General features: G+C 66.5%; 63 protein-coding genes and 1 tRNA gene (2 of these 64 only partly in view). 33 read left to right on the top strand and 31 right to left on the bottom strand.

What is annotated here, in order from left to right:
* Both NL112_RS04085 and gnd read right to left on the bottom strand, forming a co-directional pair.
* Nucleotides 1-107, bottom strand: the 5' portion of a protein-coding gene (locus NL112_RS04085; RefSeq protein WP_350356187.1) for a thiamine pyrophosphate-dependent dehydrogenase E1 component subunit alpha. It extends 907 nt beyond the left edge of the window; 107 of the gene's 1,014 nt are visible here — the first part of the coding sequence; its start codon is at nt 105-107; its stop codon lies beyond the left edge, outside the window.
* A 170-nt stretch (nt 108-277) separates the two neighbouring features.
* Nucleotides 278-1,174 (bottom strand): phosphogluconate dehydrogenase (NAD(+)-dependent, decarboxylating), encoded by an 897-nt coding sequence (gene gnd / locus NL112_RS04080; protein WP_255152634.1) that lies wholly within the window; start codon nt 1,172-1,174, stop codon nt 278-280.
* A 197-nt stretch (nt 1,175-1,371) separates the two neighbouring features.
* Between gnd and NL112_RS04075 the strand changes: the two genes are divergently transcribed.
* From NL112_RS04075 to NL112_RS04060, 4 genes are all read left to right on the top strand, one after another.
* On the top strand, nt 1,372-3,996 hold the full coding sequence (locus NL112_RS04075; RefSeq protein WP_255151359.1) for a valine--tRNA ligase: 2,625 nt from the start codon (nt 1,372-1,374) through the stop codon (nt 3,994-3,996).
* Between the two features lie 40 nt (nt 3,997-4,036).
* Nucleotides 4,037-4,471 (top strand): universal stress protein, encoded by a 435-nt coding sequence (locus NL112_RS04070; RefSeq protein WP_255151358.1) that lies wholly within the window; start codon nt 4,037-4,039, stop codon nt 4,469-4,471.
* A gap of 70 nt (nt 4,472-4,541) precedes the next feature.
* Nucleotides 4,542-5,621, top strand: coding sequence for a DHH family phosphoesterase (locus NL112_RS04065; RefSeq protein WP_255151357.1), 1,080 nt, complete (start codon nt 4,542-4,544; stop codon nt 5,619-5,621).
* A gap of 87 nt (nt 5,622-5,708) precedes the next feature.
* Nucleotides 5,709-5,939: a hypothetical protein gene (locus NL112_RS04060; protein WP_255151356.1), complete on the top strand. Its 231-nt coding sequence runs from the start codon at nt 5,709-5,711 to the stop codon at nt 5,937-5,939.
* A gap of 3 nt (nt 5,940-5,942) precedes the next feature.
* Here NL112_RS04060 and NL112_RS04055 read toward each other — a convergent pair whose 3' ends face one another.
* Genes NL112_RS04055 through NL112_RS04035 form a run of 5 tightly spaced genes read right to left on the bottom strand, consistent with a single transcriptional unit; the run spans nt 5,943 to nt 9,141 of the window.
* A complete protein-coding gene (locus NL112_RS04055) occupies nt 5,943-6,995 on the bottom strand; it encodes a phosphotransferase family protein (protein WP_255151355.1) in 1,053 nt (350 codons plus the stop codon).
* Between the two features lie 45 nt (nt 6,996-7,040).
* Nucleotides 7,041-7,475, bottom strand: coding sequence for a DUF5807 family protein (locus NL112_RS04050; RefSeq protein WP_255151354.1), 435 nt, complete (start codon nt 7,473-7,475; stop codon nt 7,041-7,043).
* Nucleotides 7,472-7,906, bottom strand: a complete 435-nt coding sequence (locus NL112_RS04045) for a DUF7112 family protein (protein ID WP_255151353.1) — start codon at nt 7,904-7,906, stop codon at nt 7,472-7,474. Before NL112_RS04045 ends, NL112_RS04050 begins: the two co-directional genes overlap by 4 nt.
* 16 nt (nt 7,907-7,922) lie before the next feature.
* Nucleotides 7,923-8,327 (bottom strand): 30S ribosomal protein S6e, encoded by a 405-nt coding sequence (locus tag NL112_RS04040; protein ID WP_255151352.1) that lies wholly within the window; start codon nt 8,325-8,327, stop codon nt 7,923-7,925.
* Between the two features lie 52 nt (nt 8,328-8,379).
* Nucleotides 8,380-9,141, bottom strand: a complete 762-nt coding sequence (locus NL112_RS04035) for a DUF5781 family protein (RefSeq protein WP_255151351.1) — start codon at nt 9,139-9,141, stop codon at nt 8,380-8,382.
* A gap of 141 nt (nt 9,142-9,282) precedes the next feature.
* Between NL112_RS04035 and NL112_RS04030 the strand changes: the two genes are divergently transcribed.
* From NL112_RS04030 to NL112_RS04015, 4 genes are all read left to right on the top strand, one after another.
* Complete coding sequence (locus tag NL112_RS04030) at nt 9,283-9,966, top strand: J domain-containing protein (protein WP_255151350.1); 684 nt, start codon at nt 9,283-9,285, stop codon at nt 9,964-9,966.
* A gap of 112 nt (nt 9,967-10,078) precedes the next feature.
* The gene (locus NL112_RS04025) at nt 10,079-12,265 is read left to right on the top strand and encodes an elongation factor EF-2 (protein WP_255151349.1); all 2,187 of its coding nucleotides are present in this window, start codon (nt 10,079-10,081) and stop codon (nt 12,263-12,265) included.
* Between the two features lie 218 nt (nt 12,266-12,483).
* Entirely contained in the window at nt 12,484-12,987 is a 504-nt protein-coding gene (locus tag NL112_RS04020) for a DUF8173 domain-containing protein (protein WP_255151348.1), read from the top strand.
* A 70-nt stretch (nt 12,988-13,057) separates the two neighbouring features.
* Nucleotides 13,058-13,960 (top strand): DUF7537 family lipoprotein, encoded by a 903-nt coding sequence (locus NL112_RS04015; RefSeq protein ID WP_255151347.1) that lies wholly within the window; start codon nt 13,058-13,060, stop codon nt 13,958-13,960.
* Between the two features lie 57 nt (nt 13,961-14,017).
* On the opposite strand, the gene NL112_RS04010 is transcribed toward NL112_RS04015, so the two are convergent.
* Nucleotides 14,018-14,254, bottom strand: coding sequence for a hypothetical protein (locus NL112_RS04010; protein WP_255151346.1), 237 nt, complete (start codon nt 14,252-14,254; stop codon nt 14,018-14,020).
* Nucleotides 14,255-14,432: 178 nt separating this feature from the next.
* Between NL112_RS04010 and NL112_RS04005 the strand changes: the two genes are divergently transcribed.
* From NL112_RS04005 to NL112_RS03965, 9 genes are all read left to right on the top strand, one after another.
* Nucleotides 14,433-14,954 carry an amino acid-binding protein gene (locus tag NL112_RS04005; RefSeq protein ID WP_255151345.1) on the top strand — a complete coding sequence of 174 codons (522 nt, stop codon included), beginning with the start codon at nt 14,433-14,435 and terminating at the stop codon, nt 14,952-14,954.
* Entirely contained in the window at nt 14,954-15,901 is a 948-nt protein-coding gene (locus tag NL112_RS04000; RefSeq protein ID WP_255151344.1) for a homoserine dehydrogenase, read from the top strand. Before NL112_RS04005 ends, NL112_RS04000 begins: the two co-directional genes overlap by 1 nt.
* Before the next feature lie 132 nt (nt 15,902-16,033).
* Nucleotides 16,034-17,299 carry a translation elongation factor EF-1 subunit alpha gene (tuf, locus tag NL112_RS03995; RefSeq protein ID WP_255151343.1) on the top strand — a complete coding sequence of 422 codons (1,266 nt, stop codon included), beginning with the start codon at nt 16,034-16,036 and terminating at the stop codon, nt 17,297-17,299.
* A 1-nt stretch (nt 17,300) separates the two neighbouring features.
* Nucleotides 17,301-17,609, top strand: coding sequence for a 30S ribosomal protein S10 (gene rpsJ, locus NL112_RS03990; RefSeq protein ID WP_255151342.1), 309 nt, complete (start codon nt 17,301-17,303; stop codon nt 17,607-17,609).
* Nucleotides 17,610-17,750: 141 nt separating this feature from the next.
* Nucleotides 17,751-17,822, top strand: a tRNA-Ala gene (locus NL112_RS03985).
* Between the two features lie 399 nt (nt 17,823-18,221).
* Entirely contained in the window at nt 18,222-18,434 is a 213-nt protein-coding gene (locus NL112_RS03980) for a hypothetical protein (protein WP_255151341.1), read from the top strand.
* Nucleotides 18,435-18,549: 115 nt separating this feature from the next.
* Complete coding sequence (locus NL112_RS03975; RefSeq protein ID WP_255151340.1) at nt 18,550-18,675, top strand: hypothetical protein; 126 nt, start codon at nt 18,550-18,552, stop codon at nt 18,673-18,675.
* Nucleotides 18,672-18,920, top strand: a complete 249-nt coding sequence (locus NL112_RS03970) for an HNH endonuclease (protein WP_255151339.1) — start codon at nt 18,672-18,674, stop codon at nt 18,918-18,920. Before NL112_RS03975 ends, NL112_RS03970 begins: the two co-directional genes overlap by 4 nt.
* 164 nt (nt 18,921-19,084) lie before the next feature.
* On the top strand, nt 19,085-20,836 hold the full coding sequence (locus NL112_RS03965; RefSeq protein ID WP_255151338.1) for a hypothetical protein: 1,752 nt from the start codon (nt 19,085-19,087) through the stop codon (nt 20,834-20,836).
* A gap of 79 nt (nt 20,837-20,915) precedes the next feature.
* Here the strand turns inward: NL112_RS03965 and NL112_RS03960 are convergent, their stop codons facing one another.
* On the bottom strand, nt 20,916-22,007 hold the full coding sequence (locus NL112_RS03960) for a nucleoside 2-deoxyribosyltransferase (protein ID WP_255151337.1): 1,092 nt from the start codon (nt 22,005-22,007) through the stop codon (nt 20,916-20,918).
* A gap of 248 nt (nt 22,008-22,255) precedes the next feature.
* Between NL112_RS03960 and NL112_RS03955 the strand changes: the two genes are divergently transcribed.
* From NL112_RS03955 to NL112_RS03915, 9 genes are all read left to right on the top strand, one after another.
* The gene (locus NL112_RS03955) at nt 22,256-22,600 is read left to right on the top strand and encodes a hypothetical protein (protein WP_255151336.1); all 345 of its coding nucleotides are present in this window, start codon (nt 22,256-22,258) and stop codon (nt 22,598-22,600) included.
* Nucleotides 22,600-22,776, top strand: a complete 177-nt coding sequence (locus NL112_RS03950) for a hypothetical protein (RefSeq protein WP_255151335.1) — start codon at nt 22,600-22,602, stop codon at nt 22,774-22,776. The genes NL112_RS03955 and NL112_RS03950 overlap by 1 nt, the downstream gene beginning before the upstream one ends.
* Nucleotides 22,776-23,174 carry a DUF8023 family protein gene (locus NL112_RS03945; protein ID WP_255151334.1) on the top strand — a complete coding sequence of 133 codons (399 nt, stop codon included), beginning with the start codon at nt 22,776-22,778 and terminating at the stop codon, nt 23,172-23,174. The genes NL112_RS03950 and NL112_RS03945 overlap by 1 nt, the downstream gene beginning before the upstream one ends.
* A complete protein-coding gene (locus NL112_RS03940; RefSeq protein WP_255151333.1) occupies nt 23,175-24,896 on the top strand; it encodes an Env/VP5 family phage fusion protein in 1,722 nt (573 codons plus the stop codon).
* A complete protein-coding gene (locus NL112_RS03935) occupies nt 24,893-25,039 on the top strand; it encodes a hypothetical protein (RefSeq protein ID WP_255151332.1) in 147 nt (48 codons plus the stop codon). The genes NL112_RS03940 and NL112_RS03935 overlap by 4 nt, the downstream gene beginning before the upstream one ends.
* Before the next feature lie 27 nt (nt 25,040-25,066).
* The gene (locus tag NL112_RS03930; protein ID WP_255151331.1) at nt 25,067-25,642 is read left to right on the top strand and encodes a DUF8063 family protein; all 576 of its coding nucleotides are present in this window, start codon (nt 25,067-25,069) and stop codon (nt 25,640-25,642) included.
* Nucleotides 25,643-25,738: 96 nt separating this feature from the next.
* Nucleotides 25,739-26,605, top strand: a complete 867-nt coding sequence (locus tag NL112_RS03925; RefSeq protein ID WP_255151330.1) for a DUF8125 domain-containing protein — start codon at nt 25,739-25,741, stop codon at nt 26,603-26,605.
* Complete coding sequence (locus tag NL112_RS03920; RefSeq protein WP_255151329.1) at nt 26,598-27,581, top strand: hypothetical protein; 984 nt, start codon at nt 26,598-26,600, stop codon at nt 27,579-27,581. Before NL112_RS03925 ends, NL112_RS03920 begins: the two co-directional genes overlap by 8 nt.
* Nucleotides 27,582-27,645: 64 nt before the next feature.
* Nucleotides 27,646-28,653: a DUF7961 domain-containing protein gene (locus NL112_RS03915; RefSeq protein ID WP_255151328.1), complete on the top strand. Its 1,008-nt coding sequence runs from the start codon at nt 27,646-27,648 to the stop codon at nt 28,651-28,653.
* Between the two features lie 118 nt (nt 28,654-28,771).
* On the opposite strand, the gene NL112_RS03910 is transcribed toward NL112_RS03915, so the two are convergent.
* The 3 genes from NL112_RS03910 to NL112_RS03900 all read right to left on the bottom strand — a co-directional run bounded on the left by NL112_RS03910 (nt 28,772) and on the right by NL112_RS03900 (nt 31,197).
* Complete coding sequence (locus tag NL112_RS03910; RefSeq protein ID WP_255151327.1) at nt 28,772-30,466, bottom strand: hypothetical protein; 1,695 nt, start codon at nt 30,464-30,466, stop codon at nt 28,772-28,774.
* Nucleotides 30,467-30,549: 83 nt separating this feature from the next.
* Nucleotides 30,550-30,840, bottom strand: coding sequence for an Lrp/AsnC family transcriptional regulator (locus NL112_RS03905; RefSeq protein ID WP_255151326.1), 291 nt, complete (start codon nt 30,838-30,840; stop codon nt 30,550-30,552).
* 33 nt (nt 30,841-30,873) lie between these two features.
* The gene (locus NL112_RS03900) at nt 30,874-31,197 is read right to left on the bottom strand and encodes a winged helix-turn-helix domain-containing protein (RefSeq protein ID WP_255151325.1); all 324 of its coding nucleotides are present in this window, start codon (nt 31,195-31,197) and stop codon (nt 30,874-30,876) included.
* A 134-nt stretch (nt 31,198-31,331) separates the two neighbouring features.
* Between NL112_RS03900 and NL112_RS03895 the strand changes: the two genes are divergently transcribed.
* The gene (locus tag NL112_RS03895) at nt 31,332-32,345 is read left to right on the top strand and encodes a tyrosine-type recombinase/integrase (protein WP_255151324.1); all 1,014 of its coding nucleotides are present in this window, start codon (nt 31,332-31,334) and stop codon (nt 32,343-32,345) included.
* A gap of 172 nt (nt 32,346-32,517) precedes the next feature.
* On the opposite strand, the gene NL112_RS03890 is transcribed toward NL112_RS03895, so the two are convergent.
* Complete coding sequence (locus tag NL112_RS03890; RefSeq protein WP_255151323.1) at nt 32,518-33,468, bottom strand: hypothetical protein; 951 nt, start codon at nt 33,466-33,468, stop codon at nt 32,518-32,520.
* A gap of 339 nt (nt 33,469-33,807) precedes the next feature.
* Nucleotides 33,808-34,386: a YqhA family protein gene (locus NL112_RS03885; RefSeq protein ID WP_255151322.1), complete on the bottom strand. Its 579-nt coding sequence runs from the start codon at nt 34,384-34,386 to the stop codon at nt 33,808-33,810.
* Nucleotides 34,387-34,497: 111 nt separating this feature from the next.
* On the opposite strand from NL112_RS03885, the gene NL112_RS03880 reads away from it, so the two are divergent.
* On the top strand, nt 34,498-34,974 hold the full coding sequence (locus tag NL112_RS03880; protein ID WP_255151321.1) for a pyridoxamine 5'-phosphate oxidase family protein: 477 nt from the start codon (nt 34,498-34,500) through the stop codon (nt 34,972-34,974).
* Nucleotides 34,975-35,073: 99 nt separating this feature from the next.
* Here NL112_RS03880 and NL112_RS03875 read toward each other — a convergent pair whose 3' ends face one another.
* From NL112_RS03875 to sufU, 10 genes are all read right to left on the bottom strand, one after another.
* A complete protein-coding gene (locus tag NL112_RS03875; RefSeq protein ID WP_255151320.1) occupies nt 35,074-35,610 on the bottom strand; it encodes an SRPBCC family protein in 537 nt (178 codons plus the stop codon).
* 73 nt (nt 35,611-35,683) lie between these two features.
* Nucleotides 35,684-36,811: an ABC transporter permease gene (locus NL112_RS03870; RefSeq protein WP_255151319.1), complete on the bottom strand. Its 1,128-nt coding sequence runs from the start codon at nt 36,809-36,811 to the stop codon at nt 35,684-35,686.
* Nucleotides 36,808-37,473 (bottom strand): ABC transporter ATP-binding protein, encoded by a 666-nt coding sequence (locus tag NL112_RS03865; RefSeq protein WP_255151318.1) that lies wholly within the window; start codon nt 37,471-37,473, stop codon nt 36,808-36,810. Before NL112_RS03865 ends, NL112_RS03870 begins: the two co-directional genes overlap by 4 nt.
* Entirely contained in the window at nt 37,470-38,561 is a 1,092-nt protein-coding gene (locus NL112_RS22960; RefSeq protein ID WP_255151317.1) for an AMP-binding protein, read from the bottom strand. The genes NL112_RS03865 and NL112_RS22960 overlap by 4 nt, the downstream gene beginning before the upstream one ends.
* Nucleotides 38,562-38,604: 43 nt before the next feature.
* On the bottom strand, nt 38,605-39,951 hold the full coding sequence (locus NL112_RS03855; RefSeq protein ID WP_255151316.1) for an RNB domain-containing ribonuclease: 1,347 nt from the start codon (nt 39,949-39,951) through the stop codon (nt 38,605-38,607).
* Nucleotides 39,952-40,026: 75 nt separating this feature from the next.
* Nucleotides 40,027-40,314, bottom strand: coding sequence for a DUF7562 family protein (locus NL112_RS03850; RefSeq protein WP_255151315.1), 288 nt, complete (start codon nt 40,312-40,314; stop codon nt 40,027-40,029).
* 57 nt (nt 40,315-40,371) lie between these two features.
* Complete coding sequence (locus NL112_RS03845; RefSeq protein WP_255151314.1) at nt 40,372-41,259, bottom strand: ketopantoate reductase family protein; 888 nt, start codon at nt 41,257-41,259, stop codon at nt 40,372-40,374.
* A gap of 48 nt (nt 41,260-41,307) precedes the next feature.
* On the bottom strand, nt 41,308-41,466 hold the full coding sequence (locus tag NL112_RS03840) for a DUF7563 family protein (RefSeq protein WP_255151313.1): 159 nt from the start codon (nt 41,464-41,466) through the stop codon (nt 41,308-41,310).
* A 79-nt stretch (nt 41,467-41,545) separates the two neighbouring features.
* Nucleotides 41,546-41,851 carry a DUF7130 family rubredoxin-like protein gene (locus NL112_RS03835; RefSeq protein ID WP_255151312.1) on the bottom strand — a complete coding sequence of 102 codons (306 nt, stop codon included), beginning with the start codon at nt 41,849-41,851 and terminating at the stop codon, nt 41,546-41,548.
* Nucleotides 41,852-41,993: 142 nt separating this feature from the next.
* A complete protein-coding gene (sufU, locus tag NL112_RS03830) occupies nt 41,994-42,410 on the bottom strand; it encodes a Fe-S cluster assembly sulfur transfer protein SufU (protein ID WP_255151311.1) in 417 nt (138 codons plus the stop codon).
* 124 nt (nt 42,411-42,534) lie between these two features.
* Between sufU and NL112_RS03825 the strand changes: the two genes are divergently transcribed.
* Nucleotides 42,535-42,876 (top strand): hypothetical protein, encoded by a 342-nt coding sequence (locus NL112_RS03825; protein ID WP_255151310.1) that lies wholly within the window; start codon nt 42,535-42,537, stop codon nt 42,874-42,876.
* Nucleotides 42,877-42,882: 6 nt separating this feature from the next.
* Here the strand turns inward: NL112_RS03825 and NL112_RS03820 are convergent, their stop codons facing one another.
* Nucleotides 42,883-44,124, bottom strand: coding sequence for an aminotransferase class V-fold PLP-dependent enzyme (locus NL112_RS03820; protein ID WP_255151309.1), 1,242 nt, complete (start codon nt 44,122-44,124; stop codon nt 42,883-42,885).
* A 123-nt stretch (nt 44,125-44,247) separates the two neighbouring features.
* Between NL112_RS03820 and NL112_RS03815 the strand changes: the two genes are divergently transcribed.
* Nucleotides 44,248-44,403: a hypothetical protein gene (locus NL112_RS03815; RefSeq protein WP_255151308.1), complete on the top strand. Its 156-nt coding sequence runs from the start codon at nt 44,248-44,250 to the stop codon at nt 44,401-44,403.
* Nucleotides 44,404-44,427: 24 nt separating this feature from the next.
* Here the strand turns inward: NL112_RS03815 and thiD are convergent, their stop codons facing one another.
* The 6 genes from thiD to NL112_RS03785 form a co-directional block, all read right to left on the bottom strand.
* Nucleotides 44,428-45,786, bottom strand: coding sequence for a bifunctional hydroxymethylpyrimidine kinase/phosphomethylpyrimidine kinase (gene thiD / locus NL112_RS03810; RefSeq protein WP_255151307.1), 1,359 nt, complete (start codon nt 45,784-45,786; stop codon nt 44,428-44,430).
* A 46-nt stretch (nt 45,787-45,832) separates the two neighbouring features.
* Nucleotides 45,833-46,864, bottom strand: a complete 1,032-nt coding sequence (locus NL112_RS03805) for an AIR synthase family protein (RefSeq protein WP_255151306.1) — start codon at nt 46,862-46,864, stop codon at nt 45,833-45,835.
* Between the two features lie 54 nt (nt 46,865-46,918).
* Nucleotides 46,919-48,346, bottom strand: coding sequence for a hypothetical protein (locus NL112_RS03800; protein ID WP_255151305.1), 1,428 nt, complete (start codon nt 48,344-48,346; stop codon nt 46,919-46,921).
* Entirely contained in the window at nt 48,347-49,123 is a 777-nt protein-coding gene (locus NL112_RS03795; protein WP_255151304.1) for an ABC transporter ATP-binding protein, read from the bottom strand.
* 70 nt (nt 49,124-49,193) lie between these two features.
* Nucleotides 49,194-49,820 carry a DsbA family oxidoreductase gene (locus NL112_RS03790; RefSeq protein ID WP_255151303.1) on the bottom strand — a complete coding sequence of 209 codons (627 nt, stop codon included), beginning with the start codon at nt 49,818-49,820 and terminating at the stop codon, nt 49,194-49,196.
* 57 nt (nt 49,821-49,877) lie between these two features.
* Entirely contained in the window at nt 49,878-50,213 is a 336-nt protein-coding gene (locus tag NL112_RS03785) for a thioredoxin family protein (protein WP_255151302.1), read from the bottom strand.
* A gap of 89 nt (nt 50,214-50,302) precedes the next feature.
* Here NL112_RS03785 and NL112_RS03780 point away from each other — a divergent pair, with 89 nt between their 5' ends.
* The 3 genes from NL112_RS03780 to NL112_RS03770 all read left to right on the top strand — a co-directional run.
* A complete protein-coding gene (locus NL112_RS03780) occupies nt 50,303-52,213 on the top strand; it encodes a PAS domain-containing protein (RefSeq protein WP_255151301.1) in 1,911 nt (636 codons plus the stop codon).
* Nucleotides 52,214-52,283: 70 nt separating this feature from the next.
* Nucleotides 52,284-53,033 (top strand): bacteriorhodopsin, encoded by a 750-nt coding sequence (locus NL112_RS03775; protein ID WP_255151300.1) that lies wholly within the window; start codon nt 52,284-52,286, stop codon nt 53,031-53,033.
* A gap of 56 nt (nt 53,034-53,089) precedes the next feature.
* Nucleotides 53,090-53,779, top strand: partial view of a lycopene cyclase domain-containing protein gene (locus tag NL112_RS03770; RefSeq protein WP_255151299.1) — the 5' portion only. Its footprint extends 54 nt past the window's final position; the window shows 690 of its 744 coding nt (coding positions 1-690); its start codon is at nt 53,090-53,092; the stop codon falls past the right edge of the window.

The following is a 53,779-nucleotide window of genomic DNA, read 5'->3' as shown; positions in this document are numbered from 1 at the left end:
CCCGGGATGGGCCCCGCGGAGATGTCGAAGGAAGGCTGTTTCCCCTCCAGATACTCCTCGACGAGGCGCTCCTCGTAGTGGCGCGCCGTCACCATGTTCTCGTACATGTCCTCCAGTTCTGCTACGGCTATCATCCGTAGGCGGACTGCGGGAAACCCGCAAAAAGTAACTAACCGCCTACCGGGTTCGGCGCGGCGACTCGCCGTCCGCGGACGGAGGTAGGCCGCGCGGAACGGCCGCCGACGGAAGCGCCGTCGCGGTGTACTCTCGGCCTACCTCACTCGGTCCGGCGGACCTCGTGGCGGCCGAACCCGTAGCGCAGGCGGTTCGCCAGTCGCCGCGAGAACTTCGCCTCCGTCCGGGAGTCGAACCGCTCGGCGAGCGCCCCGTAGATGAGCGGGAGCGCCACCTCCTGTTCGAGGCTCTCCTGGACGGTCCACGTCCCCGTCGACCCCCCTGCGACGTGGTCCGCGACGGTGCCGAGGTCGGTCCCCTCCTCGCGGAACGCCTCCTCGCAGAGCTCGAGGAGCCACGACCGGATGACGGCACCGTTGTTCCACGTCCGCGCCACCGCCTCCAAATCGAGGTCGTACCGGCCCTCGTGGAGCAGTTCGAACCCCTCGCCGTACGCCTGCATCAGCGCGTACTCGACGCCGTTGTGGACCATCTTCACGTAGTGGCCCGACCCCGCCGGTCCCATCCGGTCGTGGCCCTCAGGGCCGGTGGCAACGGCGTCGAAGACGGGTTCGAGTTCCTCGTAGGCCCACTCCGGGCCGCCGACCATCAGCGAGAACCCCAACTCCGCGCCGGCGGGGCCACCGGAGGTACCGCAGTCGAGATACGCGGCGTCGCACTCGTCGGCGCGGCGGGTGGAGTCTTCGAAGTGGCTGTTGCCGCCGTCGACGACCACGTCGTCGCCGTCGAGATAGGGACCGAGTTCCTCCAGCGCGGCGTCGACCGCGTCGCCGGCCGGCACCATCAGCCAGATACGCTTCTCCTCGCCCAGCTGCTCCGCGAGGTCCGGGATGGAGTCGGCGGGGGTGATGCCCGCCGCCGCGGCGTCGGCAAGCGCCTCGTCGCTCACGTCGAACGCAACCACGTCGTGGCCCGCCTCGGTCACGCGGTCCGCGACGATGCGACCCATCCGCCCGAGTCCGATGACGCCCAGTTGCATACGCGGGGGTTCGGGGGCCGGCAGGTAGGGGTTGCGGTCCGCGGTTGCGACGGCGGCGCTTCGGGTGTCGGCGACGACGCCGACGGTCTCGGGTCGGTCACGCTCCCGTTCCCACCACACCAACCCTTATGTCCAGCACCCGCCTGAGCCGCAAGCAGACGAACCCCCCAGCGGGCCGTGGTGCCCGCCCATCTCCCATGAGCGACATCCCCGACTCCTACGACCCAGACGCCGCCGAGGCCCGCTGGCGCGACGCCTGGGCATCGAGCGACCTCTACGCCTACCAGGACGACGAGCGCCCGGACTACGTCATCGACACGCCGCCGCCGTACCCGACCGGCAACCTCCACGTCGGCAACGCCCTCGGCTGGTGTTACATGGACTTCCTCGCGCGCTACCACCGGCTCCGGGGGAAGGACGTGCTGTTCCCGCAGGGGTGGGACTGTCACGGTCTCCCCACCGAGGTCAAGGTCGAGGAGAACCACGACATCCACCGCACCGAGGTCTCCCGCGAGCGGTTCCGCGAGCTATGCATCGAGCACACCGACGACCAGATAGCGTCGATGACGGAGACGATGGACCTGCTGGGGTTCTCGCAGGACTGGACCCACGAGTTCCGGACGATGGACCCCGACTACTGGGGCGAGACACAGCGGTCGTTCCTGCGGATGGCCGACGACGAGTTGGTCTACCGCGACGAGCACCCCGTCAACTGGTGTCCCCGCTGTGAGACGGCCATCGCGGACGCCGAAGTCGAGACGGTCGACCGCGAGGGGACGCTCTACACGGTTCGGTTCCCCGGCGCGGACGGGACCGACAGCGTCGACATCGCCACGACCCGTCCCGAACTCCTGCCGGCCTGCGTCGCCGTCGCCGTCGACCCCGAGGGGGCGTACGCCGACCGCGCAGGCGACACCGTCGAGGTCCCGCTGTTCGGCCAGCAGGTCGAGGTCCTCGCCGACGAGGACGTCGACGCCGAGTTCGGCACCGGCGCGGTGATGGTCTGCACGTTCGGCGACAAGCAGGACGTGACGTGGTGGCAACGGTACGACCTCGACCTGCGGGCCGTCCTGACGGAGGACGGTCGCCTCACCGACGCCGCCGGCGAGTTCGCCGGCCTCGCCGTCGAGGAAGCGAACGAGGCCGTCGCCGACGCGCTCCGTGAGGCGGGTCATCTCCGAGGCACGGAGACGACCGACCAGCAGGTCGGCGTCTGCTGGCGCTGTGACACGCCCATCGAGATTCTCAGCACCGAGCAGTGGTTCGTCGAGGTGGACACCGACGCCGTCCTCGACCGCGCCCGCGAGGTGGAGTGGGTGCCCGACCACATGTACGACCGACTCGAGGAGTGGGCCGAGGGGATGGCGTGGGACTGGGTCATCAGCAGACAGCGGGTGTTCGCCACGCCCATCCCGGCGTGGTTCTGCGAGTCGTGCGGGCACACGCACCTCGCCGCAGAGAGCGACCTGCCGGTCGACCCGACCGACGAGGCGCCGGGCGTCGACTGCCCTGACTGCGGCGCGAGCGACTGGCGCGGCGAGACGGACGTGATGGACACGTGGATGGACTCCTCCATCTCGCCGCTGTACGTCCGCGGGTGGCCCGACGAGGCGTTCGAACCGGTCGACCTCCGCGAGCAGGGCCACGACATCATCCGGACGTGGGCGTTCTACACCCTGTTGCGGACCGACGCGCTCGCGGACGCGAAGCCGTGGGAGGTCGCACTCGTCAACGGGATGGTGTTCGGCGAAGACGGCCACAAGATGTCGAAATCCCGGGACAACTTCGTCCAGCCCGAGGACGTGGTCGAGGAGCACGGCGCCGACGCGTTCCGGCAAGCGCTCGCGCTGGCTGGTCGGCCGGGCGCGGACGTGCAGTTTCAGCCCAAGGAGGTGACGAGCGCCGCCCGGTTCGGGAACAAACTGTGGAACGTCACCGCGTTCGCGGCACAGCACGTCGACGAGCGGACGCCGGACATCGACGCCCCGGCGTACCGCGACGCCGACGCGTGGATACTCCGGCGGGCGAGCGACACCGCCGAGGAGGTGGCCGCCCACGTGGAAGACTACCGGTTCGACGCGGCGCTCCGGACGGTCCGCGAGTTCGTCTGGGGTGACCTCGCGGACGACTACCTCGAACTCGTGAAGGGCCGGCTCTACGAGGGACGACCGGGCGAGCGCGACGCCGGCCGGCACGCTCTGCTCGTGGCGCTCACAGCGTCGCTCCGGATGCTCGCGCCGTTCGCGCCGTTCGTCACCGAGGAGGCGTACGACCATCTCCCCGTCGCGGGGAGCGTTCACGAGAGCGAGTGGCCCGACCCGCCGGCGGTCGACGAGCGGGCGGCCGACCGGGGCGGCCTCGTCGCCCGGGTCGCCGCGGCGGTCCGGGGCTGGAAATCCGACGAGGGCGTCGCGCTGAACGCGGACCTCTCGCGGGTGGAACTGTACCTCGACGACCCGCCGGAGGAGGGGCCCACGCCGGACACCTACGACCTCGCAAACGCGGTCAACGCGCCCGTCTACGTCGAGACGGGGCGGCCGTCGCTGGAACTCGTCCCCGTCGACGTCGAGGTGGACCATTCCGTCGTCGGTCCCGAGTTCCGCGAGCGCGCAGGGGACGTGGTCGACGCGCTCGAGGCGATGGCCCCCACAGAGGTCGAGGCCGCGCTCGACAGCCACGGCGAGGTGCGCGTCGAGGTGGACGGCGACGACCTCGCCGTTCCGGCGGCGGCGGTCGACGTGCGCGAGGAACTGCGCGCCGAGGACGGCGCGGCGGTGTCGGTGCTGGAACCCGAGGGAGCGACGGTGCTGGTCTCCCCCTGAGAGGCGCGACTTTTTACCCCCGCCGGTGGAACCGCCGGACATGTTCGAGACGGTGGTCATCGCTACGGACGGCTCTGAGAGCGGCAGGCGGGCCGTCGACACGGCGCTGGACCTCGCCGAGAGGTTCGACGCCGCGGTTCACGCGCTGTACGTCGTCGACCGCTCGCGGTACGAGGGACTCCCCGAGGACGTCGGCGGGGAGGTTGAGCGCGCGCTGGGCGACCAGGCCGAGGAGGCGCTCGACGCGGTCGAATCGAGCGCGGCCGGCGACGTGACGACGGCCGTTCGGGAGGGGCGCCCGGCCAACAAAATCACGGCGTACGCCCGGGAGGTGGACGCCGACGTGGTCGCCACCGGCACGCGGGGCCGCGACGGCGAACACTCCTTCCTGCTCGGGTCGGTCGCGGAGCACGTCGTCCGGACCTGTCCAGTGCCCGTGTTGACCGTCCGGCAACTGGAGTCGGCGGGCGCGTGACGCGGCGACGCCAGCCGCGAGCGCCGCGGCGTACCGGGGCTTACTTCCCCGGCGACGCCCTCCGACGGGTATGGACGACTGGCTCATCGACGACGACCGGCTCTCCATCGAGCGGAAGTCGGTGCTCCCGGGCGAGGGGTTCTTCACGCCCGACTCGTTCGACGCCGAGCGCGACGAGCGCGAGGCGCGGGAGGCCATCGAGGGCGCCGGGACCGTCGTGGTCGCGGACCCGGACGCGGACGGCCTCGCCTGCGTCGCTCTCCTGCGGGAGGCGCGCGGCGAGGCGGCGCTCGTCCCCGCCGGCCCGCACGAACTCGACGAGGCGGTCGGCTACCTCGCGGAGTATCTCGATGAGGGCGCCGACGCCTTCATCTGTGACCTCTGTCCCGACGAGCGGGACGACCTCGCGGGCCTCGACGACCTGGTCGAGCGCGCGGGCCGCGTCTCGTGGTTCGACCACCACCAGTGGGGCGAGGAACACGCCGAACGGGTCCGCGAGGCCGGCGTCGAGTTGGTGGTCGGCGACTCCGACGAGGAGTGTACCGCCGACGTGACGCTCCGCTCGCTCGCGTACGAGTTCGACGACCGGTTCGCGGAACTCGCGGCCGTCACCCGCGACCACGACCTCTGGCTCCAGGAGGACCCCCGCTCGGACGACCTGGCGGACTACGCCCACTGGGAGGAGCCGGAGGCGTACGTCGAGGTGGTCCGCGAGCACGGCGCTGACCTGCCCGACGACGTGCAGGCGTTCCTCGCCGAGCGACGCGTCGAGAAGGAGGCGCTCGTCGAGAAGGCCATCGACCGCGCCGAGATACGCGACGTGGACGGCGTCGCCGTCGGCGTCACGTACGGCCGCTGTTCCCAGAACGAGGTGGCCGAGGCGCTCCGCGAGCAGGGCGCGGACGCGTCGGTCATCGTCAAGCCGGCCGGCTCCGCCTCCCTGCGGGGCACCGACGCGTTCGAGCGGTGTCACGAGGTGGCCGCGCAGGTCAACGGCGGCGGCCACCCGAAAGCCGCCGGCTGTAAACCCGACGTGTACGACGACATGCTCGACTACGCCCACCACTGGACGACCCACGGCGCGGTGGCGAAGCAGGCCATCGTCGACGCATTCCGGCGGCTCCCCGAGGAGAGCGAGGCCTCGGACTGACCGACAGCGTCGACCACCGCCCCCGAGGTCGATGTCGGCCGACCAGCCGCGGAAAGTATTTACCGGGCGCGTCGATACGCCCCGACCGTGTCGACCGGAACCGTGACCGGTCTGCTCGCCGGCCTCTTCTTCGTCGTCGTCGGGGCGTACTGGCGGTACAGGCCCGCGTCGCTCCGCCCGCTCGGGTCCGCGACGGAGTGGCAACAGCGCCCGGAGGAGGCGGCCGCGAGACACCGACGCCACGCCCGGCGCCTCGGCGCCTTCCTCATCGTCCTGGGCGTGGTGTTCCTGCTCGGTGTCCTCGGGCGGCTCCTCTGACGGTCACAGATACCGGTCGAGGAACGCGCGGTGCTCCCGCTCCCGCTCGCGTTTCGCTTCGGCGCTTGCGTCCTCCAGCCATAGCGGGAGACACGCCATCGCGTCGACGCGCTTCGCCAGCAGGTACGTCTCGATGCGCTGCTCGACGGCCGGGGTGAACGCCCAGTCGTCGCGGCCCGCCTCGTAGGCGTCGCGGAACAGCGCCCGGAGCTCTCCCGCCCGCTCGGCGCCGTCGCGCTCGGGGTCGAACAGGTGCGACTCCACCGCGGCGAGGTTGTACGCGGGGTCCGTCGCCGAGAGGTTCGCCCAGTCGAGCACCGCGTGGGTCTCGCCCGTCTCGGGGTCGACCAGCAGGTTGCCGTAGCGGTAGTCCCAGTGGCAGTAGTGCGGCGGGTCTGGCTCCGGGAGCGCCGCGATGCGCGCGTCCAGTTCCTCGCGCAGGGGGTCGACGAGGTCCGCGAACCGGTCGGCGTCGTCGGCCATCTCGGGGAAGAAGCCGCCGTCGGGGAGCGCGTCGAGGGTGTCCTCGACGCCGGCGCGGAACCACTCGCGGAAGTCGTCGACTGGACCGTGTTCGCCGTCGAGCACCGCGAGTTCGCCGTGTCGGGTCCCGACCGTCCCGACGCGCGTGAGGCGGCCCATCTCGTGCAACTCGGCGATGTTCGCGCCCGCGTTGCGAACCACCCGGTCGCGAGCCTCCGGCGACAGGTCGTCGACCCGTCCTTCGAGGTTCTCGCCGGGACGGCGCTCGACGAGGTAGAACGGCGCGGGGTACTCGTCGTGGGCGTCGAGGTAGCCGTACACCGCGGGGACGGGAATCGACGTTTTCCGGCCGACCTGCTCGAACAGTCGCGGTTCGGCGCGGGCCACCTCGGGCGCGACGAAGTCGGCCGTCGTCGCCTTCAGGACGGCCTCTCGCGTCCCGTCGGGCGTCTCGCAGTCGACGAACGCGACGAAGTCGGTGCCGAACTCGCTCTCCTCGAACTCGTGGAGCGTCCAGTCGGGGCGGCAGGCCCGGACCATCCCGGCGACGTCCTCGCGGTCCACCTCGCTCATCGTCGGAGCGAGTCGCCGTCCGCCTAAAAATCTCGCGGGGGCGTGTCAGTCGCTGTCGTCGACGACCCACTTGTCGGAGTACGTCTCCCCGCAGGAACACGACGCGTACGCGTGAATCACGTCGCCCTCCGCGTACAGGCCCCCGACCTCCTCGTTCTGCTCCTCGGCGAACGCGAACACGAACTTCACGTCGTGTGCTCCGGCCTCCGTCGCGGGACAGTCCCCGCCGGCGCAGTCGCGGTCGACGTGGCCGTCAGTCTGCATCGCCACGCCCGCGAAGTCCATCGGGTCGATGCCCGTCGCCTGCTCGAACGTGGAGCGTCCCCGGTCGCCGGGCATCACGAGCACGACGCCGCCCTCGACCGCCTCGGCGACGCCGCCGAGCGCATCCGGGTTGCCGACCGCGTCCTCCGAGAGGAACACGAGGATGTCGTCGGGTCGGTCGCCGGCGAGGAACGCCTCGCGTGGAGTGGTCGTCATTGGCCCTCCTCCACCTGTCGGGCGATGTCGGACAGCGACTCGTCGGTCTCGTCGGGGACGGTGTAGACGGCCCGCTCGCCGGGCGCACGCAGGCCGTACATCGACCCTTCGTCGACCACGTCGACGTGGACGGTGCGCTCGAAGTCGAGGCCGGTCGCGTCGACCCAGTCCAGCAGGTGATTCTCGCCGTCCGCCTCGCGGGCCTGGCGGGCGTTGGCGTACGCGCCCCGGAGTTCGAGCGTGTCGTCGAGCGCACGCTCGATGCGGGCGTAGCGGGTCCGCCCGTCGAGCGCGACCCGGACGACCTCGTCGGTCGGGAAGCGGTCGCGGGCGTCGTCTGGCAGTGTCACCTTCGGGCGGTCGGTGCGGCCGGCGCGGGCCAGCGTGGCCCGGACGGTGTCGACGGCGTCGCTGGAGACGGAATCCGGCATGGAAGCGAAGAAAGCGTTACTCGTCGTCCTCGTCGTCCTCGCCGTCGCCAAGCAGGGACTCGGGCGACTCGTCGCCGCGGGCGACGATCTTCGCGTTGATCTGACGGGTCTCGTCGGAGACCTCCTTGCCGCGGACGGTGACCCGCCGGCGCTCGCCGTCGCGGGTGGGGTTGAACCCCGTGCCGGCGGAGGCGAGGATGGCCTCGGTGCCGGTGCCGCTCACGTCGCCCCGCATCGGCCGGCCGGAGACGTCCGACCCGCCGGTGAGCTCGAGCGTGTAGCCGTCGAGCCCGACGGCACCGCCGTCGACCTCCTCGCCGATGGCCTTGCCGATGAACCGGTTCGCGTCCTGTCCCTCCACGTCGAAGTCGTACGTGGCACCGTCGTCAGGGTCGCCGACGACGATCTGGAAGTCTGCCATACGGGAACCGTGACGATGCGCGACCTAAAGGGTATTGAAACGCGCCCGGCGGTCAGTCGGCCGCCTGCGGCCCGCTCGCGCCGTCGAGCACGTACTCGCGGGTGGCGTCGACGAGCGCCTTCCGGTACTCCGACTCGTCGGTGTCACGCGCCAGCGACCGGAACCGGCGCCGGAACCCGTCGAACGCCACGCCGGGCGCGTCGGCGGCGGCCACGCGGGCCAACTCGTACAGTCTGTGCCCGTCCTCGATGGCGTCGTGCCGTTCCAGCAGGGCGAGCGCGAACGCCGCGTTCACGGCCGTTATCTCCGGGTCGGCGCCCGCAGTCAGGTGGGTCCACTCGTCGGGCGCGGCCGCGGGTCGGTCCGCGACCGCGGCCGCGAGCGACGACTCCATGAAGGAGACGAGTTTGTCCGCCGGCGCCACCGCGAGCGTGATGTCGTCGGCGTAGATGTCCTTCATGTGGTTGGCTATCTGATAGCAGTGGGACAGTTTCCGGCGCTCGACGGAGCGGCCCGCCAGCGCGAGAAACAGCGCCTCCTCCGTCTGCATCGTGTGGGAGGGGTGGCCCTCCTCGTAGCGGGCCATGTGGGCGAACTCGTGGATGGCGAGTTCGCGCGCCATCGCGCTCGTGGCGGCCTGTCGGCTCATCACTAGCACGTGGTGGTCGTCGTAGTGGCCGGTCAGCGTCCGCTCGTCGGGGTCCTCGCGCACCTCCACCTCGACGGGTAGGGACACGTCGCGCTCTGTCTCGAACACGTCGCGGGCGGAGAGAAACGGCTCCGACGGCCCACGCCCCTTCACGCGCACCTCCATGCTTACCGTTACCACGGTTGTGGCACGTTTGAGTGTTGTGCCCCCGGCACGGCCGGCCCCCTCCGGCGGTCGGCGCCCGTCGCGTCAGACGCGCGGCGTCCGCAGGGAGGGATTTACAGCGCGAGGGGTCGTAGTTCGCCCGTGAACCGCGGGTGGTTGCTGTTCGGGGCGTCCGCGCTACTGTCAGCCGTGGCCGTCCTCGTCGGCGTGTTCGCGCTCTCCTTCCCGCCGCTGTTCGCCGTCGCGCTCGCGCTCGCGGGCGGCGGCTACGCCTGCTGGACCCGCGCCCGCGAGCGCATCGTCGCGGACGTGTACACCCGCGTCGGCGTCGAACCCAACGACGACGGCACCGTCGGCACCGAGGGGGCCCGTATCGACCGAGAGGCGACGGGCCGTGTCACCCACGAACCACGCGACGACTGGGACGACCCCGACGACTGGCCGTTCGACGACCCGTTCTGGACCGAGGGCGGCGACCCGGGCGGCTCCGACGCGGCCGACGGGTTCGACCCGACGGACGGCCCCGGCGGGACCACGGCGGGCCGCGAGCGCCGCACCCGTGACCGGGGCGGCGCGACCGCCGCCGGGAGTCACGCGGGCGGCAACGTCCAGTTCGTTGCGCCCCGGGAGACGGAAGCCCGCGAGGTGCTGGGCGTCGACCGCGACGCTTCGCCCGAGGAAATTCGAGCGGCGTACCGCGAGCAGGTGAAGGACGCCCACCCCGACCACGGGGGTAGCGAGGAGGCGTTCAAACGCGTCCGGTGGGCCTACGAGTATCTGCGGGAGCACCACGCCGGCGAGGCGGACGCCGGGAAGTCCGCCTGACGCCCGAGCGCGCTGGAACCCTCCGTATGCGCCGCGTTCTCACGGGTTCGTCCGGTTTCGGCCGCGGTGAAACACAACCCCTTTGTCGTTGCTGTGGTTAGCGGCCTGTATAATGGGCCGACGCAAGAAAATCGTACAGGAGTGTGAGACGCTGATGGACAAACCGGAGCAGATCCGGAACATCGCCATCGCGGCTCACGTCGACCACGGCAAGACGACGCTGACCGACAACCTGCTCGCTGGCGCGGGCATGATCTCCGACGAGACCGCCGGCCAACAGCTGGCGATGGACACCGAGGAGGACGAGCAGGAGCGCGGCATCACCATCGACGCCGCCAACGTCTCGATGACCCACGAGTACGAGGACCAGAACCACCTCATCAACCTCATCGACACGCCCGGCCACGTCGACTTCGGCGGCGACGTGACCCGCGCGATGCGGGCCGTCGACGGCGCGCTCGTCGTGGTGGACGCGGTCGAGGGCGCGATGCCCCAGACGGAGACCGTCCTGCGGCAGGCGCTTCGCGAGGGCGTCAAGCCCGCGCTGTTCATCAACAAGGTCGACCGCCTCATCTCCGAACTCCAGGAAGGGCCCCAGGAGATGCAGGAGCGGCTCCAGGCGGTCATCCGCGACGTCAACGAACTGATTCGGGGGATGACCGAGGAGATGGACGACGTCGACGACTGGACCGTCTCCATCCAGGACGGCACCGTCGGCATGGGGTCGGCGCTGTACAAGTGGGGCATCTCGATGCCCTCGATGCAGCGCACCGGGATGGACTTCGGCGACATCATCGAACTCGAGCGCAACGACGACCGGCAGGAACTCCACGAGCGGACGCCCCTGTCCGACGTCGTGCTCGACATGGTCTGTGAGCACTTCCCGGACCCCATCGACGCCCAGCCCCGCCGTATCCCGCGCATCTGGCGCGGGGACGCGGACTCCGACCTGGCCCACCAGATGCGCGACGTCGACGACGACGGCGAGGTCGTCCTGATGGTCACCGACATCGGCATCGACCCCCACGCCGGCGAAATCGCCGCCGGCCGCGTGTTCTCCGGCACCCTGGAGAAAGGGCAGGAGCTCCACGTCTCCGGGACGGCCGGCACCAACCGCGTCCAGAGCGTCGGCATCTACATGGGCGGCGAGCGCGAGGAGGTCGAGCGCGTCCCCGCCGGCAACATCGCCGCGGTGACGGGCCTGAAAGACGCCATCGCCGGCTCCACCGTCTCGTCGGTGGAGATGACGCCGTTCGAGTCCATCGAGCACATCTCCGAGCCGGTCATCACGAAGTCCATCGAGGCGAAGAACATGGACGACCTGCCGAAGCTCATCGAGACCCTGCGGCAGGTCTCCAAGGAGGACCCCACCATCTCCATCGAGATCAACGAGGACACCGGCGAGCACCTCATCTCCGGGCAGGGCGAACTCCACCTCGAGGTCCAGACCCAGCGCATCGAGCGCAACCAGGGCATCCCCGTCACGACGGGCGAACCCATCGTCGTCTACCGCGAGTCCCCCACCGACGCCTCCCGCGAGGTCGAGGGCATCTCGCCGAACCGCCACAACCGGTTCTACATGTCCGTCGAGCCGCTGTCGGAGGACCTCGTCGAGACGCTGAAGCTCGGGGAGGCCTCCATGGACATGCCGGAACTCGAGCGCCGCGAGGCGCTGATGGAGGCCGGCATGGACAAGGACACCGCCCAGAACGTCGAGCACATCCACGGCTCGAACATCCTCATCGACGACACGAAGGGTATCCAGCATCTCAACGAGACGATGGAACTCGTCATCGAGGGGCTCCAGGAGTCGCTCGACGACGGGCCGCTGGCCGCCGAGCCGGTGCAGGGGTCGCTCCTGCGTCTGCACGACGCGCGGCTCCACGAGGACGCCATCCACCGCGGTCCGGCGCAGGTCATTCCGGCCGTGCGCGACGCGGTCCACACCGCGCTGATGGACGCCCAGATCAAACTGCTGGAGCCGATTCAGGAAGTCCGCATCGACGTGCCCAACGAGCACATGGGTGCCGCCTCCGGCGAAATCCAGGGGCGCCGTGGCCGCGTCGACGACATGTACCAGGAGGGCGACCTCATGGTCGTCGAGGGCATCGCACCCGTTGACGAGATGATCGGCTTCTCGTCGGACATCCGCTCGGCGACCGAGGGCCGCGCCTCGTGGAACACCGAGAACGCCGGCTTCCGCGTGCTGGCGGACAACCTCCAGCCCGACATCATCACGGAGATCCGCGAGCGCAAGGGCATGAAGCTCGAACTGCCCGAGCAGGTCGACTACTTCTAATCCACTTTTTGCACGGCGCGCTTCGCGCGCCGGCAAAAACTGGCGGAAAAAGACACTGCGAGCCTCCTGTCGCTGACCTCACTTCGTTCGGTCAGCGGTAGTCGGCCCTTGGTCCCGGAGCCTCCCTTCGGTCGGCTCCGGTGAACTGCGTGGTGGCGGAGCAGGCACCTCGTTCGACGTGGCGAGCGCTTTTCAGCCCCGCCGTCGAGTGACCGCTCATGCACGCGGCCCACCTTCTCGTCGCGCTCCAGCAGGTCCAGCCCGCGCCCGACGTGGGAACGGGTACCAGCCTGGTCGGGAGCGCTGTCGGAGCGTTCGTCACCACGCTCGTCGTCGGGGCGATACTGGTCGCCGTCGCCCCCGACTACACCGAGCGGATGATGGGGGCGGTGGTCGACGAACCCGTCGGCTCGTTCCTCTACGGGCTCGTCTCGTTGCTGTTCGTCGTGCTCGTGACCGTCGTGCTCGCCATCACCGTCGTCGGCATCCTGTTCGCGGTGCCGCTGGCCGTCGTCGCGGTCGTCGTCTGGGCCGTCGGCGCGGCCATCGCGTACCTCGCCATCGCCGAGCGGTTCGTCGGCCGCGAGGACGGCTGGACGAAGCCGCTGGTGGTCGCGGCGGCGCTCAACGGCGGTCTCACGCTCACCGGCATCGGCGGGCTTCTGTCGTTCTGCATCGGTGCGGCCGGCTTCGGCGCGGTCCTCCGCGACTGGCTCGGCTGACGCGCGGGAAAACGTTCCGAGTGTTGTAACGTTCAGCAGAGATAAGTGGCGGGCTTTTCAATCGCCGTCGATGGAGCGAGAACAGGCCGCTTTCTTGGCACTCGCGGCGGTGGTCGCCGCCGCCGGGATCGGGTTCTTCGCGTTCGGCGGCGGCTCCGGCCCCGCGGCGACGCCGACACCGAACACTACTCCCGCAGGGACGGCGACGCCGACGGACGGGCCCACGCCGACGCCGGACGGGTCGACCGACGGACCCACCGCCACGGACTCGCCGTCGCCGACGGCGACGCTGACCCCCATCGAGAACCGGACACAGCGGTACAGCTTCGACGGACGGGAGCTAAACCGTACTCACTACTTCCGGCTGGCGGCGGTCGGCAACTACACCTCGCGGTCGAACCTGACCGTCGACGGCGAGGGGTACACCCGGCACGTCAACATCAGCTACGTGATGGACCTGCAGGACGCTCGCGAGTACAGCGTCCAGGTGTTCACCTACGAGTACGACGACGGGGAGGACGAACTGTTCCCCGTCGTCTCGACGTACACCGCCGAGGAGACGACGTGGCAACGTCGCCAGGAACGGACCGGCGGTCGGAACGCCACCGTCGAGAAGGATACCGAACCGTACGAGGGGGAGGTCGAGCCGGTCAACACGACGCTGGCGCTCGACATCGGTAGCATCGCGACGGGCGTCATCGACCGGTCGGCGTGGCGGTTCGTCGGCAACCAGACGCGCAACGGCGTGACGCTGTACCGGCTGGAGGCGAGCGGCCGCCACCTCGGCGCGGCCGTGCCCGGCAACGTCACCGAGGGCTCAGCGACGTTCGTCATCGGCGACGACGGTATCGTCCGGTACGTCACCTACGAGTTCGTCGCCGTCGACGACGGCGAGCGCACCCGCTACGCGTACGAGTCGTTCTACGGGCGGTTGGGGTCGACGAACGTCCCGCGGCCCGACTGGGCGGACTGACGCGGGGGCGAACCGCTCGCCGGCGGTTCTCCGACCAGGGGGCGGGGGCGTCCGCCGTCACTCCCGGCCGATGATGAGATACAGGATGACGACGAGGAGCGCACCGAAGATGTTCCCCACGAGGCCGCCGAGGACGGTTGCCACGGTCCACAGGGCGGCGTTGTCGTTGTTCCGCTTCGTCGCGTCATTGTAGACGAAGTACGCGGGCAACGCAATCAGGAGGAGGCCGATGAGCAGGATGATGAGCAGTTCCGGGCCGCCGGGAATGCCCATCTGGAGTGGTAGAACTGGCATGTCCGGCGTGAGATGCACGGGGCACCGAAAAGCCACTTTCGGCTCGTGGACCGGGCCGTGAGCGGCCCGCGGCGTGGGACGGTCCCCCGTGCGCGACTGCGGGGCGGCTTTTGCGAGCGACCGCACCCTTTTAGCCGCTGGCCCGCTCGTCCACGGTAATGACCGAGGTGGCCGACCCGTGAGCGACGCCGTCCACGCCTACACCGTGCGGCTGGAGCTCGTCGACGAGCCCGGTGAGCTGTTGCGCGCGCTCGAACCCATCGCCGACAACGGCGGGAACCTGCTGTCCATCTTCCACGAGCGCGGCAACCTCACACCGCGGGGCCACATCCCCGTCGAGGTGGACCTCGAAGCGACGCCCGACCGGTTCGACGTCATCGTCGAGGCGCTCCGCGACGCCGGCGTCAACGTCGTCCAGGCGGGCACCGAACGCTACAGCGAGGAGGTGACGGTCGTGTTGACCGGGCATCTGGTCGACACGGACCTCTCGGATACGCTCTCGCGCATCCAGGACTGCGGTCAGGCGTCGGTCGCGGACGTGTCGCTGTCGGCGCCCGACGGCACCGACGAGGTGTCGGCCGCGCGCATCCGACTCGTCGCCCAGCAGGGCGGCGTCGAGCGGGCCGTCGCCACGGTCCGCGAGGTGGCCGACGAGAAGTCGTTGCAGGTCATCGCGCCGCTCGCCGGGGGTGACGCCTGATGCGGCTGGCCGTCGTCGGCGCCGGTGCCGTCGGCACCAGCGTCGCCGAACTCGCGGGCGAGTACGGCCACACCGTCACCGCGCTGGCCGACTCGTCGGGCGCGGCCGTCGACGCCGCGGGGCTCGATGTCGACGCGGTCCTCGACCGGAAATCGCGCGAGGGGAGCGTCGGGAGCGCCGCCCCCGACGCCGCGCTCGACGCCGAGTACGACGCCCTGGTGGAGGCGACGCCGACGACGCTGGGCGACGCCGAACCCGGCTTCTCCCACGTCCGGGCGGCCCTGGAGCGCGACCGCCACGTCGTCCTCGCCAACAAGGGGCCCGTCGCCGAGCGGTACGCCGACGTGCGCGCGCTCGAACGCGAGTCGGCGGGCGAGGTGCTGATGGAGGCGACCGTCGCGGGCGCGATTCCGGCGCTGTCGACCATCACCGACGTGGGCGCCCAGCACGTCACTGCGGTCCGGGGCGTGTTGAACGGGACCGCAAACTTCGTGCTCTCGCGGATGGCCGCCGAGGGACTCGACTACGAGCACGTCCTCGCGGAGGCGCAGGACCTCGGCGTCGCGGAGGCGGACCCCTCCTTCGACGTGCAGGGGACCGACGCCGCGCTCAAATGCGTCATCGTCGCCAACCTCCTGTACGACGAGGAGTACACGCTGGCCGACGCCGACGTCGAGGGCATCGAGTCGATTCCGGGGAGCGCGCTCGAACTCGCCGCCGAGGACGGACGGACGGTGCGGCTCATCGGCGAGGTAGCCGACGGCGAGGTGTCGGTCGGACCGCGGCTGGTCCCCGAGCGGGGGACGCTGGCGGTCACCGGCACGCGCAACATCGTCCAACTCGAAACCGAGCACGCCGGCCGGTTGAACCTCTCGGGACGGGGCGCTGGTGGCCCGGAGACGGCGAGTGCGGTGCTCGCGGACGTGGGACGACTCTCCCGCTCGTGACCGGGCGCGAGGCGTGTGACCGGCTGGCAAACCGCCTGACGCGGCTGGAATCGGCGGAATCCCTTTCGAAATCGTTTTAGGGGCGACAATCCAAGGCCCTCCACATAGCGCCTCAGCGCGTGAGATACACCAATGAGCGACAAACCGCACCAGAACCTGGCCGTCATCGGCCACGTCGACCACGGGAAGAGTACGATGGTCGGGCGGCTCCTGTTCGAGACAGGGTCCGTACCCGAGCACGTCATCGAGCAGTACCGAGAGGAAGCAGAGGAGAAGGGCAAGGGCGGCTTCGAGTTCGCCTACGTCATGGACAACCTCGCGGAGGAGCGCGAGCGCGGCGTCACCATCGACATCGCCCACCAGGAGTTCGACACCGACGAGTACTACTTCACCATCGTCGACTGTCCGGGCCACCGTGACTTCGTGAAGAACATGATCACGGGCGCGAGCCAGGCGGACAACGCCGTGCTCGTGGTCGCCGCGGACGACGGCGTCCAGCCCCAGACCCAGGAGCACGTGTTCCTGGCCCGCACGCTGGGCATCGACGAGCTCATCGTCGCCGTCAACAAGATGGACCTGGTCGACTACCAGGAGTCCACCTACAACGAGGTCGTCGAGGAGGTCAAGCAGCTCCTGAACCAGGTCCGCTTCGACACCGAGGACGCGAGCTTCATCCCGACCTCGGCGTTCGAGGGCGACAACGTCGCCGAGTCGTCGGAGAACACGTCGTGGTACGACGGCGACACGCTGCTGGAGGCGCTCAACAACCTGCCGGAGCCGCAGCCGCCGACGGACGCGCCGCTGCGCCTGCCGATTCAGGACGTCTACACCATCTCGGGCATCGGGACGGTGCCGGTCGGCCGCATCGAGACCGGCGAGATGCACCCCGGCGACGACGTCTCGTTCCAGCCCAGCGACGTGGGCGGCGAGGTCAAGACCGTCGAGATGCACCACGAGGAAGTCGACCGCGCGGGCCCCGGTGACAACGTCGGGTTCAACGTCCGCGGCATCGGCAAGGACGACATCCGCCGTGGCGACGTCTGTGGCCCGGCCGACGACCCGCCGACCGTCGCCGAGACGTTCCAGGCGCAGGTCGTCGTCATGCAGCACCCGTCGGTGATCACCGCTGGCTACACGCCGGTCTTCCACGCCCACACGGCGCAGGTCGCGTGTACCATCGAGTCCATCGACAAGAAGATCGACCCCTCCTCCGGCGAGGTCGCCGAGGAGAACCCGGACTTCATCCAGTCCGGCGACGCCGCGGTCGTCACCGTGCGCCCGCAGAAGCCGCTCAGCATCGAGCCGTCCAGCGAGATTCCGGAGCTCGGCTCCTTCGCCGTGCGCGACATGGGCCAGACCATCGCCGCCGGCAAGGTCCTGAGCGTCGACGAGCGATAGAATGCAGCAGGCACGCGTCCGCCTCGCGGGCACCAGCCCCGAGGACCTCGACGACATCTGCGGCGACGTCCGCGAGATCGCGGACAAGACGGGCGTCCAGCTGTCGGGCCCGGTGCCGCTCCCGACCCGCACGCTGGAGGTGCCGGCCCGCAAGTCCCCCGACGGCGAGGGGACCGCGACCTGGGAGCACTGGGAGATGCGCGTCCACAAGCGGCTCATCGACATCGACGCCGACGAACGCGCGCTCCGCCAGCTGATGCGCATCCAGGTGCCCAACGACGTCTCCATCGAGATCGTCCTCGAGGACTGAGTGAACCCGGACGGGCTCACGAAGGCCGTCGGGCTCCGCCCGACGGAACCGAGCGCCACAGGCGGCGCGTGACTCCCCTCACGCGCTTTCGTTGGGACGAAACGTAAGCTACTAACCGCCGAGCCAAGTAGGCTCGTGTGCGGGCGAGTAGATCAGCGGCAGATCGCTTCCTTCGCAAGGAAGAGGCCCGGGGTTCAAATCCCCGCTCGTCCATCCTCCTTCGTCGCCTTTTGGAAGTGTCGTCTTAACACTCCATAGCGACCGTCACGCCGTAATTCTCGATTCGGTTTTCCGGTTAAGAAAGCCGTCGAATGACCGAAGGAACAACGGTCTCTCTTCCACCCCTCTGCCGTCTTGCGTTCTCCAGAATGAAACTGACCACCCCTCCCCATCGCCCAGCTGGACAGCTGGCCTCGACCTCGACTACTGGGCAACAGCCACGAGCGCCGGAACAGCGGAGCGACGGGTACCCCCGAGCGGAGCGGCCGGAAGCGACCCCTCGCGGGTCGACCCGGAAGCCGGCGCGCAGGGGCCGACCGGAGGGACGGCCCCAACGACGACGGAGCCACAGCGGCGTTTGAGCGATTCAGTAGTTCGTATCGGGGTGGTCCGATGAGCATCGACAGCTCGACCGACCGCCCCGACCGGGAGGACTTTCGCCGTGAACTCCAGGCAGAGCTGACAGCTGATCTCGACGCGGACCAGCGCGAGTACCAGTGTACCCACTGCCCAACGTTGTGTATCAACCCGGCTGATTCACAGCTGTATCGGGCTCGGGTCTGCCTCGACTGCCACGTCGCGTATCTCGCGGGTGAACCTCGATGACCCGGTGCGCCGACTGTGGTGCGGATGTTCCCCGACCGGTCCATCGGCCGGCGACCTCTTTCTTCGACAGCGAAGTCCCCGTCTGTCGGTCGTGTGCTGACCGGCGTGATCGTCGATGACCCGCGTCGCCTACTCCTGTCGGGACTGCGACGACTATATCGTCGAGGAACTGCCCGGCGCTGAGCATCCCGAGATGTGCCCGTTCTGTCGGGTTGGTCACGACCCGGAGGATTTCCTATGACGGACGCTCCGACGCTCCAGCACACCGGCGGCGGCTACGAGTACGTCCGGTGTCGGGCCTCCGGTGACGACGCCACGGTCTACATCCACCGGCTCCTGTTCGTCGCGGAGTACGGGTTCGACTCGTTACCTCCCGGCTGGCACGTCCATCACGAGCGGTCGATTCCCTGGCTCAACACCCCGGACAACCTGACGGCGATCTCGCCGGACGACCACGCGGAGATTCACATTTCTTCTGAGCCGTGAGCGAGGCACCTGACCAACCGGCGGCCTCTCGGCCTTCCAAGCAGACTAACTTCAAAACATCCGCTACGGGTGAAAATCCGGGAAATTCGACTGACCCGGAGACCCGTGTCCTCGAACGTGTCTCCGAGTTCTGTGAGAAGTACCCGGTACTGGCTGAGATGCCGATGTCCGAGACGCACGGGCGACGGCTCCGGCGGATCGTGACCGAGGCTACGTACGAGTCCGTCCAGGTTGACGCGCACGATGACCGGCCACAAGACGATTCGTACCAGGTCGAGCAGTTGCAGAAGCGGGCAGCGACGACGTGGTCGGATGCGCTCGCCGCGTTCCTGAACGCCCACGTCGACTATATGGGTCTCACGGCGCGCTTCGCCAACCAAGACGGCGACACCTTTGACGTTCCGCTGAACGACTCCTGGGGAATCGAGTACAACGAGACGCAGTACGCCCGTGCCCGCGCTCTCCAGCGCGAAATGTCAGGAGGCGAGCGGCCGTCCGGGTCGTCGCCTCCAGCTGCATGGGACGACCCGATGACCGCGATGGTGACGCTGACTGCCTCGTCCGTTCCCGGTGGCGAGCGGCTGCCGCCAGTCGACCACCTCGACGCTGTTCACGATTCGTTCTCGTACGACGGGACGCGCGACACCCTCCGCAGCACGATGCAGTATCACCTTGGCCTCGACACCGACGAGTGGGGGTACTGGCTACAAGCCGAACCTCACGGTGTCGGTGGCGACGGCGGCGCGAACGCCTGCTATACGCACCCGCACGTCGCCGTCTACTTCGACGGTGCCGGCCTCGACCCGGAGATGGTCGGCTCCGAGTTAGAACGGGTCATCGACAAGCACGTCGAGGTGTGCGACCCTGCCGGGTTCGACGCACATGACTACACGGAAATTCAGTCGTACGGCGATTCGGACGGTTGTATTTCGGTGAATGCAGACGTGTCGAACCTCGGGAGTTACCTTGCTTCGTACCTCGGAGCCGGCCACGAAGAAGAACTGCTCGACCGTCCCGTCGAATACCTCGCCTGGGGTGCAATCTACTGGGCGACTGGCCGCCGCCGGATGTCTCGCTCCCAGCTGGTCAACAACGCGATAGCCGCCGACCGGTGCGACCAACGGCACGAATCCGAGGAAGCCGCGCAGTCGGTCGCTCACGGTGAACAGGTCGCGGAGAATACCGGTAACGGCCAGGACGTAGTATGCGCACACTGCGAATCCGGGTGGCGCGTCGACCAGTCGCGGCTTGATGAAGTACCGACCGACGACGATCTCCGCGACGCGCTCGTCGACGACCAGGATGGCGACTGCCAGGATGCCCGGCAGGACGAGCTGGCGCAGCGCGAGCGAAGCGAGCGACCGCTGCGCCCGCCCCGCCCGGACCCGGACGCTCGCCTTCGGAGCCGGTGGTCGTCAGCTGATGCTGCTGCATCAGCCGGCGAATCCCTCGCGCACAAGAATGCCCGCGAGCGGATACGCCGCTACCTCGACGGCTGTTCTTCCCGGCCATCGCTCCCCCAACTGAAGGGCGCGCTCCATCTGTCCGACCGGTGGGACGATCTTGCCCGTTCGATGCTCGACGGAGCCGACGGCGTTCCTGAATCTGCGTCCTTCGACCGACCCGCGGACCCGAACGAATGGGAATTACAAGCGATAGTCGACCGAGACGGTGAGGTCCACGCGCCCGGTGGCGGCGGCATCGACATGGTTCCGCTGCACCTCCCCCGTAAACCGCTGGTTGACGCCCTTGAACAGCGTCGTCAGTCTGTCGACCGAGGCTCGCGTCACTTACGTTGCAATTGCGGCGTCGCCGCGGATCCGACTTCTATGGCTAGTCACTTACTTAACCGTCATAAGATCAAATCACAAGACTTGGCTCTACAGGTAGTAGAGGTTGAGGTAGTTCGGTTCTGAATTTAACTATCAAATTTTTTAGAATCTGAATGTTCTAATATATTTTTAAATAAGGTATGGTCAAAATATCCTGATTAAATCAACCGTTTAATTTTTGTTCAATTAGGGATATGTGTCTTTGGGCCTTAGCAATTCCTTTTTGCAGAGTATTATCTAATTCATCAAGTGTTGAAGTAACTTGGTTTATTCCTTGGTCTAAATCTCTGTTCATACCTCTTATTGTATTTAAATCGTCCGTTATTTCAGTTATGCCCTGGCTAGCCTCATTTGTCTCATCAACAAATTCCTTAAATTCGTTTCTCATATCTATGAGGAGTTCTTCATGTTCGTCATCAGATGGGTCCGCAACTTCTATGAATTTCTCCTGGGCCGACATGATGAAATCTAAATCCTCATCTATCTGTCCCAATTCCTCATCGAGATCAGAGGAATAAGACTTTAAATCCGTTGCTAGACGTCTTGCTATCCTATTAGCTTCTTTGTGGGCTCCCCCATTTTGGTCTACCGCAGTCTCTAATTCAGAAGTTTTCGACAGTATTTCAGATCTCAGTTCAAAGGTTCTATCTGTAATATTACTCATACCATCATTTAAACTAGTAAGCCTATCGTCTATTTCTGCCACATAATCAAACAGCCCCATCTCCGGTTCTGAGGCCTCATTTTCTTCTACGTCGTCCTGTACTTGGTCTGTGGTTTCTTCTTCTTCTTCTGTTGGCGGTTGTTTTATCTCAATATCTGTAAAGTCAGAAACCGGATTCCCAAATGACACAGAACCATTCATGTGGTTTTCTCCAATCTCAGATATTTCTTCTTTGAGTTCATCTATTTCATTATACACTCTTGAATATTCTATCGTATGATAGGCAGATAGATCGAAGGGTAATTCATCCAAATCTTGTGTTATTAATACAGTAGGAACTCCGATTCCATGCGCAATTCCGAGCTCATAGAATACGTTTGGGTTTAAATTAGTGAGATCAGCAATAAGCAAATCAGAATTTACTATCCCCTTGATAACATCTTCAATTATGTTTCTTTGGGAACCCATTGAATCAGCTTTGTTCACCTCATATCCTTCTTCTTCGAGAACTGGTTCAATTATATCTTTGTACAGCTCTTCAAATTGTTCATTAAATGGAAGTATAACGAACGCATTTCTTTCATCAGTCATGGACTTACGCACCGTTCATATACGGTTGTTATATTCTGTCAAACTGTAATGTCTTATATCTTAGCTTATTCGCTTATATGTTAAATCGGTGAAGTTATTCCCGTCTATCGGTATCAGTTGGCATCAATTCAGATAACCCCCGCTATTCTACCATCTGACCCCTCGGCCCTGATCCCTCCTTATTAAGTTACTCCAAGGGTACGGGTTTGGGTTCTAGTCATTATTCACTAGATTCTTTGTCCTTTTGCATGGCTTCGAAAGAAGACCAGCCGGTCGACCTCGACGGGTTCGAAGAACCCGAGGTCGACGGCAGCGACTCGAACGGCGGTAGTATCGAACTCCAACCCGGCGAACACGTCGTCGGCACCATCACGGCGTTCAAGCCGTGGGCCGGCGACTACGGCGTCATCGAGATCGACGGCCAGGGCGTCTGGCTGAACAGCACCCTCCGGCAGCAGCTCGTCTCTGCGCTGATCGAGGGCCAGCAGGTCGCGTACGTCAAGAGCGAGGATGAGGAGTCCTTCACGAACGACGACGGCGAGGAACAGACGTACAACCCCCGGTCGTTCCGCTTCCCTTCGGGTGATTCCTGATGTGCGACGACCCCGCGTGTCGTCGCAGGCGCGAGGCGATGGAAGCGGAACTCGACCGACTCCGCTCGACCGCTGAGGAGTACATCGCCTTCCGCGCGAGCGTTCCCCACGCTGTCCGGCAGGTGGCCGACCGCCACAAGAACGAGACTGACCGCGACCAGGAGGTGCCTGCCTGATGTCCTACCAGCAGCGGGCCAACTCACTGCTCGGGGACTACGCGAACATCCGCAGTCTCCCCGCGATGCTCTCGGTCGCGTACATCCTCGCGTCGCTGTACCAGTTCGGAGGCATCTCGACGGTCGATCTCGTCTGGATCGACTACCAGCTGACGACCGACCACTCCCTGCTGGTCTCACTCGGTGCGTACGCGGCGGCCTTCGCCAGCAGCGAGACGAAGCGGTTCGAGAACTACGAGACCTGGGAGCAGGCCCTCATCGCGGCCGGCCCCGCTGTCATCCTCGGCTACGAGTACGTCCCGGAGCTGCACGACATCATCGTCAGCATCGGTGACCCGCTCGGGATGCAGCTGGCCTTCCTCCTCACGGTCGTCTCCTGGGGTGTCGCGGTCAGGTAGATGACCCGGAACATCACCCGCCGCGTCGCTCACCTGACCACCTTCGCGTTCGTCGCCGCGTTGCTCGTCGCCGGCTGGCGATTCACCGCTGGCGACACTGGTATCGCGCTCGGGCTCGTCGGCGGTGGCGCAGTCGCTTTCGCAGGCCGCGTCTACCTATCTGTTCGGGGGCGTGTCGATCTCCGCGCCCAGACCGTCCGCATCGGCGGCGCGGTCAACTCCCCGCGCGGCCGGCGCGTCGGTTCCGTCGCGCTCGCCGGCCTCCTGGTCACGTCGACGTTCGCCGGGGCCGGTGTCGCCGCCACGACCTGTGAGTTCTCAACTACGGGTACCGCAATCCAATCTTTCCTCTACTCGCTCGGGGCGACTGACTCGCCGCTCGGCGGCGAGTGTACGCACACTGCCGACAAGTCCGATATTGCCGACCTACAGGCGATGGCCGAAACAGCGGCGTCGGCCAACCACACGTTCGTCCGCTCACAGTACAACTTCGCCAAGGACAGGCGCGCTGTCGCTTGGTCTGAGGGCAAGCTCGCTACTGCTCACGCCCTTAACAACGGCTCCAATGTCTCGGTCGCAAAGGAACAGTTCAATCAGTCGGTGGTAGACTACTACGAGAAGCCTTATATCCACACTCTCGCCGCCTGGCAAAACCGGGTCTCCGTACTGGAGTACCTGTTCAAAGCCGACCCGCAGAACACTACTGTCACTCCCTCGTATCCCGATAGGGATATTGAGGGGTTCGTTACCGTCAACCTCACCCAGTACAATAACGGGTCTGATTGGAGCTATACCACCGACATACGGGTTCCGGTCTGGAGTCTTAATGGACTCGCAATGTGGGAGCCGCCAACCTTCGGGAATGACCCGAATCTCGTCATCAACTCTATCAACAACTCATCGGCGTACATCCCGTCGACCAACAACGATACGTCGAGCCTGCCTAACTCCTTCGACACTAACGTTGACCCCCGGTTTGTCTACAACGGGACTCACCAGACCGTCATCATGAAACAGAATATATACGATGTTGAGGTCAGTTACTACTCGCTCTGGGAGCCAAGTCTCCAAATCAGGGCTAACGGTGGCCCGTTCGTCGAGGAAGTCTATCAGAAGTATGAGGCTGGCGAGTTGAACGCCTCTGACCTGCTCGGCACTGCCGAACTTGCTGGCCGGTCCTCGACCTCGTACAACTCGACGGGCTATTACAGTTTCCTCGCGGTCGAGATGGCGACCCTCGGTTGGCACTCGGACCTGAACACCTCGTTCACCGTCGACTACAATGGGTCGACCTACAACGGCCAGGTGTTCTACTCCGGCGACGATAGCGTCACCTTCGAGAACGGCACCACCTACCATCCGGTCAACTACAACGGGTCGTTCTACATGGCCGCTCAGACGGCGAACGGCTCGAAGGTTCTCCCCCTGGAGGACAACTTCACCGTCACGCGGCTCACCAACCCGGTGTCGGGGGACGACCTCAACAAGACCACTACCGAACAGTACACCTACGCGACGGGGAACGCCTCGGCGCTTCAGGCGGAACTCGACAAGCTCGCCGAACTCCGCGAGGAGCTCAAAGAAGCGAACAGCGCAGCCTCCGGTGGCTCTGACTCCGATTCTGGAGTCGGTGCGAAGGTCATCATCGGAGTCCTCGCGCTCGTCGGTCTTGCTGCATGGGCAAAGCAGAACGACGGAGGTGATCGTCGAGGCGGCCGATGATTCGCCTCCTCGTTAAGAGCCTCCCCACGCTCCTGATCGTGGTTGGCCTCGTCGCCGCTGCTCAGTACGTCGGCATCGACCTCCTCGGGATGGGTCTCGATTTCCTCTCGTCCCTGTTCCAGCCGGACTGGTGGCCCCTGTAGGAGGGTTCAATTCCCTCCGGTCCATTCATGAAACGTCTACTGTTGGCGCTGTTGCTGCTCCTGGCCGCGACCGGCACGGTCGCTGCCCAGAACGGTAGCAACGCCTCGACCATGACCGCGACCGACACGATCTCCCCGACGCCCACACCCACCGCGTCGAACGTCACCTACGAGGCGGACCTCTACGGCGACCCCGCCGTCAAGATTCGAAAGTGGCGCTATCACGCCGGCTCCAGTACGTTCTTCGTCACCTTCGAATCCGAGGTTCCCCGGCTCGTCACGTTCACCTTCACGTCGTCAGCCGGTGGTGAAGGCGTCTCGAAAGGCTCCATCATCAAGAAGCCGATACCGCGCGGCGTCTCCACCGTCCAGGTGACGATCTCCAGCGGCGTCGTCTGGATTTCGACGCCCGTCTCCCAGTCGAATGGAGCCTTCACACAGCTGGAAGCCGACACCGGAAGCTCCCTCCTCGCCGGACCTTACGACGGCTCGGACGTACGGGACGCCGGCATCGGCGGCGCGCTCGGTGTCGCGCTGGCCGTTCTCTACGAGGCGGTGAAGGCGAAGACAGGCGCGAACGAACGGGGTGAGCGGCTGGCATGAGTACCGCCGACACCGGACGGCCTCCCTGCCCGTTCTGTGGCTCTGCCCTGGACACCCCAGCGGAGCTGACGCTCGCAGCAATGGGTGAGTGCCCCCATGAGTGACGACGACGCGACCGAGGAGTACGGCGGCCCCTCGCGTGACCTCGACCGTGACGAGACGGCCCAGGACACCGGTACGACGCCCGACCGGACGACGCTGTTCCGCATCGGTCACTTCCTCGCCCAGCACTTCCTGCTGATTCTCTCCGGGCTCGGACTCCTCGCGTTCGTGATCGCGTCGTTCACCGGCGTCGGTCTCCCCCGGAATCTCCGCGTCATCGGCCTCGCGGCGCTCATCATCATCCCGCTGTTCGGCCGGCCCATCGGCAGCCGCATCGTCTCGATGCTGTGGGAACCCTCCTACATCTGGATAGTCGACCTCGACGCTCGCGTTCGCAAGGGCGGCGTCTACCGCGTTCCCATCCAGCAGTTCCGCGAGTGGACGGTGACCGACGGCTCGCTCGACTGGCTCTCACCGAACCTCGCCGTCGGGAAGAACGTCGACCTCGTCGACCGCTCTGTCGACGGCACCTGGCGCGGGACCTACTCCGACCGCGATCTCCTCCGCGCCCTGGAAGCGGTCAAGGAGTGCCGCGGCCAGCTGGAAGAGGACGCGAAGAAGGGCTTCGCCATCGAGACGCACGCCCACGGCATCCTCCGCCGGGCGACGAAGAAGGCCGTCCTCCGGCTGGTCTCGACGTTCGAACGCGGCTCGCTCCCCGACAAGGGCGACGGCCTCACCGAGGAGATCGACGCGGTGATCGACGAGTACGGCATCGAGCGGAAGATTCGGGAGGCCGCTGAGGACAACAGCCCTACCTCGGAGGTACCCGGACTCGAGGACGAGTTCGACCCGCATGCCGCGTCCCGCGCGACCGTCGACGACGCCGGCACCGACGGAGGTACAGCTGCCGATGACTGATACCGACGAGCATCTGCTGACCGCGGCGAAGCTCCGCGAAGCGGCCCGTGGCCGCATCGAGGGAGCCGACCACCTGCTCGACGTGACCGGCATGGTCGCGGACGAGCAGGATATGTCAAGCCTCGCTTTTATGAGTGGCATCGAGTTCGACGCCGACGACGTGCCGCTCTCCTTCCAGCAGTCGGCGCTCGGGAGCGCGGTCGTCCCGACGCTCGCCTCCGAAGAAGCCGCCCGGCGTATCTTCGACGGCGACAGCCACGCGGTCGCCAACTACATCGGCGTGACCGAGCAGGACCTCGACGCCTCGGCCCTGCGGCTCCCGATGCAGCTGCTCGACGCGATGGACAACCACGACGCCCCGGCGTTTGTCCTCGCGGCCGGCAACCCGAACACGGGCAAGACGAACACGATGAGTCTGCTGGTGGAGCTGCGTCGGCTCGACCGCGACGACCTCCTGGTCGTCTCGAACGTCCGCGAGTGGGACGAAACGGACGAACTCGTAACCTCCGCCCACGACCTCGCCGTCACTCTCCTCGAACATCGGGAGACGCCGAAGTTCGTCGTCATCGACGAGGCGTCGACCCACTTCGACGCCCGGACGAACAGCCGCGAGGTGGCAACCCAGTGGACCCCGCTCGCCAAGCGGTTCGCCAAGATCGGCGTCGACGTGTGCGGCCTCATCGCTCATACTGGGAAAGACGTCCACCCGGAGGCGAAGGCACTCGCCACGCTCCCGTTCTACAAGGTCGACCAGAAGACAGCGGACTTCTACTCGTACTGGCCGCGCGACGAGGATTTTCCCGTCGACCAGCGGTTCGGTGGCTCGCTCGAAAACCTCGAACCGACGGCCGCTTGGTACGACCCGGACGACGCCGCGCCGTGGTCGTGGGACCTCCAGCCGGAGCTGTTCAGCGACGACCTCGACTGGCCCGATCTCCTCGACGAGCTGCGTCGACAGGGGCCAGCCGAGGACTGATCGGAGTCCCCTCGTCGATATATCCTGCAGAAAGTTAATCTATCAATCAATTCATCTGGATGTCGTGTATCGCTACACCCCTGATGAGGTCGACCGACAGCGAGCCCACCACCAAGCGGTCAAGCAGGGAGCCGACGACGTTGATATCAAGCGAATCGGCAACCTCGGTGAGCTCGCGTTCGAGCAGTTCTGCCGTGAATACCTCCCTGTCGAGATGTGGGACTGGAAGAACGAGGAGTCGATGCGGTACTGTGAACCCGAGAGCTTCTCTGCATACGATTTTGAGGTGTTCGGCTACGAGGTCGACGTGAAAACTTCGCGCGACGTATCCGCGTTCCTGCCCGAAACCATCCTCGACAACGACCCCGACGACGAGATCGTCGTGATGGTGTGGCACCGGGACAACGAAGACAGTCTGATTCTCCTCGGTTGGGAACGCCTCGAAACGCTCCACTCGAAGGTGTCTGCTCAGGACCAATACTCCGGCGAGGAGCCGGAGAAGCTCGACCACCTCGCGGCCCGACCGATGAACGAGATAATGGATTTAGGTCCGAACACCGCGTTCATGAATCAGAAGCCGGAGAACCCGTTCTCACCCGGCGACCGGGTTATCAAGTCCGGTGACGACGACGCCTCGGTCGCTGTCGTGGTCGATCTTCTCCCTCCCGAGAAGGAGGTCGGCGTGTACGGCCAGCAGATGGACGGCGAGGCAGTTCGGGTTGCGTTCCCTTCGTCACTCGACGGCGGGCCCGGCGACTGGCGCGATATTCACCCTGCACTCTACACGTCGTACTGTAACGACCAGGAGATCAAGCTCTACGACTACAAGCACACGAATCTGGAGTTTGCCGAGAATCCGTTCGTCCCTGGTGATCGCGTCATCAAATCGTCCCACGATGACCCGGACGACGCAATCGTCGTCGACCGTGTCTCCGAAAATGAGGTCTCCGTTGTATATTCGGGTCAACTCGACAGTTCCGATATCTACCCTGCGAACCTTCTCGATCACTGCGAATCGGAAGGCATCTCGACGTACTCCTATCAATCAGAAGAGTTGCAGTTCGCTTCGTAGCAGGTACTTTGCTCTAACGCCGGTTGCTCCGGCTCACTCACCGACCGACCCTGTGACCGAGGCGACCGCCCCCCTGCGGGGTGGGACGCCTCGGTTATCTGCTGACAAAATTCAATTTCTAACGTGACTTTTTATTTGGCTTATTGCATATGTCTTCTATTATTTCACCTTCCCAGGCTTCCGATGAGACGGCCAGCTTTGCCATTTTGTCAGACCAAATTAAGAAAAAGTGAATCGGTGTGAAGTCTGGAATATCTCCACACCCAACTTCACAAACCCATTTCCCTCGGTCAGTAGTTCTAGTGAATATAAAAGTCTTATCTGAGGTTATTTCTAATGATATTGATGCACTTCCAGTTAAAGACTCTTCCCTGACGATGGTCTTTGCCTCGCAAACGTCTGCCGATTCCTCTGGAGTAAATCTGAAACTGAAAGTCCCTTCTTCCTCATCCAGCAGACGCTTTAACCCCTCCTCATCAGACATATATTCCTCATTTGCGTCACTTCGCACCTCATCGTATGCAATTGCGTCCTCGAAACTGCCACTAAGAAGGTTCAAGTCCTCAGGAAGAGAGTATTCTGGAAAATAGTTCGGAATGATAGTCTCAGGTGTTTTTACACCTATCTGTCCTTCTGACTCGACTATATCAAACCCATTAATCGCGACAATCGAGATTCCCGGACGTTGTTTTAATTCTCCCGCTGCTTGTCGTCTCAATCGTAGATCTTGCACAGCATCTCCCTCTCTAAAATCAGGGATTTTTATATGTAATACTGAAGGATTATTGTCAAACTTACCGCTCACTCCTTTGAATTGGTTTCTTAATCTATCGCTTGATTCAGATGAATCTGAATCGTTCAGCACTCCAATCCAAATTGGATGTTTATGTCTCGCAATTGACCCAGATTCTTGACTTTCCGAATATATCACCCAATATCCCAGATCTCTCCAACTCTTATTCTCACCTAGCTTTCCCGCCAGAACAGGACGGACGTATGTTTCGTAGAACTCTGTAAGGACCTCCGCCCCCTCTAAACCCCCTACTGGTTGTTCTATAATCCCTTGTTCAAAGAATGGGAATAGATATAACTTACCAAAAGACAAGTCAATCTCTTGCTCAGATATTTTGCTTATTTTTAGTGAATTGGGCAAATCCTCTGAAATGGAGTCCACTTCTTTACCCTTTGGTTCTCTTGACAAGTCTAATGCCGCAATATAACTATCTGATTCAATATGGTCTTTGATTTTTGACAATAATTTTTCTGATTTGTTAGTGTTGGATTTTTCATCCGAACTTTTAATACTGCATCGCTTGCATTCAATTTGGATACGATCATCTAAATCTAATAATTCAATATCGGGGGACTTCTTCGTCGTTAGGTTTTCGTCAACAAACGCGGGTCTATGACCTCTCTCTACGTACTCTGCAGCCACTTCTAATTCGTAGAATGCGTTATCAAATTGATCGCTGCTACGTAGTATATTCTGAAACAATTCCTTGACTGTGGAGTCTTCGCGTATTTCTCCACTTGGTGATACGACTGGTAGGCCCTCTACAAGTTCGTACACTTTTCCTATCCAAAGAAATCTCACCGAGTCCTCTCTAAGAGGCTTTTTAGAAAATATCGACTCCGACTCTCCATACAAGTCTTCCTTCGCAATCCGATATTGTGTAACGACTTTTGGCGGGTGATTTACTTTAAGAGGGTCTACGCCATTCGAATGGATTGGATATTTTGAATCCTGTTCAGTTAGCCAATCCGAGCCTAACAATTCAATTGCTTTTTCAAAGTGTTCTTCCCGCCGTTCCATTAACTACCAAATTTAGTCCAAATGATATTAATATTGTGCGTGAATCGATCAACTCGCACGCAGAATCGGTTCGAGTCGACGGATTAGCTTGGAGTCTGCCACCAAGCTCTTGGCGTCTTACCGTCCGCCCACGGATCGGGAAACTCATCTTTTGGAATGTTTCCCTCAAGATACCTTTTCCCCTTCTCGGTCAGTTCCCACACCCGCCGCTCGTTGGACAGAGCCTCGACCAGCCCGACCCGCGCCAGTACCTTGCACCGCTCTCGAACTCGCAACTTCGACGCGCTGATCTCGTCTAGGCCCGCGATGTACCGATAGCTCGCACACGATTCGTCTTGCAGCAGCTCCAGAATCCGTTCGTCGAGCTGCTGCATCCAGGAGGGCGACGGGCGGAGACTCATGAGTAGTTACCCGTTCCCGACCTCCTCCCCGGCGGTCGGCCCGTCGGTGCCGTCCTGCTCGTCGGTAATCCACCTGTCTTCGATGGCATCGTATTCCTCGTCGAGATATGCTTCCCCCTGCTCGGTAATTCGGTAGACTCCGGTTCCGAATCGTTGTACGTATCCTTCCTCTGCGAGTTTTCTCAGTCGCTTTCCCACGTACTGCGAACTGTAGGTGATTCGGTCATCGGCGGCGATTTCGGACGGCGATAGAATCCCCTCCTCATCCTCCCGTAGAAGTTCGAGGATGCGGTCGTCCAGCAAGACCATCCAGTCCGCCGATTTTCTCATACTGCTTATATTGAATCCCGATACTTCATTATGTGCCGATGAATCTTATATGATATTTGGACTCAATCTGAGCTTATCACTATACAATATAGCTTGTCACAAAATATATGATGTCCAGAATCCTTTCGGATTCTATGCCGGATACTCTCCAACCCCTCTCGCCGGAGGATGGCGTCGACCGCTTCCTCGCCATGCGGCGGGACTCGGGCAACCGAGATACGACGTATCAGAACGACGTGACGCGGATGAACCACTTCCTCGACTGGTGCGAGGAGGAGGAAATCGAGAACCTGAACAACCTGACCGGCCGCCAACTCTCCGATTTCGTCTCCTGGCGCTGCGAGCAGGTGGCGAAATCGACCGTCGAGAAGCAGATTTCCTCGGTCCGTGAGGCGCTGCGCTTCTGGGCGAATATCGAGGCCGTCGAGCAGGGGCTCGCCGAACGCATCTACGCGCCGCAGCTGCGCGACGTGGAGAACACCCGCGGCGTCCACCTGGAACCCCAGCGCGCCGAACGCATCCTCGGCTCGCTCGACCGCTTCCACTACGCGAGTCGCCGGCACGTCGTGATGGCGCTACTGTGGCGCACCGGAATGCGCCGGTCGGCCCTCCGCTCCATCGACGTGGACGACCTGAAGGAGGAAGACCATGCCGTCCGGCTGGAGCATCGCCTCGACGAGGGTACCCGCCTGAAGAACGGTGACGCCGGTAGCCGGTGGGTGTTCCTGGGTCCGCGCTGGTTCCAGATCGTCAAGGACTACCTCGACAACCCCGACCGCCCGGAGGTTACGGACGACCACGGCCGGCGGCCCCTGATCACGACCGAGTACGGCCGGCCCGGTGGCGACACCATCTACAAGTGGGTGAACAAGGCGACCCACCCCTGCGAGTACGGCGAGTGCCCACACGACCGGGAGCCGTCGAACTGCGAGGCTCGCGGGACCGACGGCTACCCGTCGAAGTGCCCGTCGGCCCGATCTCCCCACGCGGTCCGCCGCGGCGCGATCACCCAGCATCTCAACGAGGGCACGTCGCCGGAGGTCGTGTCCGAGCGGATGGACGTTGGCCTCGACACGCTCTACAAACACTACGACGCCCGGAACGAGCGTCAGAAAATGGAGGTTCGTAAGGGCGACCTCCCCGAGTGACCATGTTCGGAAACACTTCATTCGACCCCCTGTCGGTGGTCGCAAACTCGGCTCCCCCGCTCGTCCATATTCTGCGGCGAACTACAGCCGAGCACCGCGTAGCGTGTGCTCGGCCGCGCGAGCCGCGAACGGTCGATACAGTGGACGGGGCGGTGACGTGGGAACGTCTCGTTCAACTCGAGACGAGGTCGAAATAGTCGAGTTCCATCTCTCGATTCCCCTTGCCAGTCGTACTCGAATCGATGATCAGGTAGAGGTCGTCGTAATTGGCGGCGATATTCTGTTCTTCCGCATCCGTGAACGAGTACATCTTGTCCCCCGTACTGAGGACTTGTCGGTCCGTGAGTTGCTGTCCCGTGCTGTCGACGAGATAGAATCCGAAATTACCCCCGCCCGCCTGAATGCTCTTTACGACGAAGTTCATCTCGTACGTGGTGGCCGTCTCGGCTACCGGCGGCAGTGAATAGCCGACCTTGAGGTCTTCCTGGCCGCCAGCGGAGATCGCTGTCGCGGTGGTGTCGTCCTTCTCGTTGACCGCGGATGGGTTTTCGATATCTCCGCTCGCGTCGGTCGGTTGTACGGCGTCGCCGCTCTCCTGATCACGGTAGTTGTTCGAATCGCCGTAATCGTACGCACAGGTGATGCTGACGTACGAGTTGGTCGTGGACGTCGTACTGATGGAAATGCCGTCCGACTCCGCATCAAACTCCAGCACGACGTGATACGACTTGCCGAGACTGCTCGTATCGGTCGTGCAACTGATGGCTACGGAGAACTGGCTTCCGCTTCCGGAGACGGTTGCTTGAACTGGGGGCGTAGTAGTCTCTATCCCGCTTTGGTCAATCAACGCCGACACAGTTACGCCGATGTCCGATGCCGAGAACGCGCCGGTATTGTCCGTGATGTCGTAGACGGTGGTAGCGTCACCGGGGCCGGAAACTGCAGACCCGCTGGATTGATCACTCAGACCGAGCAGTGCATCGTCCCCGGAGGCGACGCCAACGTCGACGCCCCTGTCTCCGCTAATTCGAGTGAAGGCTCCCGTTTCGGACATCAGGAGCCCTGCACCACCCGCCATGAACACGAGTGCCGCTCGGCGGGTGAGGGACGTGTCGCTTGGCATGAAAAGTAATTATATTGAAAAACGGTTTGCAGGTGGATAACTGTTTGTACATTTTTGAGACCAAGTCACGATGAAACTCGCACCCACGTTGTGGGGAGATATTGATGATACTATCGTGAGACAGCACCGTGCTTCATCTACTGTGTATATTCAGTGCGCTATTCTTATCGAGTATTAGAAAATTCCAACGGGACCGATGAGAGCCACCCGCGGACGTCCCCGTTACCTCGACCTGGTCCGAACCCCCCGCTCGTCCCGTCCGAACCCCCCGCTCGTCCCGTGAACCGCGCTCGCTCGCGCGGATGCTGGTCACGAGCGGCGGCCGTGGGACGTGCTGTCTCACTCCGTCGCCCACTTGAAGAACCCGAGACTCACAGCCAGGATAGCGGCCCCGGCCGGAATCACCAGATAGATTTCGGGGCTGGTGAACTGGTCGATGTTGGCGACTATCTGCTCGAAGAACTTGATGGCGAGGATGACCAGCACCACCTCGATGAGTTTGTTCTTCAGTTCGCCGGTGGAGTCGAACTTGAACCAGTCGGGGCGGATGCTGGCGTATCTCGCGGGGTCGAGCGTGCTGATGAAGAAGTCGTAGACGCCGAACGAGAAGATGACGAGGATGATGCCCACGAGGAACGCGTCGAGCGCCTTGATGATGGGCAGGGTGACCTTCGCGCCGCCGACCTGGAACTGGATCACGAGCGCCGCCACTGCCTTGAACGTGTGGTAGCCGCCGACCGCGAACATCGTCATCGCGCCGACGAACGCCACCAGCACCGGCATCAGCAGGAAGTAGCGCATCTGGAAGAACACCGGCTCGAAGTGGTCGTCCAGCCAGCGCTCGGCCGGCTTCTTCTCGAGGTCCGTCACGTCCCGTTCGCCGCCGGTGGTCCCCACCGACTCGCTGTCCCCCGCCATCGTTACCACTGCTCGCGGTAGGAGCCACTTTAGTGCTCGGACGATGACAGGTGGTCGGGTGGCGACCAGTGCTACCGCCACTTATCCCCCTCCGGGGCGTATCACCGATTCATGGAGGTCACCGGCGCGTGGAGCCGCGAGGAGGCGGAGGCGTTCCTGACGAGCGACGCTGGCACCGTCCCGATACGTCTGGCGTGCCACACGCCAGACGGGGAGCTGTGGATGCTGTCGCTGTGGTACCAGTACCGCGACGGCGACCTGCTGTGTGCCACCGGTGCGGACGCCGACGTGGTGCGGTATCTCCGCGCCGACCCCTCGGTGGCGTTCGAGGTGTCCGTCGAGGAGCCGCCGTACGTCGGCGTCCGAGGGAACGGCACCGCCAGCGTCGAACCCGACCCGGAGAAGACGCTGTTGCGCGACCTCCTCGACCGCTATCTCGGCGGCACCGACTCCTCGCTGGCGGAGCGCCTGCTCGCCGACGACCGCGAGGAGGTGGTTCTCCGCATCGACGCCGCGCGGTTCCACTCGTGGGACTTCACCGACCGGATGGCGGACGCGGTCGCCGACGGCGGCACGAGCCTCGAATAGACGGGAGAAGGGGTTTCCGTGGCGGTCCGGTAGTCATCGGTAGCTCGGTGCCGAATCGAGCTGCCATGCACAACCCCCCGGGACCGGTTCGGTCCCGTTTTACAGCGACCGTGGCGCACGATGGACCGTCAGGTCCACCTCGCGGCGCCTGCCTTCGAGGTCCGCGACCAGCGCCGCCACCGCGGCCTCGGACTCGCTGACGACCACCGGCTTCACGCGGTCGAGCACCGCCTCGACCGGGAGCGGTCCCGAGAGGCGCGCGCCCAGCACGCTCTCGGGGTCGAACTCGATGCGCAGGCGGAGCTCCGTCGCCGTCTCGGGGTCGACGTCCGGCGGCGGGTCCGCGGGCGGGTCGACCGACTCGATGTGCCAGGACCCCGTCGCTTCCGGGCGCTTCGTCGAGCGCCAGTCGATGCGCGTCGGCGGGTCGACGTCCGTGACGCGCGTGACGGCGGTGTAGTCGAACCGCCACCACGAGACGGTGATACGGTAGTCGGTGCCCGGGCCGCCGTCGCCGAACTGCCGCACGCGCTCGACGTGGTCGGCGTACTCCGTCGCGCCCGAGTACCCCTGGATGAACTCGAACACCTCCCTCCGAGGAACGTAGACGACGGTGCTGGCCTCGATGGCGTCCACGCCCGGTGTAGGTGGGCCGTCGTCAAATAGCTCCGGCCCCGCTCGTCACGACCGGAGCGTCACGACCGGAGCGTCACGACCGGAGCGCCTCGACCGGATGGAGCGTGGCGGCCTTCCATGCCGGGTACAGCCCGGAGACCAGCGCCACGACGACGCCGAACCCGAACGCGAGCACGACGAACGGGAGGTTCGAGGGGTCCGTGACCGTCGCCAGTTCGATGGGCGTGACGTAGTAGAGTCCGAGGACGGCGACCACTGACAGCAGGAGGCCGGCGACGCCGCCCGCGACGCCGAGCAGGCCGGCCTCGACGACGAGCATCCGCAACACGTCGCGCTTCTGGACGCCGACCGCACGCAGGACGCCGATTTCGCCCCGGCGCTCGGTCGTGCTCATCAGCATCACGTTGAAGATGGCGACGCCCGCGACGACCAGCGACACGGCCGCCAGCGCGATGAGGAAGGCGTTCAGCAGGCCGAAGAACTCCTGGATGCGGTCGATGACGCTCGATAGCTCGAACACGCTGACGCGCTGGTCGCGGGCGTTCAGCCGGGCACGGACCTCGCTCGCGACGACCTGTGCGTCCTCGCGGGAGTTCGCCTGCACGACCACCTGCGAGGGGGTCTCGTCGGCAAACTCCCCGGGCGGGAGCACCACTGCCGAGTCGGGCGTGACCGGCGAGATGTCCTGTGCCTCACGCATGACGGCGACGACGCGGTAGCGGTTCCCCTCTATCTCGATGGCGCCGCCCACGCCGACCCCGAGCCGGTCGGCCACCTGCGGTCCGACGAGCGCCCCCTGCCGCAGTTGGGGCGGGATGGTCCCGTTGCGCGCCTCGAACAGGACGCCCGGCTCGTCGGTGCCGTACAGCTGTGCGAACGTGGAGCCGCCGCTGGCGGTGACGACCGCGCCGCCGGTGACGAGCGGCACGACCTCGCCCCGGCCGTCCGCGACCCGGCGGACGGTCATCACGTCGCGTTGCTGGAGCTGTTCGACCCCGGCGTCGGCGTTCGGCGAGACGATGACCTGGTTGCCGATGCCGCCGAACGAGTCGGTCGCCGCAAGCTGGAGGACGTTGCCGAACACGCCGAGCGTGGCGATAGCCAGCACGCCGATGACGATGCCCAGCGCGGCGAGCACGCTCCGCAGGCGGTTGCGCCGGAGGTTCTCCCACGCCATCCGGGTGGCGGCGAGCCAGCTCATTCCAGACGGCCGTCGACGATGCTGACGGTCCGGTCGGCGTAGTCGCCGACGAGCGGGTCGTGCGTGACGGTGACGACGGCGACGCCCCGCTCGCGGATATGCTCGAACTCGTCGAGCACCTGGGTGCCGGTCTCGCGGTCGAGGTTCCCCGTCGGCTCGTCGGCCAGAAGCACCGCGGGCTCGTTCACCAGCGCGCGGGCGATGGCGACCCGCTGTTTCTGCCCGCCCGAGAGCTCGTCGGGCCGGTGGTCGAGGCGGTCGGCCAGCCCCACTCGCTCCAGCAGGTCGGTCGCACGCTCGCGGGCGCCGGGGTCAGACGCGAACCGCGTCGGCAACAGCACGTTCTCCAGTGCCGACAGCGACGGGATGAGGTAGAACTGCTGGAACACGAAGCCGACGTACTCCTTGCGGGCCTGCGTGCGCTCGCGGTCGGACAGCGCCGTCGCGTCGCGGCCGTCGACGAACACCTCCCCGGACGTGGGGACGTCGAGCAGGCCGAGCACGTTCAGCATCGTCGACTTCCCCGACCCCGAGGGGCCGATGACGGAGACGAACTCGCCGCGTTCGACCCGGAAGTCGACGCCGTCGAGCGCCCGGACCGTCTCGCCGCCGCCCTCGTACTCCTTGACCACCTCCCGGAGTTCGAGCGGTGGCTCGCTCATCGGTAGCGCCTCGTGATGACTGCGATGCCGACGACGAGTAGCGCCAGCCCGACACCGAACCCGACGACGACGGCGGTGTTGGTGGTCGCCCCTTCGGCGTCGTCGGCCACGGCGTCCCGCTCGAACGGTAGTTCGACGGTGGTCGTCCGCTCGATGCCGTCGCTCCGGTAGGTCACCTCGACGGGCACCGTCGAGGCGTTCGCGGCGTCGATGTCGGCGGTGAGTTCGAACGGCGCGAACTCGCTACCGGCCACGGTGCCGATGAAGTACGTCCGCTGGGGGTACGCGGGGCGGACGTGTTCGCTCTCGCCGACGGCGACGACGACGCCCGTCACCTCGCCGGTGCCGACGTTGCCGGCGTTGCCCGACAGCGTCAGCGTCTCCCCGTCGAGCGACAGCGAGACGCCGGTCAGGCGGATGGCGCCCTCCGGGGGTCGGTAGTCGTACGCGCCGACCGCGCTCCCCGTCTCACTCCCGGTCTGGTAGTCGACGCGTGCGGTGACGTTCGCCGGACTGCGGACCGAATCGAGGTTCACCTCGACGGTCGCTGACTCGCCTGGCTCGAGTGTCCCCACGTACTGGCGGGGGAGTCGCCGGTCGTCCGCGGCGGGCACGACCACTGCCTCCCGGACCGGCGCGTTCCCGAAGTTGGTCACCTCGACGGCGACGGCGTCGTGGACGCTCGTGTCGACGACGGCGACGGAGGCGCCGCTGTCCTGGAGGCGGTACTCCAGCGCGTCGGGGCCAAAGAGGACGGACAGCGGGAGCGAGACGGCACCGAGTTTCCAGCAGGCGAGATGGACCAGCGGGTTCGCCGGCTTCTGCGGGACGACGACCCCCACCCGGTCGCCGCGCTCGACGCCCCGGTCCGCGAGGCCCGCCGCCACGCGGTCCGAGAGGCGGTCCATCTCCGCGAACGTGTACGTCTCCTCGCTTCCGTCGGGGTACTGCTGGTACAGCGCCACGCCGTCGCCGTCGTGTTTCCCGACGAGGTCGTGGGCGGCGTTGTAGTCGTCGGGGAGGTCCCACGCGAACTCCTCGCGGGCGGTCTCGTAGCTCTCGTAGTCGAAGTCGACGAACCAGGTCATGGTCCGTGGTGGCACGCCCCGCGAGAAAAAGACTCCGCCCCCCTCAGTTCAACGCCTCGGGGTTGACCTCGCTCGCCCGGCGGTCGAGGTCCGCGTCGGGAGCGGGGTCCTCGACGACTTCGAGCCCGCGGTTGTTCACGGCGTGGGGGTCGAGACCGACCTCCTGGAGGTAGTCCTTGTAGATGCGCTCGCAGGTCTCGGCGTCCTTCTGCTTGTCGCTGGCGTGGTCACAGAGGCTCGGCAGGCTGACCCCCTCCGGCGTCTCGTCCTGGTAGATTATCCAGTGGTTGACGAGGTCCGACAGTCGCCGAATCGGGGAGGTGAAGTGGCCGTATATCTCGAAGTTGAGCGCGTGGTGGCCGCCGAAGGGGTCGCTCATGTACTTCGCGCGGGGCATCACCTTCATCACGGCCCACTGTATCTGGTCGAGTTGCCGACCGGGAGCCTGTTCGAGCGTGGCGTTGACCGCCTTCCGGGGGTCGTCCCACGCGTCGCCGGGGATGGAGACGCCGTCCAGGTCCTGTATCTCCTGGAGCGCCTCGTCCCACTCCTGGGGCGTCGGCTGGGGGTGGACGCGGAACATCGCCTCCAGCCCCCGGACCCACTGGAGTTCGTGAGTGACGGCCTTGTTCGCCTTCAGCATGCACTCCTCGATGATGGTGTGGGCGCGGTCCCGACGCGGATTGAGGACGAGCGAGCCGTCCTCCTTGCGCTGTTCGTGGAGGCGGTCGGCGAGTTCGTGGACGAGCGTGAGTTCGTCGTGGAGGTCCGCCTCGGGGTCGTCGAGGCGGTCCTCGGCCTGCGTGTAGGTGAGCCGCTCGTTCGAGTGGACGACGCTCTTGTAGATGTCGATGGACTCGTTCGACAGCGTCTCCTCGTCGATCTTCATCTCCACGGTGTGGGCCAGGCGGTCCTCGTTGGGGACGAGCGAGCAGACCGTCTCCGCGAGCACCGGGGGGAGCATATGCATCGTGTAGCCCGGCAGGTAGACGGTGTTGGCGCGTTCGAGCGCCTCGTCCCACATCGCGTCGCCGGGCTGGACGTAGTGGGTGACGTCCGCGATGTGGACCCAGAGGTGGTAGTAGCCGTCCTCCTTGCGGATAGAGATGGCGTCGTCGAAGTCCTGGGCGTCCGCGGGGTCGATGGTGCAGGTCGTCAGCTCCCGGCAGTCCGTCCGGTAGTCCTCCTCGATCTCCTCCTGGATTTCGGCGTCGGTGTCGGTCGTGCGGTTCTCGGCCTCGCGGATGACCTCCGCCGGGAACGCGTCCTTGATGTCGAACTCCTCGAACAACTCCTCGCGTTTCGCCTCGATATGGTGGGCCAGCTCCTCGTCGATGCGGACGGGACCCTGCCCCTCGGCGGTGCCCGCCTGCGCCTGTTCGTCGGTCATGCCGCGGGTTTGGACGGGGCGGGAGTTATGCGTGTTGGGTGGTCGACCGACGGGGCGCTCGCCCGCGAGCGGTGGCTACCGCTCGTTCTCCGAGCGGGCGCCGGTCGCCAGTTCGGCGTAGCGGGCGAGGAACTCCTCGCGGTCGCGTTCACCCGCGCCGCTCTCGGTCAGGAGGGCCTCGAGTTCACCCCGGGGCTGGTGGTTGATGTCACGATAACAGGGTTTACAGAGATGTTCGAACTCCTTGTCGGCGCGGTCGAACCGGTCGCCGTGCTTGTCGTACTCGCGGGCGTCGGAGCGGGCGACGCTCGTGCCGCAGGCGATGCAGGTCACCTCGGCGGAGCGCCCCCGGTTACCCCACATACGAACCCGTTGCGCGGCCGCCTACTTAGGGTTTTGCGCACCGTGTGCCGGCGTCGCTCACCGGACGCCACGGCCCCGCTCCCACGCCCGGAGCAGTCGCGCCAGCGTCGCCGTCACCGGCACCCGCTGGTCGGCCCGCTCCGCGACGTACCCCGAGATGGCGTCCACCTCGGTCCGGCGGCCGGCCTCGACGTCCTGGAGCATCGAGGAGGTGTTCGCCGCGGTGGCCTCGGCGACGCGCTCGACCGCGGCGACGGCCGTCACGTCCGGGAGGTCGACGCCCTGCTCGCGGGCGACCGCCGCCACCTCGCGGGCGGCGTCGGCGGCCACCTCGCTCGCCGGGCCGTCCACGAGCGCGCCGTTCTCGACGCGGGCAAGCGCCGTCACGGCGTTGATGCCCGCGTTGACGGCCAGTTTCTCCCAGAGCCGGCGGGGCATGTCGTCGGCCAGGTCGGTCACGACGCCGGCGGTGTCGAACGCGCTGGCGACGCGGTCGGCGGCGACGCTCTCGCCGCCCTCGCGGGGACCGAGCGCCACCTCGCCGACGCCCGTACATTCGACGACCCCCGGCTCGTCAAGCCGGGCGCCGTACGTGCAGGTGCCGGCGAGTACCGGGCAGTCGAGGGCGGCCGCCAGCCGTTCCTCGTTGCCCATGCCGTTCTGGAGGGAGAGGCAGGCGTCGAGGTCACAGTCGGCGAGGGCGGCCGCGGCCGCGGGCGTGTCGAACGCCTTCACCGTCACGACCGCGAGGTCGGCGCTCGCGGGCGGGTCGGTCCGGGCTGCCGGATGGACGGTGAACGCGAACGCGCCCGTCACGCGGAGGCCCCGCTCCCGGACCGCGGCGACGTGGGGGTCGCGGCCGACGAGCGTCACGTCGTGTTCGCGGGCGAGCAGGCCGCCGACCAGCGAGCCGAGACTCCCCGCGCCGAACACGACGACGTCCATGCCGGTGGGTTCACAGGCGCGGTAGAAAGGGTTGCGGTGGGGCGGCGGTCACCGCGCGGTCGTCTCGGCGCCCGTCGCCGCGCCACCCGCGGCTATCTCCCGCATCGTCGCGCAGTCGAGACACGCGAACACCTCGCCGTCGTCGGTGCCGAACACGCGGACGAAGTCATCGGTTACGGGGCCACCGCAGGTCTCACAGTACTGCATCGCTGAGTCACCACTCGACGGTTCGAGGTGCCGAATAAAGTATCGACCTGCCGATTCCCTCGCGGTGAGACTCGGCCGGTCAGTCCTGTTGCCAGTAGTAGAGGTCCTCCTCGGGCGCGCCGCAGTTCGGGCACTCCTCGGGCAACTCGCCGAGCTCACCGATTTCGCCACACTCCCAGCATCGCCAGTGGAGCTCCTTGATGCCGGCCTTCGTGTCGGCCTCGTGTTCGACCGACATCGCGGTGACGCCCTCGGCAGTCGTCACGTAGAACCCGTGTTCGTCCACGCCCCGGATGCGCCCGAGTTCGTTGCCCTCCTCGTCGTAGACGGTCTCGCCGAAGTCCACGTCGCGGCCGTCCGCCGGTGTCTGCTCGGGTTCGCTCATGTCTCGTGCTACGACGGCGCTCCACAAAAACTGTCCCCCGAGTGTCGTCTCACGGGAACCGGTGTTCGACGGCTCCCTCCTGCTCACGGGTCGCTTCGCTCCCCGTTCGCATTTAGGTGGTTCTCGCTTCGCTCGAACCACCCTACTCCTCGGTCGTCGTCTCCTCGATGTCCTTGTCGCCCCGGTAGATGGCGGCGCCGTCCTGTACGACCTTCTCCGCGAGGACGGCACACTTGATGCGCATGGGCGACACCTCGACGCCCAGCAGGTCCATCACGTCCTCGCGGTCCATCTCGCGGACCTCCTCGACGGTCTTGCCCTGCAACTCCTCCGACAGCAGGCTCGCGGACGCCTGTGAGATGGCACAGCCGTCCCCGATGAAGGAGACGTGCTCTATCGTTTCGTCGTCGTCGGCCAGCGCCACGAACAGTTTGATGGTGTCGCCACACATCGGGTTCTCGCCGACGTGCTCGAACGTGGCGTCCTCGAGTTCCCCGTAGTTGCGGGGGTTCTTGTAGTGGTCGAGGATCTGCTGGCGGTACATGTCGCGGCCGCTCATTCCTGTGTGGACGAAGGGGAATCACCGGCAAAAGGGTTGTGTGCGACGCGCTCCCCCGGGCTCGCCACGACCGCGAGGTGACGCGGTCACAAGACCGACGTACCCCCCGCGTGAAGCCGCCGGCGTGTCACGTCTCTCACACCGGGGGGCGGTGCTCGCGTTCTCGGGGGTCGCCTGCCTCGCCGTGGCCGGGTTGGCCGCGGCGGGCGGCGAGTCGTCGCTGGCGGTCGGCCTCGCCGTCGCCGCCGCCCTGCTCGCACTCGGGGTGACGGGCCGCGACGCGCTCGGCACCCCACCGTCGACGGCCGCGCTGTTGGTCGTGGCCGTGGTCTGCGGGCTGGGCGCGCTCGTCTCGCTCCCGAATCAGCGGTGGTTCACCGCGGCCGCACTCGCCGGCGTCGGTGCGATGAACTTCCTGCGGGCGAACGACAGGTGGGTTCCCGAGGCGGAGCGCGACGCCGAGTGACCGCGGCTACGCGAACAACTGCCGGGCCTCGTCGACGGCCTCGACCAGCACGTCGATCTCCTCGCGGGTGTTGTAGAGATAGAAGGAGGCCCGCGCGGAGGCGCCCACGCCGAGCACGTCGTGGAGCGGCTGGGTGCAGTGGTCGCCCGCGCGGATGGCGACGCCGTCGTCGTTGACGATGGACGCGAGGTCGTGGGCGTGGACGCCCTCGAGGTTGAACGAGACCAGCGCGCCGCGGTCGTCGCCCGGCGGCCCGTAGATGTCGATGTCGTCGAACTCCGAGAGCCGGTCGTACGCGTACTCGGTCAGCTCGCGGTCGTGCCGCTCGATTGCGTCCTGCCCCACGTCCTCGAGGTACTCGCAGGCCTCCGCGAACGCGATGCCCTGTGCGATGCTGGGGGTGCCGGCCTCGAACTTCCAGGGCAACTCGTTCCACGTCGAGTCCTCGAAGGTGACCTTGCGTATCATGTCGCCGCCGTAGAGGTACGGCTCCATCTCCTCCAGCACCTCTTCGCGGCCGTACAGCGCGCCGATGCCCGTCGGGCCGCACATCTTGTGGGCCGAGAACGCGAAGAAGTCACAGCCGATGTCCGTCACGTCGACCGGGTGGTGCGGGGCCGACTGCGCGCCGTCGACGAACGCGTAGGCGCCGTGGTCGTGGGCGATGTCGGTGAGTTCGCGGACCGGGTTGACCGTGCCCAGCGTGTTCGAGACGTGGACGACGCTCACCATCTCGGTGTCGTCGGTGATGAGGTCCCGCGCGGCCTCCATGTCGAGGTAGCCTTCGTCGGTGATGGGGACGTACTTGCAGGTTGCGCCCGTCCGCTTGGCGATCTGTTGCCACGTCACCAGCGAGGCGTGGTGCTCCATCTCGGTCAGGACGACCTCGTCGCCGGGCCCGAGTTCGTTCAGTCCCCAGGCGTACGCGACGAGGTTCATCGCCTCCGTCGTGTTCTTGGTGAACACCACCTCCTCGCGTCTGTCGGTGCCGACGAACTCGCCGACGGTGTCGTGGGCCTCCTCGTAGGCGATGGAGGCCTCCTGGCTCAACTCGTGGATGCCCCGGTGGACGTTCGCGTTGTAGCCGTAGTAGTAGTCGACGATGGCCTCGACGACCCGCTTCGGGGTCTGGGCGGTCGCCGCGTTGTCGAGATACCGTAGCGGCGTCCCGTCGAACTCCCGGTCGAGCACCGGGAACTCATCGCGTATCGCGGCCACGTCGAGCGCGTCCGACTCCTGAACTCCCATTACGCGAACGTAGGCGTCTGGGCGTAACACTCCTTCGGTCGGCCGAGAATCTCCGTCACGACGGGCCGACACACCCGAACGCGCCGCAACGCTCTTTGAACTCATCCGGCAAGTCCTCCTCCGATGCCCGACTCGTTCGAACTGGCGAGCCTGCTGGTCGCCGCGGAGTTCGTCGTCCTCTCGGTGGTCCTGCTGGTGGTGGTCCCGTTCGAGGTCGCCGCGCCGGTCGTTCCGCTACTGCTGGTGTTCATGCTCGCGTTGTGGCGATACCGCTCCTGACCGACCCAGCCGGTCGTACGCTGATTACGCCAGTTCCTCGGCCAGCGCCACCACCCGCTCGGCGACCGCCCGGTGGCTCTCCCCCACGACCTTCACGATGGGTTCCTTCCCCACCTCGCCGTAGTCGGCGACCGCCGCGGGCGGCTCCTCCCGGTCGGCGAACGCCTGCCGAGCACCCCAGTTCTGGGTCGACCCCTCCTCGTGTTTCACGTCGTCGGGCTCCTCGCTCCGGTCGAAGGCGGTCCAGTCCCACCCGAGCGCGTCGATGGCGTCCGCGACTCCGTCGTCGAACCGGCAGTTGACCGCGAACCGCAACTCGGGCGCGAACTCGCGGGCCGTGACCAGAAAGCGGGCGACGTGACTGGAGACGCCGAACCGCACCCCCCGGTTCGGGTGGATTCCGTCCCGGATGCGGGTGATGCGCCCCTCGATTGCCGCGCAGTCGGCCGGCGACTCCGCGTAGGGGGTCGCGCCGACCACCTGCATCCCCACCTCGGGGACGACGGCCGACACGTCCGCGTCGACGAACCACGCGACGACGTCCTCGACGGCCTCGCGGGTGGCGTCGCGGGCCGCGTCGTTCCGCGCGTCGACGGCGTGGTGGACCGCGCCCGGTCCCGTGCCGGCGTCGTAGGCGTACCTGACGGCCCGCTCCATGAACTCGACGCTCCGCCCGACGGCCTCGGGCAACGCCTCGTCGCGGGCGAGACGGGCCGCGACGGCCGACGAGAGGGTACAGCCGGAGCCGTGGGTGGCGTCGGTGTCGACCCGCGGGTGGGTCGCCGTCTCGATGGCGTCGGGCGTGACGAGTGTGTCCCGCACCTCGTCGCCGCCGGCGTGGCCACCCTTCACGAGCGCGGCGTCGGCGCCCATCGTCAGCAGTCGCTGGCCGGCGAGTCGCTGGCCGGCCTCGTCGTCGGGGCGCACGTCGGTCAGCACCTCGGCCTCGTCGACGTTCGGCGTGACGAGCGTCGCCTCGGCTATCAGGTCCTCGTAGGCGGCCTCGGCGTCCTCGCTCAGCAGGCGGTCGCCCGACGCCGCGACCATCACGGGGTCGACGACGAGCGGGCAGTCGAACTCCGGGGCGCGCTCGGCCACGCACTCGACCACCTCGCTCGTGGCGAGCATCCCCGTCTTGACGGCGCGCACGTCGAAGTCGTCGAGCACGGCGTCGAGTTGTGCCTCGATCTCCTCGACCGGGAGGACGTGTGTCGACGCGACGCCGGTCGTGTTCTGGGCGGTGACGGCGGTGACGACGCTCGTCCCGAACGCGCCGTGTGCGTCGAACGTCTTCAGGTCGGCCTGCACGCCCGCGCCGCCGCCGGAGTCGCTCCCGGCGACGGTGCAGACGACCGGCAGGTCGGTCGGCGCTGGCTGTCGCATATCCGCCGTACAACGCGGTCGTACAAATCGGTGATGCTCTCTCGGGTCACCGCGTCGAGACACCCGACTCGCCGAGCGACTCCGCGAACGCCGCCATCGCGGGCCACAGCGGGTCCGACTCCGGCGGTGCGGTGGCCTCGCCGTCGACGACGACCCGCTCGTCGTCCGTGACCCGTCCCACGTCCGCGGCGGGCACGCCCTCGGACGCGAGCGCGCCGAGCACGTCGTCGACGCCCTCCGGCGGACAGGCCACGAGCAGGGTGCCCTCGCTGGAGGCGGTCCACGGGTCGATGTCGAAAAAGTCGCAGGCCTCCCGGACGCCCGGCAGGACGGGCACGCGGTCGGTCTCCACGTCGACCCCGACGCCGGCGGCGTCGGTCATCTCGTGGAGGGCGTTCAGCAAGCCCCGCTCGGTGGCGTCGTGCATCGCGGTGACCGGCCCCGCGGCGGCCGCGACGAGCGCGTCGCGGACGGGCGAGGCGTCGTGGAACCGGTCGAGGGCGTCGGCGTGCCATGGCTCGCCCGCGAGCGCGTCCTCGAAGCGGGCCGCGAGCAGGCCCGTCGACTCGACGGCGGGGCCCTTCGTGACCAGCAGGCGGTCGCCGGGCCGGGCGCCGTCCGGCCGCACCACGTCGTCGTGGTCGCCGACGGCCATCGCCGTCGCGCCGCCCACGGTCGGAAAGGAGCCGTCGGGGTAGCGGGCGGTGTGGCCGGTGACGAACGCCACGTCGAACGCGCGGGCCTCGCGGTCGAACGTCTCCCACAGCGCGTCGAACTCGTCGTCGGTCACGTCCGGCGGGAGATTCAGACAGACCGAGAGATGCGTCGGCGGCACCCCCGAGACGGCCACGTCCGACAGCAGGATGTGGACCGCGAACCACGCGGCCCGCTCCCACCCCAGGTCAGGGAGCACGAACACCGGGTCGGAGGCACAGACCAGCGCCGTCCCGTCGACGTCGACGACGCCGAAGTCGACGCCGTGTTTCGGCCCGAGCGCCACGTCCTCGCGGTCGTGCCCCAGTCGTGGGCGGACGTGCCGCTGGAAGAACGTGCGGTCCACCTTGCCGGAGTCGGTCATATCGGCTTCTCGCCCCGGCACGGGGAGAACCTGCCGGTCGCACGCTACCGACGATTACAGCGTCCCGCGGCGCGCCCGTCGGTGCCACTTGTCCGCGGCGCGCCGGTACAGCGCGTAGCCGACGCCACCTGCCACGAGCGCGATACCGACCGACAGCGCCGCGACGAGCGCCGGGTCGAGCGGGTAGGCGATGGCGAGCACGACCAGCGGCAACAGCACCGCCATCATCGCCACCGAGAACAGCGCGAACACCGGCGTGTCGAACAGCAGTTCCGTGGGGCGGAGGCCGGCGACGTACGCCGTGACGCCGAACACGTACACGGAGACTGGGAGGTAGACGGCCGCGCCCAGCAGGACCGTCCCGAGGCCGAACACGCCGACGCCGAGCGCGAGGTAGAACAGCCCCGCCGGCGCGCCGACGAGCAGATAGCCGAGCAGTTTCGCCCGGAACACCGCCTCGAGGTCGATGGGGTAGGTGCCGAAGAACGCTTCGTCCTCGAACTGGCAGAGCCAGTTGTACGTCGTGAACGCGCCCAGCGCCAGCACCGTCGAGAGGGTGAGCCCCGGCGACGGCCGGACCGGAACGATTTCGGGGATGTAGAGGAGGAGCACGGCGATGACGCCGAACACCAGCCCCTGGGAGAACAGCACCTTCCAGAGCCCACCCGACGACCGGGCCACGTCGAGAAGCGACTTCGCCAGCAACCCCTGCGGGTCGTGGTTCCCGAGGCGGCGGTGGAGCGCTCGGAACTGATTGGCGGCCGTGCGGGCGGGCGTCCGCCGGTCGAACGAGAACAGCGCCATCCCGACCGCGCCGAGCGCGACCGGCCCGAGGAGCGCCGCCGCGACCCGCCCCGGCGTCGTCTGCTGGAACAGACCGTACGGCGTGACCGCGACCAGCAGGTCCGGCCGGAGGACGGCGCCGGCGGCGACCGCCCCGAGGACGGCGACGGTCGCGGCCCGCGAGCGGGTCGCAAGTCCCACCAGCGACAGCGAGAGGCCGACGCCGAACGCGAACGCCAGCCACGCCGTGACCAGCAGAATCGGCACCCGGCCGAGCGCGAGGCCGCCCAGCACCACCAGCGGCAGGGTTCCCACGACCAGCGGCGCGATGAAAAGCACCGCGTAGTAGGCCACGTCCTTGACGACGAACACCAAGAGGAGGCGGCGCTGGCTCACCGGGAGCGTGCGGGCGGCGTATATCAGGAGCGTCGTGTCCCCGAGCAGGTTCTCGAGTGCGTCGCGACCAACGAGGCCGATGCTCCCCACCTGGAGGCCGACGAGCGCGACGACGACGTGCAGACCCGCAAGCAGGGTGGATTCGCTAGCACCCGCGACGGCGAAGAACGTGGCCGTCCCGCCTGCCAGGAGGGTGAGGAAGGCGGGGAACAGCGCGAACCGGCGGCCGCCGAACATCCGGGAGTGCATCCGCCACTCCTCGCGGACCATCTGGTCGAACAGGAACCGGTAGGAGACGCCCATCTACTCGCCCCCGCCGTCGGTCTCGACGACGCCCGGCCGCGCGGGGTCGCTCCCCACGTCGGCGGTGTCGTCGTCGACCGTCTCGAAGAACCGGTCCAGAAGCGTCCCCTCATCGATGTCGCGGGGGTCGAGTTCGTCGAGCATCCGCCCCCGGTTGACGATGGCGACCCGGCTACACATCTCCTGGGCGACGGGGATGAAATGCGTCGACAGGAACACCGTGTTGCCCTCGTCGGCGTACGTCCGGAAGAACCGCTTGGCGCGCTCCTGGATGATGGGGTCGAGGTTCGTCAGGGGTTCGTCGATGAACACCACCTCGGGTTCGTGGAGGAACGCCTGCGTGATGAGCACCTTCTGACGCTCGCCCTGCGAGAGGTCCGTACAGAGGGTGTCGAGTTTCGACTCGAACGCGAGCCGGTCGGCCCACGACGCTACCCGGTCGTCCACGTCCGCGAGATCACGGGCCGCCGCGACGAAGTCGAAGTACTCCCGCACCGTCAGAAAGGAGGGCGGGCGGCCGTTCTCGGGGAGGATGCCCACCTTCTCGCGGGCCTCGACCGGATGCTCGACGGGGTCGACGCCCGCGACGCGGGCCGTCCCTTCGTCGGGGACGAGTTGGCCCGTCAGCACGTTGATGGTCGTCGACTTGCCCGCGCCGTTGGGCCCGAGGAAGCCGAACAGTTCGCCCGACGGCACCGACAGCGACAGCGAGTCCAGCGCCGTCACCTCGCCGTAGCGCTTGACGAGCCCCTCCGTCTCGATAGCCGGGTCAGTCATTGCCCGGGGTTCACGGGCCGGCGGCCTATATCCTGTCCTCGTTTCGGCCAGGAAGCCGCCCCCGGGCGCGTCAGTCGGCGCCCTCGACCAGCCGCCGCAACTGCTCGGGCGGCACCGCGCCGCGGGCGGCGTGGCCGTCGTACAGGAACGTCGGGACGCCCGTGATGCCCGTCTCTTGGGCCGCCTCGAACCGCTCGCGGAGCCGCGCTCGCAGGTCGTCGTCGTCCAGCGCCCCCCGCACCGTCGCCCCCTCGACGCCGGCGTCGGTGGCCACGTCGACGAGCACCTCGGGGTCGCCGATGTCCCGGCCCTCCTGCCACAGCGCCGTGAACACGCCCTCGTCGAACGCGAGCCACGTCCCGTAGGGGTGTTGCTCGCGGATGTGAAGCGAAACTACCTGTGCGGGTAGCGAGTCCACCTCCCGCGAGAGGTCCAGTTCCATCTCCACGCCGTAGCGCTCCTGTAACCGCTGGACGTTCTGTTTCGCCTGCTCGTAGTACTCCTCACCTTTCCCGTCGTCGACCGAGTGGTCGATGGAGCCGTCGGGGTTGCGTTTGCCGGCCCGCAGGTCGAACGGGTGCCAGTCGATTCGTAGCTCCTCGTCGCGCGTCTCCTGGTACTGGGCCAGCGACTCGCGGCCGAGATAGCAGAACGGGCAGACGTAATCGGAGTAGACCGCGATGGGGTCGTCGCTCACGCCCGGCGGTTCGGCCGCGAGGAAGATAAGTGGCCGCCGCGCTCGCGGCGGCGGCGGTCAGGCGACGGTGACGCCCGAGTTCGCCTCGAGGAACGCGACGACGTCGTCGGCGCCCTGGAACCCCTCGGCCTTGCGGGCGACGAGCTCGCCGTCGCGGAACAGCAACAGCAGGGGGACCGAGCGCACGTCGTACTCGTCGACGAGCGGCGGGTCGTCGCGGGGGTTCGCCATCCCGACGGCCACGTCGGTCGCCTTGGCAACGTTCCCGAGGACGGGCTCCATCGCCGCACACATCGCACATCCGTCGGTGTAGAACTCCACGAGGGCGAGGTCGTTCTCGGCGACGAACGCCTCCAGTTCGGCCGCGTCCGACAGGCGAACGGGTTTGCTCATACCCTGGCTACGCGGTCGAGGCGTTTACGTGTCGCGGCGTGGTCGCCGATGGGCGAACGGATTTGTGTGTTGGCACCGTGTAGCACGGTATGGCGACCGACCGCGAGCGGGAGGTGCTCTGCGTCGGGGCGGCCGCGGGCGGGGCGTCGCTACCGACCGCGAGCGACGTGGCGATTGCGCTCCGCGAGCGCGGTGTCGCCGCGAGGACCGTCCGGACCCCGGCCGACGCGCTCGACCGGCTTGGGCGGGACGTGTCGCGATGTCTGGTGACCGAAGCGGCGTTCCCCGGTACCGAGGACGGCGTCGCGCTGGTGCGGCAGGCTCGGGAGTTACGGCCGGAGCTACCGCTCGTGCTGTTCGCCGACGGCGACGAGCGGACCGCGAGCGAGGCCGTCTCGGCAGGCGTCGACGAGTACGTCCGCCGCCGGGGGACCGACCCGGTCGGGGCGGCCTGCGAGCGGGTGACGGCGCTGCTCGACGACGGCGACCCGACGCCCCGACTCCTCGACCGGGCGGTCGAGGCGGCGCCCATCGGCATCACCGTCGCGGACGCGCAGGCGCCCGACATGCCGCTCGTGTACGTCAACGAGACGTTCGAGGCGGAGACGGGCTACGCCCGCGAGGAGGCGCTGGGCCGCAACTGCCGGTTCCTGCAGGGGACCGACACCGACCCCGAGCGGGTCGCGGAGATGCGCCGGGCCATCGACGCCGGTGAGGCCACGTCGGTCACGCTCCGCAACTACCGGAAGGACGGCGAGCAGTTCTGGAACGAGGTGACGCTCGCCCCGCTTCGGGACGCGTCGGGGACGGTGACCCACTACGTCGGCTTCCAGCAGGACGTCACGCGGCGCAAGGAGGCCGAACTGATAATCGAGCGCCGGACCGAGAACCGGCGGCGGCTCCTCGAGCGGGTCGACGGCGTCCTCGAAGGGGTGGTCGCGGCCGTCGTCGCCGCCTCGGACCGCGAGACGCTCCGGGAGACGGCCTGCGCGCGGCTCGCGGCGTCGTACGCGGCCGCGTGGTACGGGCCGTACGACCCGGCCGACGGGACGGTCCGGCCGGCGGCGGGCGCGGTCGACCTCGCGGGGGAACTGTCGATTGAGGGGGCCGACGGGGCGGCGCCGCCGGTCGCCGAGGCCATCGCCGACGGGACGGTCGCGGTCGCCGAGGGGGCGGCCGCCGACCCGCACGGCGCCGTCGCCGCGGTCCCGGTCGCGTACGGCGGGACCACCTACGGCGTGCTCGCGGTGTACGCCGCCGACTCGTTCGTCGGCGCGACCGAACACGGCCTGCTGGGCGCGCTCGGCACCGTCGTGGCGACCGGGCTGAACGCCCTGGAGAGCCAGCGGACGCTCATAGTCGACGAGCGGGTGGTCGTCGACCTCGTCGTGACCGCGACGGACGCGCCGCTTGCGGCGCTGTCGGCGGCGCTGTCGGCCGAGCTATCGCTGGAGCGGTCGGTCACCCCCGACCAGTTCCTGTTGCGCGCCCGCGCCGTGTCGCCGGACGCGGCGACGGATGCGCTCGCGGACGCGCCGCTCGACGGCACGGTCCTCACGGAGCGGGGCGACGACTGCCTGCTGGAGGTGGATGTCTCCCCCGTGCGTGCGCTGGAGGTCCTCCGAGAACACGGCGCGAACCTGCGTGACCTGCGGGCCGACTCGCGGTCGCTCCGCGTGACGTTCGAGACGGCCCGCGAGGGGCCCGCCCGGTCGGTGGTCGACGCGCTCGCGGCGTTCGCGGCGGTCGACGTCGAGGGGTTCACCCACAGCGAACGCCGGCCGTCGACCCGCGGCGAGTTCGTCGACGGGGTCGCGTCGACCCTGACCGAGCGCCAGCGGACGGCGCTGTTGAAGGCGTACGCCGGCGGGTTCTTCGAGTGGCCCCACGAGGTGACCGGCGAGCAACTCGCCGAATCGATGGACATCGACCGCTCGACGTTCCACCAGCATCTCACCGCTGCCCAGCGGAAACTCGTGGCAGCGTTCGTCGACCAGTGAGCGACGGGTCGTACCCAACTGGTTTGGTACATTACTTATCGGACATCAGGGCGAACGTGTAGGACGGACTATGCCACAACCAGGAGAGGAGCAGATATGGCTCTGGGTCGGCACAGTGGCGATGCTGCTGGGGATGCTGTACTTCATCGCCCGCGGCTGGGGCGAGGAGAACGAGCGGAGACAGGAGTTCTACATCGTCACCATATTCATCACGGCCATCGCGTTCGTGAACTATCTCGCGATGGCGCTGGGCTTCGGGCTCACGACGGTGACCATCGGCAACGAGGACCTGCCCATCTACTGGGCACGGTACACGGACTGGTTCTTCACCACCCCGCTGTTGCTCATCGACCTCGGCCTGCTGGCGGGGGCGAACCGCAACGAACTCTCGTCGCTGGTCGGCCTCGACATGCTGATGATCGGGACCGGCGCGCTGGCGACGCTGTCGGCCGGGCAGGGGTTCCTGTCGGTCGGGGCGCGCCGCCTCGTCTGGTGGGGCGTCTCGACCGGTTTCCTGCTGGTGTTGCTGTACTTCCTGTTCGGCACGCTGAGCGAGAAGGCCGGACGGCTCGACGACTCGGCGGCCTCGAAGTTCACGACGCTGCGGAACCTCATCGTCGTCGTGTGGCTGGTGTACCCGGTGTGGTGGCTGTTGGGCACCGAGGGGCTCGGTCTCATCAGCCTCTACATCGAGACGCTCGGCTTCGCCGTGCTCGACGTCGTCGCCAAGGTCGGGTTCGGGTTCATCCTGCTGTCGAGCCGCGAGGTGCTGGACGCGGCCGGCTCCGCCCGCGGCGCCGCGGCGACGGCCGACGACTGACTCCCCCGGCTTCACGCCCGGCACCGCACCGGTGAACCGCCCGCGGTTCCGTCAACATGACCGGCTTCACGTACCTCCAGTTCCACGTCGCGTTCCTCCTGTTCGCCCTGCTCGCGCTGGTGCCGATGGTCGTCGTCTCGCGGCCGCGGGTAGCCGGCCGACCGGTCTGGGAGGGGAACGCCTACTGGGGGGGCGTCGCCGTCGTCACCGTCGTCGCGCTGGCGTACACGATTCCGTGGGACAACTACCTCATCGCCCGCGGGGTGTGGTCGTACGGCGAGGGGCGGGTCGCGGCCCGCGTCGCGCTCGCGCCGGTCGAGGAGTACCTGTTCATCCTCGTCCAGCCGTGGCTGACGGCGCTGTGGCTCTCGCATCTCGCGCTTCCGGACTGGGACGACCGGCCGCTCCGCGTCCGGCCGCGGGTCGTCGCCGGCCTGCTCGCGGCGGGCGTCGGCGTCGCCGGCGTCGCGCTGTTTCTCGCCGGCGGCCCCACGCTGTATCTCGGGGCGATACTCGCGTGGGCCGCGCCCGTCCTCGCGCTCCAGTGGGGCGTCGGCGCACCGCAACTGTGGGCGGGCCGGCGGACGCTGGCCGTCGGCGTGGGGTTGCCGACGCTGTATCTCTGTGTCGCGGACCGCATCGCGCTGGCGCTGGGCGTCTGGACGCTCTCGCCCCGGTACACGACCGGCATCGAGGTGGCGGGCCTGCCCGTCGAGGAAGGGCTGTTCTTCCTCGTGACGAACCTG

It is taken from the genome of Halorarius halobius (genome assembly GCF_024298865.1).
GTDB classification, from domain to species: Archaea; Halobacteriota; Halobacteria; order Halobacteriales; family Haloarculaceae; genus Halorarius; species Halorarius halobius.
Note: the sequence above shows the minus strand (reverse complement) of the source record. Positions and strands in the feature narration are given on the sequence as shown.

Bases quoted from the DNA above. Each gene is read 5' to 3' on its own strand.
- gnd (WP_255152634.1), bottom strand. From the start codon at position 1,174: ATGCAACTGGGCGTCATCGGACTCGGGCGGATGGGTCGCATCGTCGCG.
- NL112_RS04075 (WP_255151359.1), top strand. From the start codon at position 1,372: ATGAGCGACATCCCCGACTCCTACGACCCAGACGCCGCCGAGGCCCGC.
- NL112_RS04070 (WP_255151358.1), top strand. From the start codon at position 4,037: ATGTTCGAGACGGTGGTCATCGCTACGGACGGCTCTGAGAGCGGCAGG.
- NL112_RS04065 (WP_255151357.1), top strand. From the start codon at position 4,542: ATGGACGACTGGCTCATCGACGACGACCGGCTCTCCATCGAGCGGAAG.
- NL112_RS04055 (WP_255151355.1), bottom strand. From the start codon at position 6,995: ATGAGCGAGGTGGACCGCGAGGACGTCGCCGGGATGGTCCGGGCCTGC.
- NL112_RS04050 (WP_255151354.1), bottom strand. From the start codon at position 7,475: ATGACGACCACTCCACGCGAGGCGTTCCTCGCCGGCGACCGACCCGAC.
- NL112_RS04045 (WP_255151353.1), bottom strand. From the start codon at position 7,906: ATGCCGGATTCCGTCTCCAGCGACGCCGTCGACACCGTCCGGGCCACG.
- NL112_RS04040 (WP_255151352.1), bottom strand. From the start codon at position 8,327: ATGGCAGACTTCCAGATCGTCGTCGGCGACCCTGACGACGGTGCCACG.
- NL112_RS04035 (WP_255151351.1), bottom strand. From the start codon at position 9,141: ATGGAGGTGCGCGTGAAGGGGCGTGGGCCGTCGGAGCCGTTTCTCTCC.
- NL112_RS04025 (WP_255151349.1), top strand. From the start codon at position 10,079: ATGGGCCGACGCAAGAAAATCGTACAGGAGTGTGAGACGCTGATGGAC.
- NL112_RS04020 (WP_255151348.1), top strand. From the start codon at position 12,484: ATGCACGCGGCCCACCTTCTCGTCGCGCTCCAGCAGGTCCAGCCCGCG.
- NL112_RS04015 (WP_255151347.1), top strand. From the start codon at position 13,058: ATGGAGCGAGAACAGGCCGCTTTCTTGGCACTCGCGGCGGTGGTCGCC.
- NL112_RS04010 (WP_255151346.1), bottom strand. From the start codon at position 14,254: ATGCCAGTTCTACCACTCCAGATGGGCATTCCCGGCGGCCCGGAACTG.
- NL112_RS04000 (WP_255151344.1), top strand. From the start codon at position 14,954: ATGCGGCTGGCCGTCGTCGGCGCCGGTGCCGTCGGCACCAGCGTCGCC.
- tuf (WP_255151343.1), top strand. From the start codon at position 16,034: ATGAGCGACAAACCGCACCAGAACCTGGCCGTCATCGGCCACGTCGAC.
- rpsJ (WP_255151342.1), top strand. From the start codon at position 17,301: ATGCAGCAGGCACGCGTCCGCCTCGCGGGCACCAGCCCCGAGGACCTC.
- NL112_RS03980 (WP_255151341.1), top strand. From the start codon at position 18,222: ATGAGCATCGACAGCTCGACCGACCGCCCCGACCGGGAGGACTTTCGC.
- NL112_RS03975 (WP_255151340.1), top strand. From the start codon at position 18,550: ATGACCCGCGTCGCCTACTCCTGTCGGGACTGCGACGACTATATCGTC.
- NL112_RS03970 (WP_255151339.1), top strand. From the start codon at position 18,672: ATGACGGACGCTCCGACGCTCCAGCACACCGGCGGCGGCTACGAGTAC.
- NL112_RS03965 (WP_255151338.1), top strand. From the start codon at position 19,085: ATGTCCGAGACGCACGGGCGACGGCTCCGGCGGATCGTGACCGAGGCT.
- NL112_RS03960 (WP_255151337.1), bottom strand. From the start codon at position 22,007: ATGACTGATGAAAGAAATGCGTTCGTTATACTTCCATTTAATGAACAA.
- NL112_RS03955 (WP_255151336.1), top strand. From the start codon at position 22,256: ATGGCTTCGAAAGAAGACCAGCCGGTCGACCTCGACGGGTTCGAAGAA.
- NL112_RS03950 (WP_255151335.1), top strand. From the start codon at position 22,600: ATGTGCGACGACCCCGCGTGTCGTCGCAGGCGCGAGGCGATGGAAGCG.
- NL112_RS03945 (WP_255151334.1), top strand. From the start codon at position 22,776: ATGTCCTACCAGCAGCGGGCCAACTCACTGCTCGGGGACTACGCGAAC.
- NL112_RS03940 (WP_255151333.1), top strand. From the start codon at position 23,175: ATGACCCGGAACATCACCCGCCGCGTCGCTCACCTGACCACCTTCGCG.
- NL112_RS03935 (WP_255151332.1), top strand. From the start codon at position 24,893: ATGATTCGCCTCCTCGTTAAGAGCCTCCCCACGCTCCTGATCGTGGTT.
- NL112_RS03930 (WP_255151331.1), top strand. From the start codon at position 25,067: ATGAAACGTCTACTGTTGGCGCTGTTGCTGCTCCTGGCCGCGACCGGC.
- NL112_RS03925 (WP_255151330.1), top strand. From the start codon at position 25,739: ATGAGTGACGACGACGCGACCGAGGAGTACGGCGGCCCCTCGCGTGAC.
- NL112_RS03920 (WP_255151329.1), top strand. From the start codon at position 26,598: ATGACTGATACCGACGAGCATCTGCTGACCGCGGCGAAGCTCCGCGAA.
- NL112_RS03910 (WP_255151327.1), bottom strand. From the start codon at position 30,466: ATGGAACGGCGGGAAGAACACTTTGAAAAAGCAATTGAATTGTTAGGC.
- NL112_RS03905 (WP_255151326.1), bottom strand. From the start codon at position 30,840: ATGCAGCAGCTCGACGAACGGATTCTGGAGCTGCTGCAAGACGAATCG.
- NL112_RS03900 (WP_255151325.1), bottom strand. From the start codon at position 31,197: ATGAGAAAATCGGCGGACTGGATGGTCTTGCTGGACGACCGCATCCTC.
- NL112_RS03895 (WP_255151324.1), top strand. From the start codon at position 31,332: ATGCCGGATACTCTCCAACCCCTCTCGCCGGAGGATGGCGTCGACCGC.
- NL112_RS03890 (WP_255151323.1), bottom strand. From the start codon at position 33,468: ATGCCAAGCGACACGTCCCTCACCCGCCGAGCGGCACTCGTGTTCATG.
- NL112_RS03885 (WP_255151322.1), bottom strand. From the start codon at position 34,386: ATGGCGGGGGACAGCGAGTCGGTGGGGACCACCGGCGGCGAACGGGAC.
- NL112_RS03880 (WP_255151321.1), top strand. From the start codon at position 34,498: ATGGAGGTCACCGGCGCGTGGAGCCGCGAGGAGGCGGAGGCGTTCCTG.
- NL112_RS03870 (WP_255151319.1), bottom strand. From the start codon at position 36,811: ATGAGCTGGCTCGCCGCCACCCGGATGGCGTGGGAGAACCTCCGGCGC.
- NL112_RS03865 (WP_255151318.1), bottom strand. From the start codon at position 37,473: ATGAGCGAGCCACCGCTCGAACTCCGGGAGGTGGTCAAGGAGTACGAG.
- NL112_RS22960 (WP_255151317.1), bottom strand. From the start codon at position 38,561: ATGACCTGGTTCGTCGACTTCGACTACGAGAGCTACGAGACCGCCCGC.
- NL112_RS03855 (WP_255151316.1), bottom strand. From the start codon at position 39,951: ATGACCGACGAACAGGCGCAGGCGGGCACCGCCGAGGGGCAGGGTCCC.
- NL112_RS03850 (WP_255151315.1), bottom strand. From the start codon at position 40,314: ATGTGGGGTAACCGGGGGCGCTCCGCCGAGGTGACCTGCATCGCCTGC.
- NL112_RS03845 (WP_255151314.1), bottom strand. From the start codon at position 41,259: ATGGACGTCGTCGTGTTCGGCGCGGGGAGTCTCGGCTCGCTGGTCGGC.
- NL112_RS03840 (WP_255151313.1), bottom strand. From the start codon at position 41,466: ATGCAGTACTGTGAGACCTGCGGTGGCCCCGTAACCGATGACTTCGTC.
- NL112_RS03835 (WP_255151312.1), bottom strand. From the start codon at position 41,851: ATGAGCGAACCCGAGCAGACACCGGCGGACGGCCGCGACGTGGACTTC.
- sufU (WP_255151311.1), bottom strand. From the start codon at position 42,410: ATGAGCGGCCGCGACATGTACCGCCAGCAGATCCTCGACCACTACAAG.
- NL112_RS03820 (WP_255151309.1), bottom strand. From the start codon at position 44,124: ATGGGAGTTCAGGAGTCGGACGCGCTCGACGTGGCCGCGATACGCGAT.
- NL112_RS03815 (WP_255151308.1), top strand. From the start codon at position 44,248: ATGCCCGACTCGTTCGAACTGGCGAGCCTGCTGGTCGCCGCGGAGTTC.
- thiD (WP_255151307.1), bottom strand. From the start codon at position 45,786: ATGCGACAGCCAGCGCCGACCGACCTGCCGGTCGTCTGCACCGTCGCC.
- NL112_RS03805 (WP_255151306.1), bottom strand. From the start codon at position 46,864: ATGACCGACTCCGGCAAGGTGGACCGCACGTTCTTCCAGCGGCACGTC.
- NL112_RS03800 (WP_255151305.1), bottom strand. From the start codon at position 48,346: ATGGGCGTCTCCTACCGGTTCCTGTTCGACCAGATGGTCCGCGAGGAG.
- NL112_RS03795 (WP_255151304.1), bottom strand. From the start codon at position 49,123: ATGACTGACCCGGCTATCGAGACGGAGGGGCTCGTCAAGCGCTACGGC.
- NL112_RS03785 (WP_255151302.1), bottom strand. From the start codon at position 50,213: ATGAGCAAACCCGTTCGCCTGTCGGACGCGGCCGAACTGGAGGCGTTC.
- NL112_RS03780 (WP_255151301.1), top strand. From the start codon at position 50,303: ATGGCGACCGACCGCGAGCGGGAGGTGCTCTGCGTCGGGGCGGCCGCG.
- NL112_RS03775 (WP_255151300.1), top strand. From the start codon at position 52,284: ATGCCACAACCAGGAGAGGAGCAGATATGGCTCTGGGTCGGCACAGTG.